This is a genomic window from Caulobacter sp. FV2ps19, assembly GCF_058681035.1.
Window position 1 is genome coordinate 1,122,716 of the sequence record NZ_CM178729.1, and the last position, 53,610, is coordinate 1,176,325.

60 protein-coding genes and 1 riboswitch are annotated in these 53,610 nt (G+C 67.4%); of the genes, 26 read left to right on the plus strand and 34 right to left on the minus strand.

The features are described 5' to 3' along the window. Position 1: 1 nt before the first annotated feature. Genes ACW18B_RS05390 through ACW18B_RS05400 form a run of 3 tightly spaced genes read left to right on the plus strand, consistent with a single transcriptional unit; the run spans position 2 to position 2,335 of the window. The gene (locus ACW18B_RS05390; protein ID WP_492050180.1) at positions 2-418 is read left to right on the plus strand and encodes a DUF3995 domain-containing protein; all 417 of its coding nucleotides are present in this window, start codon (positions 2-4) and stop codon (positions 416-418) included. Between the two features lie 37 nt (positions 419-455). Next, positions 456-1,424, plus strand: a complete 969-nt coding sequence (locus ACW18B_RS05395; RefSeq protein WP_492050182.1) for an SDR family NAD(P)-dependent oxidoreductase — start codon at positions 456-458, stop codon at positions 1,422-1,424. 53 nt (positions 1,425-1,477) lie between these two features. Further along, a complete protein-coding gene (locus ACW18B_RS05400; protein ID WP_492050184.1) occupies positions 1,478-2,335 on the plus strand; it encodes an SDR family oxidoreductase in 858 nt (285 codons plus the stop codon). A 113-nt stretch (positions 2,336-2,448) separates the two neighbouring features. Here the strand turns inward: ACW18B_RS05400 and ACW18B_RS05405 are convergent, their stop codons facing one another. Further along, positions 2,449-2,778, minus strand: a complete 330-nt coding sequence (locus tag ACW18B_RS05405) for a TfoX/Sxy family protein (RefSeq protein WP_492050186.1) — start codon at positions 2,776-2,778, stop codon at positions 2,449-2,451. Between ACW18B_RS05405 and ACW18B_RS05410 the strand changes: the two genes are divergently transcribed. Then, entirely contained in the window at positions 2,777-3,271 is a 495-nt protein-coding gene (locus ACW18B_RS05410; RefSeq protein WP_492050188.1) for a GNAT family N-acetyltransferase, read from the plus strand. The two genes, ACW18B_RS05405 and ACW18B_RS05410, sit on opposite strands and share 2 nt — an antisense overlap. On the opposite strand, the gene ACW18B_RS05415 is transcribed toward ACW18B_RS05410, so the two are convergent. Then, the gene (locus ACW18B_RS05415; protein ID WP_492050190.1) at positions 3,268-4,536 is read right to left on the minus strand and encodes an MFS transporter; all 1,269 of its coding nucleotides are present in this window, start codon (positions 4,534-4,536) and stop codon (positions 3,268-3,270) included. The genes ACW18B_RS05410 and ACW18B_RS05415 overlap by 4 nt on opposite strands. 207 nt (positions 4,537-4,743) lie before the next feature. On the opposite strand from ACW18B_RS05415, the gene ACW18B_RS05420 reads away from it, so the two are divergent. The 6 genes from ACW18B_RS05420 (at position 4,744) to ACW18B_RS05445 (ending at position 9,255) form a co-directional block, all read left to right on the plus strand. Further along, positions 4,744-5,268 (plus strand): GNAT family N-acetyltransferase, encoded by a 525-nt coding sequence (locus ACW18B_RS05420; RefSeq protein ID WP_492050191.1) that lies wholly within the window; start codon positions 4,744-4,746, stop codon positions 5,266-5,268. A gap of 31 nt (positions 5,269-5,299) precedes the next feature. Continuing rightward, positions 5,300-5,890, plus strand: a complete 591-nt coding sequence (locus ACW18B_RS05425) for a DUF1285 domain-containing protein (RefSeq protein ID WP_492050193.1) — start codon at positions 5,300-5,302, stop codon at positions 5,888-5,890. Then, positions 5,887-6,537 (plus strand): CoA pyrophosphatase, encoded by a 651-nt coding sequence (locus ACW18B_RS05430; RefSeq protein ID WP_492050195.1) that lies wholly within the window; start codon positions 5,887-5,889, stop codon positions 6,535-6,537. Before ACW18B_RS05425 ends, ACW18B_RS05430 begins: the two co-directional genes overlap by 4 nt. 87 nt (positions 6,538-6,624) lie before the next feature. Next, positions 6,625-7,878 (plus strand): CCA tRNA nucleotidyltransferase, encoded by a 1,254-nt coding sequence (locus tag ACW18B_RS05435; protein ID WP_492050196.1) that lies wholly within the window; start codon positions 6,625-6,627, stop codon positions 7,876-7,878. Then, positions 7,878-8,579 (plus strand): glutamine amidotransferase-related protein, encoded by a 702-nt coding sequence (locus ACW18B_RS05440; RefSeq protein WP_492050198.1) that lies wholly within the window; start codon positions 7,878-7,880, stop codon positions 8,577-8,579. The genes ACW18B_RS05435 and ACW18B_RS05440 overlap by 1 nt, the downstream gene beginning before the upstream one ends. Positions 8,580-8,613: 34 nt before the next feature. Then, positions 8,614-9,255, plus strand: coding sequence for an Isoquinoline 1-oxidoreductase subunit (locus tag ACW18B_RS05445; protein WP_492050199.1), 642 nt, complete (start codon positions 8,614-8,616; stop codon positions 9,253-9,255). Between the two features lie 24 nt (positions 9,256-9,279). Here ACW18B_RS05445 and hemF read toward each other — a convergent pair whose 3' ends face one another. Together hemF and ACW18B_RS05455 are read right to left on the minus strand one after the other, a co-directional pair. Then, positions 9,280-10,164 carry an oxygen-dependent coproporphyrinogen oxidase gene (gene hemF / locus ACW18B_RS05450; RefSeq protein ID WP_492050201.1) on the minus strand — a complete coding sequence of 295 codons (885 nt, stop codon included), beginning with the start codon at positions 10,162-10,164 and terminating at the stop codon, positions 9,280-9,282. Beyond that, positions 10,161-10,667: a tRNA (cytidine(34)-2'-O)-methyltransferase gene (locus tag ACW18B_RS05455; protein ID WP_492050202.1), complete on the minus strand. Its 507-nt coding sequence runs from the start codon at positions 10,665-10,667 to the stop codon at positions 10,161-10,163. The genes hemF and ACW18B_RS05455 overlap by 4 nt, the downstream gene beginning before the upstream one ends. A gap of 200 nt (positions 10,668-10,867) precedes the next feature. On the opposite strand from ACW18B_RS05455, the gene petA reads away from it, so the two are divergent. From petA to ACW18B_RS05470, 3 genes are read left to right on the plus strand one after another with little or no spacing between them, the layout of a single operon-like run. Then, a complete protein-coding gene (gene petA / locus ACW18B_RS05460) occupies positions 10,868-11,419 on the plus strand; it encodes a ubiquinol-cytochrome c reductase iron-sulfur subunit (RefSeq protein WP_492050204.1) in 552 nt (183 codons plus the stop codon). Between the two features lie 5 nt (positions 11,420-11,424). Beyond that, entirely contained in the window at positions 11,425-12,708 is a 1,284-nt protein-coding gene (locus tag ACW18B_RS05465) for a cytochrome b (RefSeq protein ID WP_492050206.1), read from the plus strand. A gap of 5 nt (positions 12,709-12,713) precedes the next feature. After that, positions 12,714-13,568: a cytochrome c1 gene (locus ACW18B_RS05470; RefSeq protein ID WP_492050208.1), complete on the plus strand. Its 855-nt coding sequence runs from the start codon at positions 12,714-12,716 to the stop codon at positions 13,566-13,568. Between the two features lie 23 nt (positions 13,569-13,591). On the opposite strand, the gene ACW18B_RS05475 is transcribed toward ACW18B_RS05470, so the two are convergent. Continuing rightward, positions 13,592-14,362 (minus strand): pepsin/retropepsin-like aspartic protease family protein, encoded by a 771-nt coding sequence (locus tag ACW18B_RS05475; RefSeq protein WP_492051614.1) that lies wholly within the window; start codon positions 14,360-14,362, stop codon positions 13,592-13,594. Between the two features lie 190 nt (positions 14,363-14,552). Between ACW18B_RS05475 and ACW18B_RS05480 the strand changes: the two genes are divergently transcribed. Continuing rightward, complete coding sequence (locus ACW18B_RS05480; protein WP_492050209.1) at positions 14,553-15,230, plus strand: TMEM175 family protein; 678 nt, start codon at positions 14,553-14,555, stop codon at positions 15,228-15,230. A 70-nt stretch (positions 15,231-15,300) separates the two neighbouring features. Next, a complete protein-coding gene (locus ACW18B_RS05485; protein WP_492050210.1) occupies positions 15,301-15,879 on the plus strand; it encodes a DUF1579 domain-containing protein in 579 nt (192 codons plus the stop codon). Positions 15,880-15,884: 5 nt separating this feature from the next. Here the strand turns inward: ACW18B_RS05485 and ACW18B_RS05490 are convergent, their stop codons facing one another. The 4 genes from ACW18B_RS05490 to ACW18B_RS05505 form a co-directional block, all read right to left on the minus strand. Continuing rightward, complete coding sequence (locus ACW18B_RS05490) at positions 15,885-16,562, minus strand: dienelactone hydrolase family protein (RefSeq protein WP_492050212.1); 678 nt, start codon at positions 16,560-16,562, stop codon at positions 15,885-15,887. After that, positions 16,562-17,242 carry a dienelactone hydrolase family protein gene (locus ACW18B_RS05495; protein WP_492050213.1) on the minus strand — a complete coding sequence of 227 codons (681 nt, stop codon included), beginning with the start codon at positions 17,240-17,242 and terminating at the stop codon, positions 16,562-16,564. The genes ACW18B_RS05490 and ACW18B_RS05495 overlap by 1 nt, the downstream gene beginning before the upstream one ends. A gap of 64 nt (positions 17,243-17,306) precedes the next feature. Further along, positions 17,307-18,407 carry a redox-regulated ATPase YchF gene (ychF, locus tag ACW18B_RS05500; protein WP_492050215.1) on the minus strand — a complete coding sequence of 367 codons (1,101 nt, stop codon included), beginning with the start codon at positions 18,405-18,407 and terminating at the stop codon, positions 17,307-17,309. A gap of 128 nt (positions 18,408-18,535) precedes the next feature. Continuing rightward, on the minus strand, positions 18,536-18,874 hold the full coding sequence (locus ACW18B_RS05505; protein ID WP_492050216.1) for a hypothetical protein: 339 nt from the start codon (positions 18,872-18,874) through the stop codon (positions 18,536-18,538). 155 nt (positions 18,875-19,029) lie between these two features. Here ACW18B_RS05505 and ACW18B_RS05510 point away from each other — a divergent pair, with 155 nt between their 5' ends. Both ACW18B_RS05510 and metE read left to right on the plus strand, forming a co-directional pair. Next, positions 19,030-19,860 (plus strand): pirin family protein, encoded by an 831-nt coding sequence (locus tag ACW18B_RS05510; RefSeq protein ID WP_492050218.1) that lies wholly within the window; start codon positions 19,030-19,032, stop codon positions 19,858-19,860. A gap of 65 nt (positions 19,861-19,925) precedes the next feature. Next, positions 19,926-20,154, plus strand: a riboswitch (cobalamin riboswitch). Between the two features lie 119 nt (positions 20,155-20,273). After that, entirely contained in the window at positions 20,274-22,628 is a 2,355-nt protein-coding gene (metE, locus tag ACW18B_RS05515) for a 5-methyltetrahydropteroyltriglutamate--homocysteine S-methyltransferase (RefSeq protein ID WP_492050220.1), read from the plus strand. Positions 22,629-22,641: 13 nt separating this feature from the next. Here metE and ACW18B_RS05520 read toward each other — a convergent pair whose 3' ends face one another. The 10 genes from ACW18B_RS05520 to lgt all read right to left on the minus strand — a co-directional run bounded on the left by ACW18B_RS05520 (position 22,642) and on the right by lgt (position 33,555). After that, positions 22,642-23,496 carry a class I SAM-dependent methyltransferase gene (locus ACW18B_RS05520; protein ID WP_492050222.1) on the minus strand — a complete coding sequence of 285 codons (855 nt, stop codon included), beginning with the start codon at positions 23,494-23,496 and terminating at the stop codon, positions 22,642-22,644. A gap of 55 nt (positions 23,497-23,551) precedes the next feature. Beyond that, entirely contained in the window at positions 23,552-24,175 is a 624-nt protein-coding gene (locus tag ACW18B_RS05525; protein ID WP_492050224.1) for a class I SAM-dependent methyltransferase, read from the minus strand. Between the two features lie 245 nt (positions 24,176-24,420). Continuing rightward, a complete protein-coding gene (locus ACW18B_RS05530; RefSeq protein ID WP_492050225.1) occupies positions 24,421-26,052 on the minus strand; it encodes an NAD(P)/FAD-dependent oxidoreductase in 1,632 nt (543 codons plus the stop codon). 177 nt (positions 26,053-26,229) lie between these two features. After that, the gene (gene pth / locus ACW18B_RS05535) at positions 26,230-26,850 is read right to left on the minus strand and encodes an aminoacyl-tRNA hydrolase (protein WP_492051616.1); all 621 of its coding nucleotides are present in this window, start codon (positions 26,848-26,850) and stop codon (positions 26,230-26,232) included. Between the two features lie 245 nt (positions 26,851-27,095). Beyond that, positions 27,096-27,695, minus strand: coding sequence for a 50S ribosomal protein L25/general stress protein Ctc (locus ACW18B_RS05540; protein ID WP_492050227.1), 600 nt, complete (start codon positions 27,693-27,695; stop codon positions 27,096-27,098). A 164-nt stretch (positions 27,696-27,859) separates the two neighbouring features. Then, positions 27,860-28,945 (minus strand): hypothetical protein, encoded by a 1,086-nt coding sequence (locus ACW18B_RS05545; protein WP_492050228.1) that lies wholly within the window; start codon positions 28,943-28,945, stop codon positions 27,860-27,862. A gap of 135 nt (positions 28,946-29,080) precedes the next feature. Next, on the minus strand, positions 29,081-30,019 hold the full coding sequence (locus tag ACW18B_RS05550) for a ribose-phosphate pyrophosphokinase (protein WP_492050229.1): 939 nt from the start codon (positions 30,017-30,019) through the stop codon (positions 29,081-29,083). A 795-nt stretch (positions 30,020-30,814) separates the two neighbouring features. Continuing rightward, the gene (pgeF, locus tag ACW18B_RS05555) at positions 30,815-31,600 is read right to left on the minus strand and encodes a peptidoglycan editing factor PgeF (RefSeq protein ID WP_492050230.1); all 786 of its coding nucleotides are present in this window, start codon (positions 31,598-31,600) and stop codon (positions 30,815-30,817) included. Position 31,601: 1 nt separating this feature from the next. Next, positions 31,602-32,672: a class I SAM-dependent methyltransferase gene (locus ACW18B_RS05560; protein ID WP_492050231.1), complete on the minus strand. Its 1,071-nt coding sequence runs from the start codon at positions 32,670-32,672 to the stop codon at positions 31,602-31,604. After that, entirely contained in the window at positions 32,659-33,555 is an 897-nt protein-coding gene (lgt, locus tag ACW18B_RS05565; protein WP_492050232.1) for a prolipoprotein diacylglyceryl transferase, read from the minus strand. Before lgt ends, ACW18B_RS05560 begins: the two co-directional genes overlap by 14 nt. Before the next feature lie 114 nt (positions 33,556-33,669). On the opposite strand from lgt, the gene ACW18B_RS05570 reads away from it, so the two are divergent. The 6 genes from ACW18B_RS05570 (at position 33,670) to ACW18B_RS05595 (ending at position 37,463) form a co-directional block, all read left to right on the plus strand. Beyond that, a complete protein-coding gene (locus ACW18B_RS05570) occupies positions 33,670-33,924 on the plus strand; it encodes an accessory factor UbiK family protein (RefSeq protein WP_492050234.1) in 255 nt (84 codons plus the stop codon). Between the two features lie 132 nt (positions 33,925-34,056). Continuing rightward, on the plus strand, positions 34,057-34,563 hold the full coding sequence (locus tag ACW18B_RS05575; RefSeq protein ID WP_492050235.1) for a type III secretion system chaperone family protein: 507 nt from the start codon (positions 34,057-34,059) through the stop codon (positions 34,561-34,563). A 181-nt stretch (positions 34,564-34,744) separates the two neighbouring features. Further along, positions 34,745-35,527 (plus strand): pyrroline-5-carboxylate reductase, encoded by a 783-nt coding sequence (gene proC, locus ACW18B_RS05580; protein ID WP_492050236.1) that lies wholly within the window; start codon positions 34,745-34,747, stop codon positions 35,525-35,527. A gap of 99 nt (positions 35,528-35,626) precedes the next feature. Beyond that, a complete protein-coding gene (locus ACW18B_RS05585) occupies positions 35,627-35,875 on the plus strand; it encodes a hypothetical protein (RefSeq protein ID WP_492050237.1) in 249 nt (82 codons plus the stop codon). Next, positions 35,872-36,756 carry an SPFH domain-containing protein gene (locus ACW18B_RS05590; protein ID WP_492050238.1) on the plus strand — a complete coding sequence of 295 codons (885 nt, stop codon included), beginning with the start codon at positions 35,872-35,874 and terminating at the stop codon, positions 36,754-36,756. The genes ACW18B_RS05585 and ACW18B_RS05590 overlap by 4 nt, the downstream gene beginning before the upstream one ends. A 164-nt stretch (positions 36,757-36,920) precedes the next feature. Continuing rightward, positions 36,921-37,463 (plus strand): TetR family transcriptional regulator, encoded by a 543-nt coding sequence (locus ACW18B_RS05595; RefSeq protein ID WP_492050240.1) that lies wholly within the window; start codon positions 36,921-36,923, stop codon positions 37,461-37,463. A gap of 282 nt (positions 37,464-37,745) precedes the next feature. Here ACW18B_RS05595 and ACW18B_RS05600 read toward each other — a convergent pair whose 3' ends face one another. The 14 genes from ACW18B_RS05600 to ACW18B_RS05665 form a co-directional block, all read right to left on the minus strand. Beyond that, the gene (locus tag ACW18B_RS05600) at positions 37,746-39,083 is read right to left on the minus strand and encodes an ATP-binding protein (RefSeq protein ID WP_492050241.1); all 1,338 of its coding nucleotides are present in this window, start codon (positions 39,081-39,083) and stop codon (positions 37,746-37,748) included. 172 nt (positions 39,084-39,255) lie between these two features. Then, a complete protein-coding gene (locus tag ACW18B_RS05605) occupies positions 39,256-39,957 on the minus strand; it encodes a response regulator (RefSeq protein ID WP_492050243.1) in 702 nt (233 codons plus the stop codon). Continuing rightward, the gene (locus tag ACW18B_RS05610; protein ID WP_492051618.1) at positions 39,954-40,460 is read right to left on the minus strand and encodes a MarR family winged helix-turn-helix transcriptional regulator; all 507 of its coding nucleotides are present in this window, start codon (positions 40,458-40,460) and stop codon (positions 39,954-39,956) included. The genes ACW18B_RS05605 and ACW18B_RS05610 overlap by 4 nt, the downstream gene beginning before the upstream one ends. A 341-nt stretch (positions 40,461-40,801) precedes the next feature. Further along, positions 40,802-43,729, minus strand: a complete 2,928-nt coding sequence (locus ACW18B_RS05615; protein ID WP_492050245.1) for a TonB-dependent receptor plug domain-containing protein — start codon at positions 43,727-43,729, stop codon at positions 40,802-40,804. Between the two features lie 341 nt (positions 43,730-44,070). Continuing rightward, positions 44,071-45,045, minus strand: a complete 975-nt coding sequence (locus tag ACW18B_RS05620; protein ID WP_492050247.1) for a tetratricopeptide repeat protein — start codon at positions 45,043-45,045, stop codon at positions 44,071-44,073. A gap of 139 nt (positions 45,046-45,184) precedes the next feature. Next, positions 45,185-45,613, minus strand: a complete 429-nt coding sequence (locus ACW18B_RS05625) for a DUF4870 family protein (protein WP_492050249.1) — start codon at positions 45,611-45,613, stop codon at positions 45,185-45,187. Between the two features lie 3 nt (positions 45,614-45,616). Next, positions 45,617-45,982 (minus strand): DUF4870 family protein, encoded by a 366-nt coding sequence (locus tag ACW18B_RS05630; RefSeq protein ID WP_492050251.1) that lies wholly within the window; start codon positions 45,980-45,982, stop codon positions 45,617-45,619. A gap of 127 nt (positions 45,983-46,109) precedes the next feature. Continuing rightward, complete coding sequence (locus ACW18B_RS05635) at positions 46,110-46,511, minus strand: PRC-barrel domain-containing protein (protein WP_492050253.1); 402 nt, start codon at positions 46,509-46,511, stop codon at positions 46,110-46,112. Positions 46,512-46,780: 269 nt separating this feature from the next. Then, on the minus strand, positions 46,781-47,332 hold the full coding sequence (locus ACW18B_RS05640; RefSeq protein ID WP_492050255.1) for a hypothetical protein: 552 nt from the start codon (positions 47,330-47,332) through the stop codon (positions 46,781-46,783). A 5-nt stretch (positions 47,333-47,337) separates the two neighbouring features. Beyond that, positions 47,338-47,745, minus strand: a complete 408-nt coding sequence (folB, locus tag ACW18B_RS05645; protein ID WP_492050256.1) for a dihydroneopterin aldolase — start codon at positions 47,743-47,745, stop codon at positions 47,338-47,340. A gap of 14 nt (positions 47,746-47,759) precedes the next feature. Next, positions 47,760-48,530, minus strand: a complete 771-nt coding sequence (locus ACW18B_RS05650; protein WP_492050258.1) for an SDR family oxidoreductase — start codon at positions 48,528-48,530, stop codon at positions 47,760-47,762. A 4-nt stretch (positions 48,531-48,534) separates the two neighbouring features. Continuing rightward, a complete protein-coding gene (locus tag ACW18B_RS05655; RefSeq protein ID WP_492051620.1) occupies positions 48,535-48,615 on the minus strand; it encodes a hypothetical protein in 81 nt (26 codons plus the stop codon). A 71-nt stretch (positions 48,616-48,686) separates the two neighbouring features. Continuing rightward, complete coding sequence (locus ACW18B_RS05660; protein ID WP_492050260.1) at positions 48,687-48,989, minus strand: HigA family addiction module antitoxin; 303 nt, start codon at positions 48,987-48,989, stop codon at positions 48,687-48,689. Positions 48,990-49,003: 14 nt separating this feature from the next. Continuing rightward, a complete protein-coding gene (locus ACW18B_RS05665; protein ID WP_492050262.1) occupies positions 49,004-49,300 on the minus strand; it encodes a type II toxin-antitoxin system RelE/ParE family toxin in 297 nt (98 codons plus the stop codon). Between the two features lie 102 nt (positions 49,301-49,402). On the opposite strand from ACW18B_RS05665, the gene ACW18B_RS05670 reads away from it, so the two are divergent. From ACW18B_RS05670 to ACW18B_RS05680, 3 genes are all read left to right on the plus strand, one after another. Continuing rightward, positions 49,403-49,873, plus strand: coding sequence for an NUDIX domain-containing protein (locus tag ACW18B_RS05670; protein ID WP_492050264.1), 471 nt, complete (start codon positions 49,403-49,405; stop codon positions 49,871-49,873). Positions 49,874-50,110: 237 nt separating this feature from the next. Continuing rightward, positions 50,111-51,550, plus strand: a complete 1,440-nt coding sequence (locus ACW18B_RS05675) for an aldehyde dehydrogenase family protein (protein WP_492050266.1) — start codon at positions 50,111-50,113, stop codon at positions 51,548-51,550. A gap of 176 nt (positions 51,551-51,726) precedes the next feature. Further along, positions 51,727-52,494: a hypothetical protein gene (locus ACW18B_RS05680; protein WP_492050268.1), complete on the plus strand. Its 768-nt coding sequence runs from the start codon at positions 51,727-51,729 to the stop codon at positions 52,492-52,494. 456 nt (positions 52,495-52,950) lie between these two features. On the opposite strand, the gene ACW18B_RS05685 is transcribed toward ACW18B_RS05680, so the two are convergent. After that, on the minus strand, positions 52,951-53,226 hold the full coding sequence (locus ACW18B_RS05685; RefSeq protein ID WP_492050270.1) for a hypothetical protein: 276 nt from the start codon (positions 53,224-53,226) through the stop codon (positions 52,951-52,953). Between the last annotated feature and the right edge of the window lie 384 nt (positions 53,227-53,610).

Here is a 53,610-nt window from a genome sequence, read left to right on the forward strand (position 1 = left end):
CGTGCTTCTGGCCGTGATCCTGGCGGCGACCCTGCTGGCCCTGGCCGGCGTCCATCTCTACTGGGCGTTCGGCGGCCGGTGGCCGGGACACGACGAGGCCTCGATGGTCGAGCACGTGGTCGGGCGCACGGCGGGCATGCGCGCGCCCGGCCCGCTGGCCAGCGTCGCCGCCGCCGCCGCCCTGGCGGCGGGCGGACTTCTGGTGCTGGCCGTGCTCGCCCCGCCGTCGCCGCTTGAGCCCTGGCTTGGGGCGGCGCGATGGGTCCTGTTCGCCGTCTTCGCCCTGCGCGGCCTGGCCACCTATGTCCCGCCGGTCTTCCGATACGCCGAGGGCACGCCCTTCGCCCGCCTCAACCGCCGCGCCTATGGCCCGCTATGCCTGGCGATCGCCCTTGGACTGCTCGCCCTGCAACTGTAGCGTTCTGACCAACAAGAACATCACGGGAGAGAACCACATGGCCGACCGCATCACCTCGGGCTTCAAGCCTCACACCCCGGCCCGCGACGTGGCCGCCGGCCATGACCTGACGGGCAAGGTCGCCATCGTCACCGGCGCCGCCACCGGCATCGGTATCGAGACCGCCCGCGCGCTGGCCGAGGCCGGGGCCGAGGTGATCATCGCCGTCCGCAAGCCCGACCTGGCGCAGGCCGCCGTCGCCGAGGTCAACAAGACGGCTAAAGGCGCCAAAGCTTCATGGTCGATGCTGGATCTGGCCAGCCTCAAGTCGGTCCGCGCCTTCGCCGAGCGCTGGGGCGACCGGCCGCTGAACATCCTGATCAACAACGCCGGCGTCATGGCCTGCCCGCTGGCCTATACCGAGGACGGTCTGGAGATGCAGATCGGCACCAACCATTTCGGCCATTATCTGCTGTCGGTGCTGCTGGCCCCCAACCTGATCGCCGGGGCCAAACAGTCGGGCAAGACCTCGCGGCTGGTGTCGCTGTCGTCGATCGGCCACCGCCGGTCGGGGGTCAATTTCGACGACCCGCACTTCAAGACCCGCGACTACGACAAGTGGGAAAGCTACGGCCAGGCCAAGAGCGCCAACGCCCTGTTCGCCGTGGGTTTCAACAGGCGCTTCAAGGACCAGGGCGTCACCGCCAACGCCGTGATGCCGGGCGGCATCATGACCCCGCTGCAACGCCACCTGCCGATCGAGGAGCAGCGGGCGATGGGCTGGATCGATGAGACCGGCAAGGTCGCCGACGGCTTCAAGACGACGCAGGAAGGCGCTTCGACCAGTGTCTGGGCCGCGGTCGGCGATGAGCTGGAAGGCGTCGGCGGGCTCTATCTGGAAGACCTGGCCCAGGCCCTGCCGTGGACCAAGGACAAGCCCTGGGTGGGCGTCATGCCTCACGCTCTGGATCCCGACGCCGCCGAGCGGCTGTGGGCGCTTTCGGTGGAGACCACCGGCGCGGGGTGACCGCGCACGCGGGCGGGACTAAGACCCTTTCATCACTTTTCGGAGGTCCGTTGATGTCGCTTCAAGGCAAGACCCTGTTCATCACCGGCGCCTCGCGCGGCATCGGCCTGGCCATCGCCCTGCGGGCCGCCCGCGACGGGGCCAATATCGTCGTCGCCGCCAAGACGGCGGAGGCCCATCCCAAGCTGCCGGGCACCATCTATTCGGCGGCCGCGCAGATCGAGGCGGCGGGCGGCAAGGCCCTGCCGCTGATCGTCGACGTGCGCGAGGAAGCGTCCGTCCATGAAGCGGTCGAGAAGGCTGTGGCCCAGTTCGGCGGCATCGACATCTGCGTCAACAACGCCTCGGCCATTTCGCTGACCGGTACGCTGTCGACCGAGATGAAGCGCTATGACCTGATGCATCAGGTCAATACGCGCGGCACGTTCCTGACCTCCAAGGCCTGCATCCCGCATCTGAAGAAGGCGGAAAACCCGCATGTGCTGATGCTGTCGCCGCCGCTGGACATGTCGCCGCGCTGGTTCGGCTCGCACGTGGCCTACACCATGGCCAAGTTCGGCATGTCGATGTGCGTGCTGGGCATGGCCGAGGAGTTCAAGAGCGACGGGATCGCCTTCAACGCCCTGTGGCCGCGCACCGGCATCGCCACGGCGGCGATCGAGTTTGCCCTGGCCGGCGAGGAAGGCCTCAAGCACTGCCGGACCGTCGAGATCATGGCCGACGCCGCCCACGCGATCTTCGAAAAGTCCGCGCGGGAGTTCAGCGGCAATTTCCTGATCGACGACACGTTCCTGTACGGCGAGGGCGTCCGCGACTTCACGCCCTACAGCGTGGATCCGACCGCCACCCTGATGCCGGACTTCTTCGTGCCCGAGGACAGCGTCCCGCCGCCGGGCGTGAAGATCGGCTGAGGCGCTGTGCGTCCTTCGAGGCCCGCTGTGCGGGCGCCTCAGGATGAGGGAAGCAGCACAGATCCCTCATCCTGAGGTGCGAGCCCTAGGCGAGCCTCGAAGGACGCAAAGCCTCACCGCTTCTTCTTCGCCGCCACCTCGACCGACCGCCGCGCCCAGGCGACCAGCAGGTCGCTGTCGTCCAGAGCGTCGACCGGGGCCGACCAATAGGCCATGGGTTTCTCGTCGGGACCGAAGGGGCGAAACGGCTGGGAGCCGGCCGCCTCGAAATCGGCCTTCAGCGACTCGTCGCCCTTGAGATAGAGAACGTCGTCATCGATCAGGGCGAAGAACAGGTCGTTCGCATAGAGCCCGACGCCGCCGAACATCTTGCGTGACTTCAGGACGCCCAACGGCGCCAGATGCTCAAGCACGAAGTCCAGATAGTCCGAAGAGACCGCCATGTCCTTGTCCTCCCAGACCGTCACCATCCGGTCAACCACCCCGGCCGACAGCGGCCTGATCCTGCAGTTCATCCGCGATCTGGCCGCGTATGAGAAGCTCCTGGAGTCGGTGACGGCCACCGATGCCGACCTCAAGGCGGCGCTGTTTGGCGAAAATCCCAGGGCGTTTTGCGACATTGCCCTGATCGACGGCGCGCCGGTGGGCTTTGCCCTGTGGTTCTACAACTTCTCGACCTTTGTCGGCCGGCACGGGATCTATCTGGAGGACCTGTTCGTGCGGCCCGAGGCGCGGGGCTCCGGCGCGGGCAAGGCCCTGCTGGCCAATCTGGCCCGGCGCTGCCTCGACGAGAACCTGGGCCGGCTGGAATGGTCGGTTCTGGACTGGAACGCCCCCTCGATCGCCTTCTATGACCGCCTGGGCGCCGCATCGATGGACGAATGGATCATCCGCCGGATGACGGGCGAGGCGCTGCGAGAGCTGGCAGGGGTCTAGTTCAGCCGGTCGGCCTTGCGCAGCTGCGGGAACAGCCAGGCCCACAGGCCGGTGACGCCGATCGCGCCCACGCCGCCGAACACCGCCGCGCCCACGGGGCCCAGCAGCCAGGCGGCGACGCCGCTCTCGGCCTCGCCCAGTTCGTTGGAGGCGCTGATGAACACGCCCGAGACCGCGGCGACGCGACCGCGCATGGCGTCGGGGGTGACGATCTGCACCAGGGTCTGGCGGACATAGACGCTGAGCATGTCGGCCCCGCCTAGCACGGCCAGCGACCCGACTGACAGCCACAGCAGCTTGGAGAGGCCGAACACCACCGTCGCCGCGCCAAACACCGCGACGCCGGCGAACATGATCCGGCCGGCATGGCGACGGATCGGAACGGCGGCCAGATAGATGCCCACCAGGGTCGCGCCGATGGCCGGCGAGGCCCGCAGGATGCCGAACCCGGCCGGGCCGATGTGCAGCACGTCCTTGGCGAACACCGGCAGCAGGGCCGTGGCTCCGCCCAGGATCACCGCGAACAGGTCCAGCGAGATCGAGCCGAAGACAATCTTGTTGTTCCAGACATAGGACAGGCCCTCCTTGATCAGGGCCAGGCGTGAGCCGGGCTGGGTCTGGGGCCTGGTGTTCTTGCGGATCGCCAGGGCCATCGTCGCAGCCAGCAGATAGAGACCCAGCGCGGTTCCGAAGGCCAGGGCCGGCGAGTGGATCAGCAGCAGGCCGCCGATGGCCGGACCGATGATCGAGGCGCTCTGCCAGGCCAGGGAATTCCAGGCGATGGCGCGCGGCAGCAGGGCGCGCGGCACCAGCATCGGGCCCAGGGCGCTGCTGGCCGGCGACAGGAACGAACGGCTGGCCCCGAACATCACCGACACGGCGAAGATCGGCCAAAGGGCGTGAGATCCGGTCAGGGCCAGGAACAGCAACACGCCGGCGCTGACGGAGTCGACCACCAGGCTGATGGCGACGATGACCTTGCGGGTGTGGCGGTCGGCGGTCTCGCCGGCGGTCAGGGTCAGGGCCAGCAGGGGCAGGAACTGGGCCAGGCCGATCATGCTGACCAGAAACGCCGACTCGCCGACCGAATGGGTCAGGCGGGCGATGGCGTAGACCTGCCAGCCTAGGGCCACCGACTGGATCTGAACCCCCAGGGTGGAGAGGAATCGCTCCACCCAGAACAGCATGAAGTCACGTTCCCGCAACAGGGCGCGGGTAGAGCTGTCTGAAGCGGGTTCGGCGGCGGGGGAGGGGAGGTCGGACATCGCGGCGCACCATACTGACGCTCGCCGTCGCCGCAACGTTATTGACCTGACGCAGGCTTGGCCCTACAGCGCCCGCGAGTTCATGAGAGGTCCGGCGATGCGCCTGCCCAAGTCGCTACGACGAATGACGCGCGAACGCGCCACGATCTGAAGCCCTCCCGCGCCTGGCGTCGGGAGCCCCGACGACCTTTCGCATTCCGCAGGCTGATGACCTCGATTTCCTCTGTGTCCACCGCGTCCGTTTCCCTCCCGCCGCTCGTCCTTGAGACGCCCGCGATGGAAACCGCCGTCACCGCCCTCATCGACCGGGTGTTTGGCCCCGGCCGTTTCGCCAAGGTTTCCGAGCGTCTGCGCGAGGGCAACCGCCTGTTGGCCGACTGCTCGTTCGTGGCGATGCGGGGCGACCAGCCGGTGGGCTGCGTGCGTCTTTGGCCGGTGACCATCGGCGGCGCGCCCGTGGCGTTTCTGGGCCCTCTGGCGGTCGATCCCGACGAGCGCAGCGCCGGTCTGGGCCAGGCCCTGGTCGAGCGCGCCTGCGAGGCCGCCCGGGCCGCCGGCTGGAAGGCCGTGCTGCTGGTCGGCGACGCGCCCTATTTCACGCGCGCCGGCTTTTCGGCGGCGCACACGGCCGGCGTCGCCATGCCGGGCCCGGTCGATCAGCGCCGCGTGCTGCTGAAAGCCCTGGCGCCCTGCGGCGATGAGCGCCTGTCGGGGCCCGTCGCAGTCGCTTGAGCCTGAGGGCGGCATAGCCTACCTGAAGGCTATGACCGCTGATGCTCCCAAGGCTGGACTGGACGGCGTGGCCCAGGCCGCCCAAATCGCGCTGGGAGAGGCGGCGGGCGCGCGCGGTCTGCCGCCCGTGCATCTGTGGCATCCCGAGCACTGCGGCGAGATCGACATCCGCATCCGCAAGGACGGCGTGTGGTTTCACGAGGGCACGCCGATCGGCCGTGAGGCTCTGGTGCGATTGTTCTCCACCGTTTTGCGGCGGGATCCGGACGGCTATCATCTGGTCACGCCGGTCGAGAAGATGCGCATCCAGGTCGAGGACGCGCCGTTCATCGCCGTCCGGGTGGATCGTGAGGGCGACGCCCTGAAGTTCCTGACCAATGTCGGCGACGTGGTCGAGGCCGGGCCCGACAACGCCATCCGCGTCGAGACCGATCCGGCCACCGGCGAGCCGCGCCCCTATCTGCACGTGCGGCGCGGGCTGGAAGCCCTGATCGCCCGGCCGGTGTTCTACGAACTGGCCGAGATGGCCCAGCCGCGCGACACCGCCGAGGGCGCGGTGTTTGGCGTCAGCTCGAACGGCGCCTGGTTCCCGATCGCGCCGGCCGGGTCGATACCGGCATGACACCTGATGAGCGCCGCGCCTGGATCAGCAGCCGGCTGGATCCGATCGCGCAGTACAATCCCAGCCTGGCCGACCCGGTGCGCTCGGACTTTGATCTCAATCCGGGCCTGACCTTCGACAACCCCCACGCCCTGCGGCCCGCCGCCGTGCTGGTGGGGCTGATCGAGCGGCCGGACGGACTGACCGTGCTGTTGACCCGCCGGGCCGACACCCTGCGCAGCCATACCGGCCAGATCGCCTTTCCCGGCGGGCGTTGCGACCCCGGCGAGACCCCGTGGCAGACCGCCCTGCGCGAGGCCCAGGAAGAGGTGGGTCTGGACCCGAACTTCGTCACCCTGGCCGGCCTGCTGCACGGCTATCAGACGGTGACGGGCTTTCATGTCACGCCGGTGGTCGGCTTCATCGATCCGGCCGCCGAGTTCGTCGCCAGCCCGGAGGAAGTCGCCGACGTCTTCGAGACGCCGTTCGATTTCCTGATGGATCCGGCCAATCACGAGCGTCAGCATCGCGTCACACCCAGCGGTGAGCGGCGCAACTTCTACGCCATGCCGTGGAACGAATGGTTCATCTGGGGCGCGACGGCGGGCATGTTGCGGTCGCTCTACGAGCGTTTGCACGAAGAAACTGGCGGCCTCCCCGTCGCCTGACGCGTTTCGAGTCTGGCGAACGCGGGGTGACCTGTCCTAACACTGTCGCCCGCGCTCGAGAGCGTGGTGTGGTGGGAGTTGCAGACGTTGAACACGGAAACGATCGGCGACGCGCCCTGGCTGGCGCTGCCGGAAACCCGGGCGGTGATCGCGGCGCTGGAGGCGCACGGCTTTGTCGGCTGCGCGCGGTTCGTCGGCGGCTGCGTGCGCAACACCCTGATGGGCAAGCCCATCGACGACATCGATATCGCCACCACCCTGACGCCCGACCAGGTGATCACCGCCCTGGCCGAGGCCGGCCTGCGGGCGATTCCGACCGGCGTCGATCATGGCACCGTCACCGCCATCTCCAGCGGCCGGCCCTATGAGATCACCACCCTGCGCCGGGACATCAGCACCGACGGCCGCCGGGCCACGGTGGCCTTCAGCCAGGACTGGGGCCAGGACGCCGAGCGCCGCGATTTCCGCTTCAACGCCCTGTATGTCGATCCCGAGGGGCGCCTCTATGACCCGACCGGCCACGGCGTGAGCGACGCGCGCGAAGGGCGGGTGGTGTTCGTGGGCGATCCCATGACCCGCATTCGCGAAGACTATCTGCGCATCCTGCGGTTCTTCCGGTTCCATGCCTGGTACGGCAAGGGCGAGGCCGACCAGAAGGCCCTGGCCGCCTGCAAGGCGCTCAAGGGCATGGTCTCGGGCCGCACGGCCGAGCGCATCCAGAAGGAACTGATGAAGTTGCTGTCGGCCGACGATCCCCGCCCGGCCCTGCGGCTGATGGCGGCGACCGGCGTGCTGGGCTCGATCCTGCCGTTCGTCAAATCCCTGGCCCGCTTCGACAGCCTGCTGGCCATCGAGACCGAGCAGCTGTTCGAGAACGATCCCGATCTGCGGCTGGCCGCCCTGATCCCCGACGACCCCAAGATCGCCGAGCAGATGGCCGAGCGCCTGCGCCTGCCCAACAATGTCCGCGACCGCATCATCGATGCGGTCGGCAAGAGTCCCCGCGTCGTCAGCTGGATGAGCCCGCGCGAGGCCCGACGCTGCGTCTACGCCCTGGGCGTGCGCACCTTCTGTGACCGCATCAAGCTGGCCTGGGCGGGATCGGGACGACCGGTGACCGCGCCGCAATGGCGGGGCCTGCTGGCCCTGGCCGAGACCTGGACCCCGCCGCCCTTCCCGCTGTCGGGCGACGAGGTGATGAAGGCCGGCGTGCCCAAGGGGCCGATGGTCGGCGAGGTGATGCGCGAGATCGAGATCTGGTGGATCGACCAGGACTTCATCGAGGACAAGTTCAGCGCGGTCGAGCGCCTGAAGTCCGTCGCCCAGGGTATGATCTACTGATGCGGATCGGCCTGCTGGAAACCGGTGAGCCGCCGGGGGCGCTTCAGCCGGCCTTCGGCCGCTATGGCGGGATGTTCGAGACCTTGCTGGGCCCCGATCACGTCTATGCCGCCTATGACGTCCAGGCCGGCCAGTTGCCCGCCAGGCCGGGCGAGCAGGACGCCTATATCGTCACCGGGTCGGCGGCCGGGGTCTATGATCCGCTGCCGTGGATCGCGCCCCTGTCGGACTTCCTGCGTACGGCCAAGGGTCAGGTTCCTCTGGTCGGCGTGTGTTTCGGCCACCAGATCATGGCCCAGGCCTTTGGCGGCGAGGTGGTCAAGTCCGAGAAGGGCTGGGGCGTTGGCCTGCAACGCTACGCCATCGAACGCCCCCAGACCTGGACCGATGCGCCCGGCGTCGCCATTCCCGCCTCGCACCAGGACCAGGTGGTGACCTTGCCGCCGGGCGCGGCGGTGGTCGGGGGCAACGCCTTCACGCCCTATGGCCTGCTGGCCTACCAGGACGCCCCGGCCATCTCGATGCAGGTCCATCCGGAGTTCGACCCGGCCTATGCGGCGGCGCTGATCGAGTCGCGGCGGGGAACCCGCTTCACCGACGCCCAGGCCGACGCGGCGATCGCCAGTCTGCAGGCGCCCAATGACCGCGCGCGGGTCGGCGGCTGGATCGGGGCGTTTCTGCGTCAGGCAACCGCGCGCTAGCTTCAGCGTTCCAGAGAGGTCTGGGAGATTCCGCATGCGCGCCACCACCCTCGTCGTCGTTCTGGGTTTCGCCCTCGCCGGCGGCGCCGTGATCACCAGCGTCTGGGCCGCGCCCGAGACGGCGGGCGCCGCCCCTGTCCCGCTGAAGGCCGCGGCCACCTTCGTGTCGATCACCGATCCCGCCGCGCGCTCGGTCGCGTTGTTCCAGGAGGCCGGCAAGGTCATCCAGAGCCCGCGCTGCCTGAATTGCCACCCGGTCGAACGTCGCCCCACCCAGGGCGACACGATGCATCCGCACGATCCGCCGGTCGCCGGCGGTCAGAGCGGCCATGGCGTCCCCGGCCTGCCGTGTCTGTCGTGCCACGGCGCCGCCAATGTCCCGACCTGGGGCGACAGCATCCAGTCGATCCCCGGCGATCCGAAATGGGCCCTGGCCCCGGTCGAGATGGCCTGGCAGGGCCAGTCGCTGGGCGCGATCTGCGCGCAGATCAAGGATCCGGCCCGCAACGGCGGCCGAGGCCTGGAAGAGCTCCACCATCACATGGCGGAAGACTCGCTGGTCGGTTGGGCCTGGAATCCGGGCGCGGGCCGTAAGGCGGCGCCGGGTACTCAGGGCGAGTTCGGCGAACTCATCCGCGCCTGGATCGACACCGGGGCCAAATGCCCCAAGGCGTGATCGCGCGTCTGGGTCGGTGGCCGGTTACGGCCACTTCACCATCGGCGGCATCGAGCTGAGGATCGACTCGACATTGCCGCCGGTCTTCAGGCCAAACATCGTGCCGCGGTCGTAGAGCAGGTTGAACTCCACATAGCGGCCACGCTGCACCAGTTGCTGCTCGCGTTCCTCAGGCGTCCAGGCCTCGCCCATGCGACGGCGAACGAGGGTGGGATAGATCTCCAGAAACGCCTTGCCGACGTCCTGGGTGAAGGCGAAGTCCCGCGACCAATCGCCGCTGTCGTGGTGGTCATAGAAGATGCCGCCGACGCCGCGCGGCTCGTTGCGATGGGGCAGGAAGAAGTACTCGTCGCACCAGGCCTTGTACTTGGCGTGCCAGTCGGGGTGGTGGGCGTCGCAGGCGCGCTGATAGGCGGCGTGGAAGTCGACGGCGTCGGGAAAGTCCTGCTGGCGCTGATAGCCCAGCAGCGGGGTCAGGTCGCCGCCGCCGCCGAACCAGCTCTTGGTCGTGGCGATGAAGCGGGTGTTCATGTGCACGGCCGGGACGCGCGGATTGGTCATGTGGGCGATCAGGCTGATCCCAGTGGCGAAGAACCGGGGGTCCGCGTCCGCGCCCGGCATGCCCTTGGCCATCTCCGGGGTGAAGGTTCCGAACACGGTCGAGCAGTGGACGCCGACCTTTTCGAACAGCCGGCCGTGCATCATCGCCATCACGCCGCCGCCGCCGGCCGCGCGGTCCCAGGGCTTGCGGACGAATCGTCCCGCCGGCCCCGGATAGAGATCGGCCGGCGCCTCATCTTCCAGGCGCTCGAATTCCGCGCAGATCTGGTCGCGCAGGCTTTCAAACCAGGTCTGGGCCAGGGCTTTTTTCTGATCGAGATCGGCAGGGGCGGGGGGCGTCGTGCTCATGCAAGCCGATTAAGGCCATCGGGCCCGGCGTGCAAATCCGCCGCTGGATCAAAAAATCCGCCGGTCTGCCGCAGAGCCTCGCCCAGGGCCATGGAGACCGTGGTGGCCAGGTTCATCGACCGGGCCTCGGGCCGCAGGGGAATCACCAGGCGGCCTTGCGCGGCGGCATGGACCTCGTCGCCGGCGCCGCGACTTTCATTGCCAAACAGCAGGGTGTCGCCGGCCTGAAACTCAAATTGGTGAAACGGAACAGCGCCCTTGGTCGTGAACAGCAGCAGGCGGCCCTCGGTCCGCTCGGGGGCGGCCAGAAAGCTGTCCCATCCGTCGTGCCGCTTCATATGGGCCAGAGGGCCATAGTCGAGGGCCGCCCGTTTGAGGCTCTTGTCGTCCAGCGGAAAGCTGCAGGGCTCGATGACGTCCAGGCCGACGCCGAAACAGGCGGCCAATCGAATCGCGGCCCCAAGGTTTTGCGGAATGCCTGGTTGAAAAAGTGCGACACGCATTCTAACGAACACCACAGGGCTAGCAGGGACATTCCTGCGAATCGAAAGGGCTTGCGGACTCACGCCGCGCGTCCGATAGGACGAACCGACCGCCGCTTTGTGGCGGAGATCCGTTCGCGGGTCGACAAAGATAAGGCGCCGCAAGGCGCTCCTCAGAGCCAGCCGGTCTCTCGGCATGGCGGAATCGAAGGGTGACTTGGGTGGCCGACACCGCCGTGGGCGCAACAACCGAGCCGGAGCATGGGGCTGATCCCAGCCGGCGTGACTTCATTTACATCGCGACGATCGCCGCCGCCGCTGGCGCTGGCGCGTCGCTGGTATGGCCGTTCGTCGATCAGATGAACCCGTCAGCCGATACGCTGGCCCTGGCCTCGATCGAGTTCGACCTGACCAAGGTCGTCGAGGGGCAGCAGGTCACGCTGAAGTGGCGCGGCAAGCCTTTGTTCGTTCGCAACCGGACCCAGGCGGAAATCGCCGCGGCCGTGAAAGACGACAACGCGTCGATGAAGGATCCCCAGAAGGACGCCGACCGGGTCAAGCCCGGCAAGGCGCAATGGCTGGTCCTGATCGGCAGCTGTACGCACCTGGGCTGCGTGCCCACGTTCGGCGGCGGCGATTACGGCGGCTGGTTCTGCCCGTGCCACGGCTCGGTGTACGACACCTCGGGCCGTATCCGTAAGGGCCCGGCGCCCCTGAACCTGGCGGTTCCGGAGTACGCCTTCCTCACCGACACCAAGGTCAAGATCGGCTAAGCGAGATGAGCGGACATTCGACTTATCAACCGAAAACCGGTTTCGAGCGCTGGCTCGACGCCCGTCTTCCCATCGTGCGCCTCGGCTATGACAGCTTCGTCGACTATCCGACGCCGCGGAACCTGAACTACTGGTGGACCTTCGGCGGCATCCTGTCGCTGTGCCTGGCCTCGCAGCTGATCACCGGCATCATCCTGGTGATGCACTATACGCCGAGCGCCGATCACGCCTTCAACTCCGTCGAGCACATCATGCGCGACGTGAACTACGGCTGGCTGATCCGCTACATGCACGCCAACGGGGCGTCGATGTTCTTCATCGCCGTCTACATCCACATGTTCCGCGGCCTCTATTACGGATCCTACAAGGCGCCGCGCGAAGTGCTGTGGCTGCTGGGCTGCGTGATCTATCTGCTGATGATGGCCACCGCCTTCATGGGCTACGTCCTGCCCTGGGGTCAGATGTCCTTCCACGGCGCCGTCGTGATCACCAACCTGTTCGGCGCCCTGCCGATCGTGGGTCCGGCGATCACCACCTGGCTGTGGGGTGGCTTCGCCGTCGATGGCGCGACCCTGAACCGCTTCTTCTCGCTGCACTACCTGCTGCCCTTCATGATCGCGGGCGTCGTGATCCTGCACATCTGGGCCCTGCACGTGGTCGGCCAGAACAACCCGACGGGCGTGGATCCCAAGTCGAAAGCCGACACCTTGCCCTTCACGCCGTACGCCACGGTGAAGGACGGCTTCGCGATGAGCATCTTCCTGATCCTGTTCGCGGTGTTCGTGTTCTATCTGCCCAACGCTCTGGGTCACTCGGACAACTACATCCCCGCCAACCCGCTGGTGACGCCGGCCCACATCGTTCCGGAATGGTACTTCCTGCCGTTCTACGCGATCCTGCGGGCCGTGCCGGACAAGCTGATGGGCGTGCTGGCCATGTTCGGCGCCATCGCCTGCCTGTTCGCCCTGCCCTGGCTGGATACCTCCAAGGTGCGCTCGATGCGCTACCGTCCGACCGCGAAGGTCTACTTCCTGTTCTTCGTGGTGGCGTGCTGCGTGCTGGGCGTCTGCGGCGGCAAGCTGCCGAGCGATCCGGTCATTCCGCACCTGACCACGTTCAACGCCTTCGACGCCGACCTCAACAGCTATGTGTGGCTGTCGCGTGTCGCGGCGCTGTACTACTTCGGCTTCTTCCTGGTGATCCTGCCGATCCTGGGTCTGAAGGAAACGCCTCTGCCCGTGCCGGACTCGATCGCGTCCCCGGCGCTGTCGCCTGAAAAGAAGGGCTGATCCCGATGCTGCGTAAACTCACTACTCTTGCAGCGGTCGCGGGTCTGATGGCCGCCGCCGTTTGCGGCCCGGCCCTGGCCAGCGGCAAGAAGGAAGAGCCCAAGGACGTCCACTGGTCGTTCGAAGGTCCCTTCGGCAAGTTCGACCAGGCCCAGCTGCAGCGTGGCTACAAGGTCTATCGGGAGGTCTGCTCGTCCTGCCACTCGATGAGCCTGGTCAGCTTCCGCAACCTCGGCGACAAGGGCGGCCCGTTCTACGACGCCAAGTACAAGAACCCGAACGACAACCCGTGGGTGAAGGCGATCGCCAAGGACTACGAGGTCGATGATATCGACTCCGAGACCGGCGATCCCATCAAGCGTCCGGCCACCAGCGCCGACCGCTTCCACGCGCCGTTCCCCAACGAGCCGGCCGCCCGCGCCAGCAACGGCGGCGCCCTGCCGCCGGACATGTCGCTGCTGGCCAAGGCTCGCGAAGGCGGCCCGGCCTATATCTACTCGCTGATCACCGGCTATGAAGAGCCCCCCAAGGGCCTGAAGGTCGGCGCCAACCAGCACTACAACCCCTATATGGCCGGTGACCTCACCTCGGCGTGGTCGGGCTCGCACGAGCACGTTCCGCCCGGTGGCTTCATCGCCATGGCTCCGCCGCTGAAGGCCGACCTGGTCACCTTCGACGACGGCACCAAGTCGACCGTCGACCAGCAGGCCAAGGACGTCTCGGCCTTCCTGATGTGGGCCGCCGAGCCCAAGCTGGAAGAGCGCAAGAAGATGGGCTTCGTGGTCATCCTCTATCTGCTGCTGTTCTCGGGGCTGCTCTATGCCAGCTACCGCAAGGTCTGGAAGAACGAGTCGCACTGACCGTTCCGACAGCTTGAACACGATCAGGGCCTGGCGGCGACGCCGGGCCCTTTTTCGTTGAGCGCCTTTTTCGGGGCCGGCGTCAGCCACAGCCGCCCCGCCGCCGGGTCGAGCCGCAGGCGATAGGCGGACAGGATCTGGACGCCCAGCGCCCCGACCACGCCCTGCGGCAGATCGCCGGCCTTCACCGCCGGCACGTTCTGGTGAAGCACGCCATTCCAGGACAGGGCCCGCAGGGTTCCCGCCGGCTTCTGGCGCGGCGCGTCAGCCGCCCCCCGCGCCCGCACCCCGCCGTTCGAGGCGGTGTCCAGGGCGAAGGCGCCGGAGATCCCCTGATCGCCGCGTGAGACCGCCGCCCGCACCGTCGGCACACCCTGCACCTGGGTCACCGCCACGCTGCGCCCGCGCGGCCTGTGGCGGCCGCCTGGAAGGTCCAGGCGCAGACGGCAGGGCGAGAAGTCGATGGTCACGACATAGCGGTTCAGAATATCGGCCCCGATCACCCCATTGATCGGGGTGACGAAGCCCACGCTGCGATAGTCCAGGTCGCGCACCTTCACCGGGGCCGCCGCGACCCGCTGGCCGGCCAGGCGGACAGGCAGGGTCAGGTCGGTCTCCGCATAGCCCGACATCTGCGCCTTGGTCTCATGCAGCAGGGTGGTGGGCGCCGACAGGTCGATGACATAGTCGCCGGCCATGTCGGCGAGGGTCGCGGGCGCGATGATCGCGCCGTTCTCGAACCAGCAGGCGGTCTCGCCGGCGCGCGCGATGGCGGGAAAGATCAAGCCAGTCATCGCCAGTGACAGAACGATCAACGGAGCGGACGCGTGACGCATAAGGCCAGCCTAGCTCAGCCTTACGGGTTCGACGACGGTTTCCGAGCAGAGCGGAGTCGATGACCTTCAACGCTTGAGGGACAGGCGCCGGTGGACACTGGAGGGATCGGCGCCATCATGGGGCGTTCTCTGCGGGAGGGGCTGAGGCATGGTCGAGCGCGAAGATCACGAGTATGAGGCCGCAAAGCGGCTGGACGCCTTCGTGGACGCCGCTTTCGCCTTCGCGGTGACCTTGCTGGTGATCGCCGGGGCGGACGGGGTTTCGACCCTTCCGGCGCTGTGGGCGGCCATGGGGCGAATTCCGGCTTCACTGGGCGCCTTTGCACTGATCACAATGTTCTGGCTGGCCTATCGCGATTTCGCGCGTTTCGCGCCACGCCGCGACGCCCTGTCCAGCCTCAACGCCCTCGCCATCGTTTTCGTGGTGCTGATCTATGTCTTTCCGCTCCGGATGCTGGCCGAGACCGGCTTTGTCTGGATCTCGGGCGGGCGGCTGCCAGGCGCGATGATCATCCACAGCCTGGACGACCTGCGCCTGCTGTTTCGAGTTTATGGCGTGGGCTTTACGGTCTTGGCCTGCCTGTTCTGCTGCCTCTACGCCCATGTCGTCGGGGCCGGCGAGCGATTGGGTCTTGCGCCGGGCGCACGGGTGCGTGCGCGCGCTAGTACCGAGATCTGGATGATCATCGCCGTCAGCGGAGTGATTTCTGTTCTGCTGACCTTCGCGCCAATCCGTCTGGCGCCCTGGCTGCCGGGGATGGCCTATTGGTGCATTCCAGCAGCCATCGTCATACGCGCTCGACTGGTCAGGACAGCAGAGCGCTGACGTATCGCCACCGATTGACGAAAAGGGCTTTGCTTATCAAAGTATGTGACCTTCCTTTCGGAGAACCCCCATGTCTCGCTCGTTTGTTTCGGCCGCCGCTGTCGCCGTGCTCTGGATCGCCGCGCCGGCCCTGGCCCAGGCGCCGTCCGACCCGGCGACGCGCCTGGCCGCCCAGAAACAGGCCCTCGGCAAGCTGGCCATGATGGACGGCGTCTGGCGCGGTCCGGCCTGGATCCGGATGGGCGACGGCGCCAAGCACGAGATCACCCAAACCGAACGCGTCGGCCCGCTGCTGGACGGCACGGTGAAGGTGATCGAGGGGCGCGGCTATGAACCCAACGGCGCAACGGGGTTCAACGCTCTGGGCGTAATCTTCTACGAGCCGTCGACCGACGCCTTCACCCTGCGCTCCTACGCCACGAGCTACATGGGCGACTTCCCGCTGATGGTCACGGGTGACGGCTATGTCTGGGAGGTCCCGGCCGGGCCGATGACCATCCGCTATACCGCCGTCTTCAAGGACGGGACCTGGCGTCAGGTCGGTGAGCGGATCATGCCGGGGCGACCGCCGGTGCAGATGTTCGAGATGACCCTGACGAGACTGGGCGACAGCGCCTGGCCGGGGGCGGGGGCGGTCGCGGCGAAATAGGGCGCTCAGACCTCGCCCTTGGCGCCGCCGCCGCGCTGGAACAGCTGCAGGGTGCGCAGCATGGCCAGACTGGCGCTGTCGGCATGATAGCCGTTGGGGGCGACGAAGGCGTGGCCGGCGTCGTAGAGCCACACCGGCACGTCTGGATGCGCCGCCTGGATGGTCTCGACGTCGGCCATCGGGATCAGGCTGTCGCGCTTGCCGAAATGCAGGGCGGTCGGCGCCTTGGGGGTCTCGTCGACATACCGGATGATGTCGCCGCCGTAGAAGCACGACACGCCTGACAGGCCCGTGCAGCGCGCCGCCGCCAGCCAGGCGGTCGTGCCGCCATAGCAGAAGCCCAGGGCGAACACCGGGCCTTCCATGGCCTCGATACAGGTCTGGACGCGGGGTATGGCGCTGGCGCCCCAGCCGGTCACGGCGCCCATGCTCATGCGCTGATCGAGGATGGACGGGTCGCTATTGGCCTCAGGGAAGGGCGCGTCGGCGGCGTCGAACAAGGCGGGGGCAATCACCTCATAGCCCTGATCGGCCAGGGTGTCGGAGAGTTCGCGGATGTGCGGCGTCACGCCCCAGATGGCGTGCAGGATCACCAGGCCGCCGCGCCGGGCGTCCTGGTGGCGCGCGTGATAGGCGCTGAAAGGCGCGCCGTCGCGGGTGGCCAGGGCGATGGACTCGCCCATCAGACTGCGCCGAAGGACTGGAACAGGGCCAGGGTCCGCTGACGCGCCAGCTTGGCGTCTTCGAGGTCGGAATCGGGCCGGCCGTCATTGTTGAAGCCGTGGCCGCTGGCCTCGTAGATATAGACGGGAACCTCGGGCTGGGCGGCGCTGAGGGTCGACTGGACGTCTTCGGCCGGGATGTGGGCGTCCTTGCGGCCCAGATGGACGATCACCGGGCAAGACAGCGGCAAGGCGGCGTTGGCCGCGACCATGCTGCCATAATAGGATGACCCCGCGGCCAGGCCCCTCAGCTTGCCGGCCGCCAGCCAGACCAGCGATCCGCCCAGGCAATAGCCCACGGCGAACACCGGACCGCGCGGCGCCAGCTCATCGATACAGGCCTGGATGTCGGACAGCATCTTCTCGGCGCCGATGGTGTTGACGTGGCTGACGCCGGTCTGGAAGCCCTTGGGGTCATGCTCGGCGATGAAGCCGGGCTCGGCGCGGTCGAAAATCGATGGGGCCAGCACCTCGAAACCCAAGGCCGACCAGCGCGCCACGTCGGCGACGACATACTGGTCCAGGCCGAAGATCTCCTGGATCACCACGATCCCGCCCTTGCGCTCGCCCTGCGGCTGCGCATGCAGGGCGTTGAAGGCGAAGCCGTCGATCGCTGAGGTCAGGGTGATCTTGTCGGACATGCGGGCCTCCTCGCCAATAAAAAGCGGCCGGGACGTTTCCGTTCCGGCCGCTTGATATGGTGTCCTAGACGTTGAACCGGAAGTGCATCACGTCGCCGTCCTTGACGACATATTCCTTGCCCTCGGCCCGCATCTTGCCGGCTTCCTTGGCGCCGTTTTCACCGCCCAGCTTGATGAAGTCGTCAAAGGCGATGGTTTCGGCGCGGATATAGCCCTTCTCGAAGTCGGTGTGGATGACGCCGGCCGCCTGCGGGCCGGTGTCGCCCACATGGATGGTCCAGGCGCGGGCTTCCTTGGGGCCGACTGTGAAATAGGTCTGCAGGTCCAGCAGTGTGTAGGCTTCGCGGATCAGGCGGTTGAGGCCCGGCTCTTCCAGGCCCAGGGTCTCGAGGAATTCGGCGCGTTCCTCGGCGTCCAGCAGGGCGATCTCGCTCTCGATCTGGGCCGAGATGACCACGCTTTTGGCGTTGTCCTTGGCGGCGCGTTCGGCCACCAGGTCACTGAACGTGTTGCCCTTGTCGGCGCTGCCTTCATCGACATTGCAGACATAGAGGGCCGGCAGCGAGGTCAGCAGCTGCAGCATGTGCCACGCCTTCTCGTCATCGGCGTCGATCTTGGCGGCGCGGGCCGGGCGGCCTTCGCGCAGCAGGGCCAGGGCGATATTGGCCAGGCGCAGGGTGTTGGCGCTCTCCTTGTCGGCGCCGACCTTGGCGCGCTTTTCGAGGGCCGGAACGCGCTTTTCCAGGCTTTCCAGATCGGCCAGCATCAGCTCCATCTCGATGATCTCGAGATCGCTGATCGGGTCGATGCGGCCTTCCACGTGGACGATGTCGCCGTCTTCAAAGCAGCGGGCCACGAAGGCCACGGCGTCGCAGTCGCGGATATTGGCCAGGAACTGGTTGCCCAGGCCTTCGCCCTTGCTCGCGCCGCGCACCAGGCCGGCGATGTCGACAAAGGTGATGCGGGCCGGGATGATTTCCTTCGAACCGCTGATCTTGGCCAGGGCCTCCAGGCGCGGCTCGGGCACGGCCACCTCGCCGGTATTGGGCTCGATCGTGCAGAACGGATAGTTGGCGGCCTGGGCCGACGCCGTCTGGGTCAGAGCGTTGAACAGGGTGGACTTGCCGACATTGGGCAGGCCGACGATGGCGACTTTTAGGGCCATGGAACTCTCGTGAATTTCGTTGGCCGCGACCTAGCACGGATCGGCGGCGAACGCGAAGGGCAGGGCGGTTAAGCCCCGTTCGCCTCAGAGCGTCGTCGATCGCGGGTGAAGCGCGGCCCGCGGAGAGCCTAGCCCAGCCGCAGCCACGTTCTGGTGCTGGTCGCCGAGTACGAAACGGTCAGCTTCGACTCCATGGCCTGGGTCATCAATTGCATGGTCCCGGCGCTTCCCTCGTGCCTGGGCACGATCAGGGTGGCCGCGACCTGACCCTTGCTGTCGGGCGCCGACAGGGAGGCCTTGAGGCCCGGATGGGCGGCCGTCTGGCTCACCAAGTAGCGGTCCACCTGGGCGGGCGCGCCCTGAACGACAATCCGAGCGGAGGTTGTCTTGACGCCGCAGCCAGCCGTGGATGCCGCCGCCAGCAGCACAAGAAGAGCGCGAACACCGAATACGGCCGGACGGGTCATGCTGTTTCTCCGTCGCGCTTCAGGCGACCACCTCAGTGTCATGCTCCTAATGCGTGTTGTAAAGCGCTGCGCCGTCAAAAGGGGTTCGCGCTCGCCCCGCCACTTGCATCAACTGTAACCGTACCCGATATCAAAGGCGGAAAAGGAGCCGTGAGATGAGCCTTCGACCTGTCGTGAAAATCGTCAAGGGCGTCCCCGCCTCGGATGGCGACGGCGTGCGCCTGACCCGCATGCTGGGCACCCAGGAAGCCCAGATGTTCGACCCGTTCCTGATGCTGGACTGTTTCGACAACGATCAGGCATCTGACTATATGGGCGGCTTCCCCGACCATCCGCATCGCGGCTTCGAGACCGTGACCTACATGCTGGAAGGCCGGATGCGGCACCGCGACAATACCGGTCGCGAGGGGATCATCGGCCCTGGCGGCATCCAGTGGATGCGGGCCGGCAAGGGCATCGTCCACTCCGAAATGCCCGAGCAGTCAGAGGGCCGCATGCGCGGCTTCCAGCTGTGGGTCAATCTGCCGGCAAAGCTGAAGATGAGCGCGCCGGGCTATTCGGAGTTCGAGAGCGACGCCATCCCGGTCGAGGCCCGCGACGGCGGCGTCACCGTCAAGGTGATCTCGGGCGTCACCGATGGCGGCACGGCCGGACCCATCGGCGGCGGCGCGGTCGACGCGCTGTATTTCGACGTCGTGCTGCCGGCCGGAACGCGGTTCGAAGAGCCCGTGGGCGATGACCGCAACGCCATGCTGGCGGTCTATGAGGGCCAGGTCCGCGTGGCCGGCGGCAAGGTCGACGCCCTGTCAGGCGTGTTCCTGGGCCAGGGCGACACCGTGCTGGTCGAGGCGGTCACCGACGCCCGGGTGCTGCTGATCGCCGGGCGTCCGATCGAAGAGCCGGTGTTCTGGCACGGCCCGTTCGTGATGAACTCGCGCGACGAGATCGTGCAGGCCTTCGAGGACTTCCAGTCCGGCAAGTTCTGACGCTGATCTCCAAAATCACATAAAGATATCCTTATGTCTCTGTTGACGCGCGGGGCCGTCCCGTGCTTCTTGCGGCCTGTCGTGGTCCGCGTGCGCTTTGGCGTGCGTGGCTAAGAGGGAAGTCGGTGAGGGCGTGAAACCCCGATCCCGGCGCTGCCCCCGCAACTGTGAGCGGTGAGCCGCTGTCCGTTACGTGTCACTGATCCGCCGAACTTCATCGGTGGCGGATCGGGAAGGCCAGGGCAGGGGCGTTGACCCGTGAGCCAGGAGACCTGCCCCGACAGATAACGTCCTCCGGCGGGGTGCCCGGTCTGGTCGCTAGCAAGGCGCGACCGGGCCGTGATGTCCCGTGCGCGACCGCCTGCGCGCGTCCCGATCAGCCTCTCGCCATCATCTGGCAGAGGTTTTGAACCATGACCGTCACCGTCGCCACCCTGGGCTTTCCCCGCATCGGCCCCCGTCGCGAGCTCAAGCGCGTGCTGGAAGAGCATTGGGCCGGACGGCTCGACGCCGCCGGCCTGCTGACCGCCGCCGCCGCCCTGCGCGGCCAGACCTGGGCCCGTCAGGCCGCCCTGGGCGTGGATCACGTGCCCAGCAACGACTTCTCCCTCTATGACCACGTGCTGGACACCAGCGTCATGGTGGGGGCCATCCCGCCGATCTATGGCTGGACGGGCGGGCCGGTCGATACCCCCACCTATTTCGCCCTGGCCCGCGGGACCCAGGGGCAGGCCGCCGAAGTCTGCGCCCACGGCCACGTCCATGAGCCGGTCAACGACCCCGCGGCCGGCCTGCCGGCGATGGAAATGACCAAGTGGTTCGACACCAACTATCATTATCTGGCTCCCGAGGTGTCGCGCGGCCAGACCTTCGCCCTGACCTCGACCAAGCCGATCGACGAGTTCCTGGAGGCCAAGGCGCAGGGGATCCAGACCCGCCCGGTGCTGCTGGGGCCGGTGACCTTCCTGAAACTGGCCAAGAGCCGCGATCCGGACTTCCAGCCCCTGACGCTGCTGTCGGCGCTGATCCCGGTCTATGCGCAGGTGCTGCAGCGTCTGGCCCAGGCCGGCGCGGACTGGGTGCAGATCGACGAGCCCTGCCTGGCCCTGGACCTGACCGACTTCGAGCGCGGCGAGCTGCGGCGGGCCTATGGCGCCCTGACCCACGCCGCGCCGGAGCTGCGGCTGATGCTGACCAGCTATTTCGGAAGCTTCGGGGACAATCTGGCCACGGCGGTCAACCTGCCGGTCGAGGGTCTGCACCTGGACCTGGCCCGCGCGCCGCAGGATCTGGAGGTCGTGCTGGCCGCCGCGCGGGAGAGCCTGGTGCTGTCTCTGGGCGTGATCGACGGCCGCAATGTGTGGCGCGCCGATCTGGAGGCCCTGCTGGATCGTCTGGAGCCGGTGGTGGCGGCGCGCGGCGGAGACCGGGTGATCCTGGCCCCATCCTGCTCGCTGCTGCACACGCCGGTGGATCTGTCGGCGGAGACCCGGCTGGATCCCGAGGTCGCCCAGTGGCTGGCCTTCGCCGTGCAGAAGGTCGAGGCGCTGGTCGTTCTGGCCGGGGCCCTGAACGCCGGTCGCGCGTCGGTCCGGCCCCAGTTGGAGGCCGCCGCGGCCGCCGCCGCCGCGCGCCGCACCTCCAGCCGGATCCACGATCCCGCCGTTCAGGCCCGCCTGGCCGCCGTGACCCCGCAGGACGCCCGCCGGGCCACGCCCTTTAGCCGGCGCATCGCGCTTCAGCATGCCGATCTGAACCTGCCGCCCCTGCCGACCACGACCATCGGCTCGTTCCCCCAGACCCAGGCGGTGCGCAAGGCCCGCTCGGCCCATGCCCGGGGCGAGATCAGCGACGGCGACTATCAGGCCTTCCTGCGTCAGGAGACCGCCGCCGCCGTCGCCTGGCAGGAAGAGATCGGTCTGGACGTGCTGGTGCACGGCGAGTTCGAGCGCAACGACATGGTGCAGTATTTCGGCGAGCAGCTGTCGGGCTTTGTCTTCACCCAGCACGCCTGGGTGCAATCCTATGGCTCGCGCTGCGTGCGGCCGCCGATCCTGTATGGCGACGTTTCGCGGCCTCGCCCGATGACGGTGGAGTGGTGGCGCTACGCCCAGGGCCTGACCGAGCGGCCAATGAAGGGCATGCTGACAGGGCCGGTCACCATCCTGCAGTGGTCTTTCGTGCGCGACGACATTCCCCGCAGCCAGACCTGCCGGCAGATCGCCCTGGCGATCCGCGACGAGGTCGTCGATCTCGAGGCGGCCGGGGCGCGGATCATCCAGATCGACGAGGCGGCCCTGCGCGAGGGCCTGCCCCTGCGCCGCGCCGACTGGCAGGCCTATCTGGACTGGGCGGTCGAGGCCTTCCGTCTGGCCGCCTCGGGCGTGGCCGATCGCACCCAGGTCCACACCCACATGTGCTATTCGGAGTTCAACGACATCATCGCCGCCATCGGGGCGATGGACGCCGATGTGATCTCGATCGAGACCGCGCGGTCGAAGATGGAGCTGCTGGAGGCCTTCTCCACCTATGCCTATCCGGCCCAGATCGGACCGGGCGTCTATGACATCCACGCGCCGCGCGCGCCGGGGGCGGCCGAGATGGCCGAGCTGCTGACCCTGGCGGGGCGCCGGCTGTCGTCGGCCCAGCTGTGGGTCAATCCCGACTGCGGCCTGAAGACCCGCCGCTGGGAGGAGGTTCGTCCCGCCCTGGTCAACATGGTCGCCGCCGCCAGGACCGCCCGGGCCGCGCTGATCGCCGGCGGCTAGCCGCCCTTCGAGCCTATCCCGCGGCGGCCTGGACGATCCAGACCGCTGCGGGCATCAGCACGCCCTGCGGTGTGGCGAAGTCGGACAGGCGGGCTCGCACGGCCTCGCGGACGGTGGGCGCCAGGTGCGGCGCTTCGCGCAGGGCCGAGCCCAGCGGGCCGACCCGAAAGGTCAGGTCCAGGGTGTCGTCGATCGAACCGCCGCCGATCATGGCGTCAAAGGGCGTGATGCGGATGTCTTCAAACCCGGCCGCCTGCAGGATCGACTCCACCCGTTGCGGATCGGCGAAAGCGAAGGGGCCCGGCGCCGTGGGGTCTGCGGGCTGGACGGGCGGCAGGAAGGGCTGGGCCGCTTCCATCGGGGCGCGCATCCACAGGTTCTCCGGATAGGGCCGCCAGCAGACGAAGGTCAGCCGACCGTCCGGCTTCAGCGCCTTGCGCAGATTGGCGAAGGCGGCCGGCGGATCGCTGAAGAACATCACGCCGAAGCGGGAAAACACGGCGTCGAGCACGCCTTCGCCGAGGTCGGCGGTCTGGGCGTCCTGTTCGAGAAACTGCGCCCGGGCCGCGTCGCCGGGGATGTCGCGCGCCCGGGCCACCGCCAGCATCGGCTCGGAGATGTCGACGCCGGTCACCTGGCCTGTCGCCCCCACCCGGCTGGCAAGGTCGAGCGTGGTCTGTCCGCAGCCGCAGCCGACATCCAGAACCCGCTCGCCGGCCTGCGGGGCCAGCACCCGGAGGGCCTCCAGACCCAGGGGCGCGATCTGACGGTCCAGCTGGCTCTGGAACTGGGCCCAGGTCTGGCCTGCCGTGGCGTTCCAATAGTCGACCTGGGCGGCGTTGGCGGCCGTGGACATCGTCTCTGACATGGGAACTCCTGGGCGCGCCGCGCCGCAAACTGGGCCTTGGGATATGGCGTCGGCGTCAGGCGACGCAAGCCACGCCCAGCTCGCACCAGCCCAAAGGCCGGGGCGCCTTGGGCATGTAGAAAGTCTGGGCCTCGTCGATCCGAAAGCCTGCGGCGGCGATGGCCGCCCCGACCGGGCGGGTCAGGCGGCAGCCGCCGGCCAGCGGCGTCCAGAACGGTTCGATCCGTCTCTGCCAGCGAGCGACCTCGGGGTCCGGCGCCAGGCCGTGCTCGCAGAACAGAAAGCGGCCGCCGGGCTTGAGCACCCGGCGCGCCTGGGCCAGCACGGCCTCGGGCGTGTGGACCGAGCACAGGGTGAAAGTGCAGACCACGGTGTCGAAGCTGTGATCGTCAAAGGCCAGGCGCTCGGCCTCTCCCGCCAGCACCTCGACCTTGAGGCCTTCGGCGCGCGGGGCCGCCATCGCCAGCGTCCGCAGGCCTTCGGAGGGATCAACGCCCGTGACGCTGGTCACCCGCGCCGGGTCATAGAAGGCCAGGTTCAGACCGCCGCCGATCCCCAGTTCCAGAACCCGCCCCTCGGCCCGCGGCACGATCCTGGCGCGCTGCTTGGCGATCGCTCCGGCCCCGCAGGCGCAGCGGATCAGCCGGGGGAGGACGTGGCGATCATAGAAGGACGTCATGGTGGTGGATCTCCCAGGCCGCGCCGCGCAAGCCGCGTGAGCGGCCTAGCGAGGGGTGAGGCCTCGGGTCGACAATGGCCAATGGCCACGGTCTGGTCCAGCTTTCCCAAGGGGAGGGCAGGGTCGATCGGCATTCAGTCAAAGCTGCGGATTCCCGGGCCGCAAGACCAAAACCACCGTCCATCCTCGGCCTTCGCGGGGATAGGCGGCGAAGGGGGGTGTCGAACATCTGAATGTCGAACGCGTTAGTCCGCGGCGGCCGCCATCCAGGCGCTGGCCACCGCCTCGGCCACCTTGATGCCGTCGATGGCCGCCGAGAGGATGCCGCCGGCATAGCCCGCGCCCTCGCCGGCCGGGAACAGGCCGGCGGTGTTGAGGCTCTGAAAGTCCTTGCCGCGGGTGATCCGGATCGGCGAGGAGGTGCGCGTCTCCACCCCGGTCAGCAGCACGTCGGGATGGTCATAGCCGGCGATCTGACGGCCAAACACCGGCAGGGCCTCGCGCATGGCCTCGATCACGAACGGCGGCAGGCAGGCCGACAGGTCGGTCATGGTCACGCCGGGCTTGTAGGACGGCGCCACCTCGCCCAGGTCGGTCGAGGGCCGGCCGGCCAGGAAGTCGCCGACCTTCTGGGCCGGCGCCGCATAGGTCGAGCCGCCGGCCACATAGGCCAGGCTCTCCCATTTGCGCTGGAACTCGACGCCCGCCAGCGGATGGCCCGGATAGTCGCGCTCGGGATCGATGCCGACCACGAAGCCGGAATTGGCGTTTCGTTCATTGCGCGAATACTGGCTCATGCCGTTGGTCACCACCCGGCCGGGCTCGGACGTCGCCGCCACCACCGTGCCGCCGGGGCACATGCAGAAGCTGTAGACCGTGCGGCCATTGGCGCAGTGACGGGCCAGGCTGTAGTCGGCGGCGCCGAGGTCGGGATGGCCCGCGCAGGTTCCAAAGCGGGCCTTGTCCATCCACGACTGCGGATGCTCGATCCGCACCCCGATCGAGAACGGCTTGGCCTCGATATGGACGCCCTGATCGTACAGCATCTGGAAGGTGTCGCGGGCGCTGTGGCCGACGGCCAGCACCACGTGCTCGGCCTCCAGAACCTCGCCGGTCGACAGCTTCAGGCCGCGCAGTCGGCGGGCGCCGTCGGCGGCGGTTTCGACCTCGATCCCATCGACCCGATGTTGCCAGCGATATTCGCCGCCCAGGGCCTCGATGGTCTCGCGCATCGACTCCACCATCGTCACCAGACGGAAGGTGCCGATGTGGGGATGGGCCTCGGTCAGGATCTCGGGCGGGGCGCCGGCCTTGACGAACTCCTCCAGCACCTTGCGGCCCAGATGGCGGGGGTCCTTGATCTGGCTCCAGAGCTTGCCGTCGGAAAAGGTGCCCGCGCCGCCCTCGCCGAACTGGACGTTGGATTCGGGGTTCAGCTCGCTACGCCGCCACAGGCCCCAGGTGTCCTTGGTGCGCTCGCGCACGGCCTTGCCGCGGTCCAGGATGATCGGCTTGAAGCCCATCTGCGCCAGGATCAGACCGGCGAACAGGCCACAAGGCCCCGCGCCGACCACCACCGGGCGGGGGCCGTCATAGGCCTTGGGCGCCTGGGCCGTCAGGCGATAGTCGGTGTCGGGCCTGATGCGCACATGAGGATCGCCGGCGAAGCGCGCCAGAACTTCCGCCTCATCGCGCAACGTTACATCGACCGAATAGACCATCAGGATCGCCGCCTTGCGCCGCGCGTCATGGGCCCGGCGGGCGACGGCGAAGTCCAGCAGGTTGCTAGCCGGAATGCCCAGGCGTTCGCACAGAGCCGGGGCCATGGCTTCGGGCGGATGGCCCAGGGGCAGCTTTAGTTCGGAGATGCGCAGCATGGTGGGGACTTAGCGTTTTTCTATCCGGAGGACACTTTCTTCTTCAGCAACAAAAGCTTGTCATCCCGGGCGGCGTCGCCGACCCGGGACCCAGGGCAGCCGCGTTGCGTTGGCCCCTGGGTCCCGGCTCTCCGCTTCGCTGCGGCCGGGATGACAAGCTTTGTGTGAGTGACGAGCTTACTCCCCGCCCTTCGGCGGCTTGCGCGGATCGGCCTTGGGGGCCGGCGCCAGGCGCATGACCTCGCCCTGATAGCGCTCGTCCTCGCCGACCGCCGCGAAGGGCAGGGCGTCGCAGATGGCGTCCAGCATCGGGTCCAGCCACTGGTGCTCGACCTTGTGGAAGTCGCCCAGGACGTAGTGCATGACCATGTCCTTGTCGCCCGGATGGCCCACGCCGATGCGGCCACGGCGGAAGGCGTCGCCGATCTGGCTGGTGATCGAGCGGATGCCGTTATTGCCCGCCGCCCCGCCGCCGGCCTTCATCCGGAAGCGGCCGGGGGCCATGTCGATCTCGTCGTGGAACACGATGACGTCGCTGGGGGCCAGCTTGTAGAACTTCATCGCCTCGCCCACGGCGCGGCCGCTCTCGTTGTAATAGGTCTTGGGTTTGAGCATCAGCAGCTTCACGGCGCCGTTCGGCGTCGGGACCGAGCCCTCGCAGGCCTGGCCCTGGAAGCGGGCGCGCCACGGCGAGGTCCCCCAGCGGCGGGCCAGGGCGTCCAGCGCCATGAAGCCGACATTGTGCCGGTTCTTCTCGTATTTGGGCTCGGGATTGCCGAGGCCGGCGAGGATCAAGATGGACAGCCGCTTGCTCCGTCTTTGAAGTTTTTGGTGCGGCGCTCTGCGTCCTTCGAGGCCCGCTGCGCGGGCGCCTCAGGATGAGGAGCATTTTGCCGGCCCTTACTCAACGTCCTCATCCTGAGGCGCCTTGCATCGCAAGGCCTCGAAGGACGCAGAGCGCTTCAGCTTCAGCCCAGAACGAAAAACGGGCGGGCTGATGAGCCCGCCCGTCTGATCGTCGATCGGAGACCCGATCCGAAGCCTTAGGCTTCGGCGGTGGTGTCGCCTTCGCCCGATTGCGACGCGGCCGAGGCCTTCAGGTTGGCGATCACGAAGTCGCGGCCCATGGCGGGCTTGACGCCGGCCGGCAGCTTGATTTCCGAGATGCGGATCACGTCGCCGATGTCGTGGCCGGCCAGGTCGATGACCAGTTCTTCGGGGATCTTGTCGGCCGGGCATTCCAGCTCGACGGTGTGACGGATGATTTCCAGCGTGCCGCCCTTCTTCAGGCCGACCGAGGTGTCATGGTTCTTGAAGTGAACCGGCACTTCGATCTTGATCAGCTGGTGCTCGTCGACGCGATACAGGTCGAAGTGGACCGGCTCGTCGGTGACGGCGTGGAACTGGACGGCCTTGGCGATGACCGATTGCTTTTCGCCGCCGTATTGCAGGGTCACCAGGTGGCCCAGCAGCTTGCCGGTGAACAGCGCCTTGCGGAATTCGTTGCTCTTGACGGCGATGTTCACGGGGGCTTGAGCGCCGCCGTACAGCACGCCGGGGACCAGGCCCTTGCGGCGGGTTTCGCGCGCGCCGCCGGTGCCGGCGCGGTCGCGGAGTTCAACGTTCAGAATGATCTCGGACATCGTGTTCTCTCTGGAGAGCCCTTGCTCTCGAAATGCGAAATCGCCGCACAGGACTGGATTGCCCCGCTCGGTCGACGGTTTTTAGGGTCGCGCTACATACACAGAAGGGCCGGACGTTGCAACGTCCGGCCCTTCTCAGGCTCTTTCGGCCCCGATTGGGCAGGCTAGGGCTTGGTCGTCGCCTTGCGGGCCGCGGCGGCCTTGGCCTTGGCGGCTTTCGAATTGCGACCGGCGCCGCCGCCCTGGGCGATCGAGGTCTTCTCGATCACCGGACGAGGCGGCTCGACGGGCATGGGGGCGCCCGAGGCCTTGATCACGCACTGGCCGGTGTCCATCAGGACATGCTGACCCAGGCAGAAGACATCCTCATAGTGCGGCTTGGAGACGGCCAGGCACTGATAGAGGTTCAGCTTGCCCATGTTCAGGCACATGGCCGAGGTGGGATCAGCCATCACCGCCTCGATCGTGGGCAGGTTTTCGTCGCCGGCCGCGCCGAGCGCCGCCAGGGCGGCCACGGCCAGGCCGCGGACCACGACAGGCTGATAGGGGCCGGGCGCCGAGCGCGGCGTCAGGGCCAGGGGTTGGGTCCCGATCGAGGCGTCGCGCAGGATCGTCACGTCGCTGGTCGCGGCCAGGGCCGGGATCGCCGACACGCTCTTGGCGTAGGCCAGGCGGCCTTCGCGGTCGGCCACCGACGCCTTGGACCAGGACGAGTGCTGCACGTCATAGGCCGCCTGCTTGACGGCCTTGCCGGCGGTGAAGACCTTCAGACCTTCGGCGCCCAGGGTGTCGATGACCAGGCCGGCGGCGGTGTCGGAGCCCGTAAAGCCGACGGCGTAGGCCGGGTCGGCGACCAGTTGGTTGATCATCTGCTGGCGCTGGGTCGGATCGACGCCGAAGCCGCGCACGGCGCCGACAAAGGCGGGATCCTGCAGGGCGATGACGGCGGCATAGGCGATGACGCCGGACAGCAGCTCCTTGGGCTCATAGGCCGCGCCCACCTTCAGGGACGACTGGATGTCGTCGCCGTTCTGGAAGTTGGGACTGATCGCGCCGGCGCGGTCCATATAGCCGCGGAAGGCGCTGGCCCGTTCGACCAGCTTGTTGGACAGGGTGATCGGCGGCGGCGGCGGCGGCGCGACGGCCACGGGCGGCGGCGGGGGCGGCGGCGTTTCGCAGCCCGCCACCACGGTGGTCAGTGCGATGGCGGCGGTCATCAGCACGACTCGCGCGCGCGAAGAGATAGGCATGTCGGGCAACTTCCCCATGAGGCAATTTTCGCGAATAGCATCCGCGACGGGCGATATTGTGACACTCAGCCCTTTAACCAGCCTTTGACAAGCGTGGCCGCAAGACCATTCGCCCGTCTGGAGAAGGCCGGGGGATCAGTCGAACAGCTTGGAGACCGATTCCTCATTGGCGATCCGGCGGATCGCCTCGCCGATCAGCGGCGCGCACGAGACATAGCGGATCTTCGGGCAGGCCTTGACCGGGTCGGACGCCTCGATGGAGTCGGTGACCACCAGCTCGGTCAGCACCGAATTGGCGACCCGCTCCGACGCCGCGCCCGACAGCACGCCATGGGTGACATAGGCGCTGACCGAAACCGCGCCCTGCGCCACCAGGGCGGCGGCCGCGTTGCACAGGGTGCCGGCCGAGTCGGCGATGTCGTCGAACAGGATGCAGCGGCGGCCCGAGACGTCGCCGATGATGTTCATCACTTCCGATTGGCCGGGGCCCGAGCGGCGCTTGTCGACGATGGCCAGGTCAGCGTCATTGAGGCGCTTGGCCAGGGCGCGGGCCCGGACCACGCCGCCGACGTCGGGCGACACCACCATCAGATCGTCGCCGACCGAATAGTTGCGGATGATGTCGTCGGCCAGCAGGCGCGAGGGCAGCAGGTTGTCGGTGGGGATGTCGAAGAAGCCCTGGATCTGGCCGGCGTGCAGATCCATGGTCAGCACCCGATCGGCGCCCGAGCGGGTGATCAGATTGGCCACCAGCTTGGCCGAGATCGGGGTGCGGCCGCCGGTCTTTCGATCCTGGCGGGCATAGCCGAAATAGGGGAGCACGGCGGTGATCCGCTTGCCCGACGCGCGCTTCAGCGCATCGATGCAGATCAGCAGCTCCATCAGGTTGTCATTGGCGGGATAGCTGGTCGACTGGATGACGAAGACATCCTCGCCGCGCACGTTCTCGTCGATGGTGACGAACACCTCGAGGTCGGCGAACCGGCGCACCTGGGCGCGGGTCAGCGGCATGTCGAGATATTCCGCGATCGACTGGGACAGCGGACGGTTCGAGTTGCCGGACAGCAGCTTCATGGGGCGCGCTCTGTGCAGGGGGTGTTGCGTTGCGGGGGCTTCTAGCAGTGATCGCCCCGGGAGCAACACCTTAACGGCCCGCACGACGGATCTGTGACGCTTTGTGGCTTTCGGGTTGGGTTTGGGCTGATCGACAATTCCTAGCGGACGCGATCTGAGGGTCAGCTTGCCGCCGGGGCGTTTAGGGCAAATTTCGACCCGTTGCAGACACTCAACGCTCGCGCCATTGTCGCCCAGGATGAGTAACATCCTTGAACCCCGCCCATCTCGTTTTGAACTGCTATCCGCTACAGCGGCCATTGCGGCCTCACTTGCAGCGGGCTCGGCGGCATCAGCCCTTTTCGTGTGGTGGCTCTACGAGGCCGCCACCTATCACGCCGTCCGTGGTCCTCGCGGCAAGTGGGTGGAACTGGCGGATAGGCCTGGCGAGTTCTGGCTGCATGTCGGCCTTACAGCTTTTTGGACGACCCTTTCCCTCGGTTTCATGACTTGGGCCTTCAAGCGTTTGGCCACTAATGGAGGCTGGAACAGGGCCGTAACCAATGTGATCCGGAGCTGGCGTTTAAGACGTAGTGGAAGCTGAAGTCGGCAATCCACCCTTTGCAGACGTTGCGGAGGTCCGCACCTGGCTCTTTTCTTCCGCTCTCCCCGGCGAAAGCCGGGGCCCAGATTCAGCCTGAGCGCCTGGGGATGATGCGCCTTCTGACCTAGCCAAGCGCCATGAGCCCTTTGGGTTCGATCTGGGCCCCGGCTTTCGCCGGGGAGAACGGGAAAGGGAAGGGCTCCGATCCGCCCTCAACCCTCCAGGCAGATCGCCGACAGCAGTCGCCCATAGTCGCCTTCGCCGTTCAGGACGGCGCGGCGGTTGGAGAAGAACAGGGCCTCTTCGACGCGGGTGTCGCGGCCCACCCATTCGCGCTGCTCGATCCCGGCGGTGCGCAGGCGATCCAGCACGAAGCCGGGCAAATCGAACATCCGCTTGTCGTCGCTGACGCCGGGCCGGAAGAACTGGCCGGACCCCGGGCTATCCGCCTCGAAGCGGTGCAGGAACTCCAGGCCCACCTCGTAGGAGCCCGGGCCGATACAGGGACCGACGGCGGCGATCATGCGTTCGGGGACGCCGCCCAGCTCGACCATGGCGTCGACGGCGGCCTGCACCACGCCGTCCAGCGCGCCGCGCCAGCCGGCATGGGCGGCGGCCACGATCCGCGCCTCGGGATCGACGATCAGCACCGGGGCGCAGTCGGCCGACAGGGCGCCGCAGACCACGCCGGGCGTGCTGGTGACGACCGCGTCGCCCTCGGGACGGGCGTCGCCCCACGAGCCGTCGGCATGGATCGCGATGGTGGAATGGATCTGGTAGCAGGTGTTGAGGTCTTCGGGCGCGACGCCGAACCAGCCGGCGCAGCGGGCCCGGTTCTCGACCACGTCGGCCGGTTCGTCCTGGCTGCCGCGTCCGACGTTCAGGCTGTCATAGAGGCCCTGCGAAACGCCGCCCCGGCGTGTGAAGAAGGCGTGGCGGACGCCGGGCGCGGCGGCCAGCAGCGGCGACTGGACGGTGGGCAGAGACCTGTGCGGCATGTCAGGCGACCTCGAAAGCCGGCGGCGTGAAACCGGGTGCGTGCAGGCACACGGCCTTGAACAACGCGCCCATCTGCGCCTGACCGGTCAGGCGATCAAGCTGTCTTGCGATCTGGTCGCCGCGATCGGGGCGGGCGGCGGCCAGGGCCTGCGCGCGCGCCTCAATGCCCAGCAGGGCGAGGAACACCGCCTGGGGCAGGATCGGCCCCGCTTGCGCGCCGGCCGCGACGCCCGCGGCCAGCACGGCGGGAAAGTCGGCCCAGACGGTCAGGTCGGCCTGGCCGGGACTTTCCAGCGGGTCGACCTTTTGATGGCCCTGGATCGCCTGCAGCGTATCGCCCTGTCCGGGCGTGTCGCGGCCATAGTCGATCAGCAGGGCCGCGCCCCCGTCTGTGGCGATGCGATGGCCGATCTCGGTTCCGAGGGCTTCCTGGGCGGGCGAGGATTCGAGGATGGTTCCGGGGTGCCTTTCCGCCGACGGTAAGGGTTCTCTTGTTAATCCCCGCAACCCAAACGCCAGATTCCCCGCCTCATCCAGCCCCACCACCCGCTCGGCCCAGCCCTTTTCGGTGCGGACGAACTGTCGGACGGGCAGGCAGTCGAGCACCTCGTTGGCGACCAGGATCAGCGGCGCGCCGGCGGGCACGGCCTCCAGCCGGTCGGCCCAGCGCGGGGCCAGGGGCGCGGCGTCCAGTCGTTGCGCCTGCAGGGCGCGCAGGGGTGGCGAGACCTCGACCAGCCACAGATCGGCGGCGGCCAGGAAGTCGGGCGCCAGGCGCGCGGCGCGCAGCAGGTCGCTGATCAGGGTCCCGTCGCCGGGCCCCATCTCGACCAGCCGGAACGGCGCGGGCCGGCCCATGCGGGTCCAGGTCTCGACCGCCCACAGGCCGATCAGCTCGCCGAACATCTGGCTGACCAGCGGCGCGGTGATGAAGTCGCCGCCGGCCCCCAGATCAGGCCGGGTGGCGTAGTAGCCGTCTTTCGGGTCGTGCAGGCAGCGGGTGAAATATTCGGCGACGCCGATCGGGCCGTCCTGGGCGATCTGGGCTTTCAGGCGATCAAGCAGGCTCATGGGTCTCGGTGACGGGTTCGCGCAGGGCCTTCCACAGCAGCCAGGCGCCGACCAGCAGCATCGGGATCGACAGCATCATGCCCATGGTCAGGCCCAGCGGGAAGTCGGGCATGCCGACATCGGGATTGCGGACATTTTCCAGCGCGGCCCGGAACAGGCCGTAGCCGACCAGGAAGGTCCCGGTCATCGCGCCGCGGCGCTGCAGCCATTTCAGCCGGTGCGAGGCCAGCCAGAGGATGGCGAACAGGGCGGCGCCTTCCAGAGCGGCTTCATACAGCTGGCTGGGGTGGCGCGGATCGGGGCCCGCCGGGCAACGGCCGCCATTGGCGGTCTGAATCGTCTGGTTGCAGAAGACGATCCCGAACGGATGGTCGGTGACCCGGCCCCACAGCTCGCCATTGATGAAATTGGCGACGCGGCCAAAGAAGATGCCGATCGGCGCGACCGGCGCGACCAGGTCGCCCAGCCGCAGAATGTCGATCTTCTGCCGGCGCGCAAACAGCAGGATCGCCACGCAGACGCCCAGGAAACCGCCGTGGAACGACATGCCGCCTTCCCAGATCTTGAAGGCCTCCAGAGGGTGGGCCAGCAGGCCGGCGCGCTGGTCGGGATTGATCAGCATATAGAACAGGATGTAGCCCAGCCGCCCACCCAGGATGATGCCCAGGGTGATCCACAGCACCAGGTCGTCGATCTGCAGCGGCGTCGCGGGCGGGGCGCGGCCGCCCCACAGCTTGGCGTCGCGGACCAGCCGCACCGCATAGCGCCAGCCCAGCAGAATGCCGGCCACATAGGCCAGGGCGTACCAGCGGATGGCCAGCGGACCCCATTGCAGGGCCAGGGGGCCGATGTGCACGACCGGGTCGATATCGGGAAAGATCACGCCGAGGGACTCCGTTCGGGACAGATCGTCGCACCCATAGCCCGTTCCCGCTTCGCTTTCATCCCCTGCTTGCCATATAAGGAGGGTCCAAAACGCCGCGCCCCTGGAATCTCGATGCACAGCCAGAACCCCTTCCTCGATGAATTCGCCAAGCTGACCCAGGCGGCCATGGGCATCGCCCAGACCGCCGGCGAGGAGGCCAAGACCGCCATGCGGGCCCAGGCGGACCGTCTGGCGGCCGAATTCGACCTGATCCGTCGCGATGATTTCGAGGCGCTGAAGGCCGAGGTCGCGGCGCTGCGCGACGAGGTTGCGGCCATGAAGGCCAAGAAAGCGCCGGCGTCGAAAAAGGCCGGGCTAGCCGAATAGGCGTTTTACCGCTCGCGCTCGACGTGAAGGGGCTGTTACCCCGCTCACGAAGCAGATTAGACTCATACGCGACGTGAGCGATTCAAGGCGGGTCTCACGCCCGCCCTCGCTCACGGGACGCGCAGGATTCCCATGGACACCCAACCGGAAGACGACGACGTCCTGATGGCACTCGATCCTCTAGAAGTGGTCGAGCATGTCTTGTCGGCCGAAAACCTGACCTTCGACCGCACCGAGGACGGTGACCTGGCCTTCGCCCTGACGGGCGACTGGAAGGACTACGAACTCTGGTTCGCCTGGCGGCCCGAGGCCGACTGCCTGCAGTTGTGCCTGTCGCTGGACCTGCGCGCGCCCAAGTCCAAGCGCGCCAGCGCCTATGAACTGCTGGCCATGATCAACCAGCGCGTCTGGCTGGGCCATTTCGAGGTCTGGACCGAGGACGGCGAAGTGGTGTTCCGCCACGCCCTGGCCCTGCCGGCCGGCGAGCGTCCCACCATGGCCCAGGCCGCCTCGATGATCGACGCGGCCGTCGAAGCCGCCGACCGCTTCTATCCGGCCTTCGACTTCCTCATCCAGGGCGCCAAGACGCCCGAAGAGGCCATGGCCGCCTGCATGTTCGAGACCGTCGGCCAAGCTTAGGGCTGGACTTTCCTTCTCCCCTTGCGGGAGAAGGTGGCCTGCGGAGCAGGACGGATGAGAGGGTTCCTCGCATCCGCCGCTGATCGGGCTTGATGGACGCCGCCGAGCGACCCCTCGTCCGTCGCTTCGCGACACCTTCTCCCGCGCGGGGAGAAGGGTTACGGCAGCGGAGCGTTCTGACATGACCCCCATCCTCCTCCTCGGCGCCGGTCGCATGGGCGGCGCTTTGATCCAGGGCTGGGCCGCGGCCGGGGCCTTCTCCGCCGCCGACCTGATCATCCGCGATCCTCATGTCGACGCCGCCGCCTTTCCCGGCGTATCGGTCAATCCGCCGCTTTCCGACCTGGCCAAGGCCAGGACCGTCCTGCTGGCGGTGAAGCCGCAGATCTGGCGTGAGGCGATCGCTGACGTCGTCCCGCACCTGGCTTCCGACGCGGTTATCGTCTCGATCGCCGCCGGCGTGCGCGCCGCTGACATTGCCGAAGCCTTCGGCGGCCGCGCCGTCGCCCGGGTGATGCCGACCACGGCCGTCGCCATCGGCCGGGGCGCGGCCAGCCTCCATGCGGTCGATCCCAGGGCGCGCGCCGCCGCCCACGCCCTGTTCGCCCCGGTCGCCACGGTGGTGGATCTGGACAGCGAAGACCTGCTGCACGCCGCCACCGCCGTCTCGGGCTCGGCCCCGGCCTATCTGTACGCCTTCATCGAGGCGCTGGAGGCGGCGGGCGCCCAGCTGGGGCTCGCCCCGGCGGCCTCAGCCCAGCTGGCCCGGGCCACCATCATCGGCGCGGCGGCCCTGATGGAGGCCGGCGGTGAAGAGCCCGCCGAACTGCGCAAGCAGGTCACCTCCCCCGGCGGCACCACGGCGGCGGCCCTGGCGGTGCTGATGGGCGAGGGCGGCTTCGGCGACCTGCTGCCCCGGGCGATGGAGGCCGCGATCGCCCGGTCGAAGGAATTGGGGGGCTAACCCCCAACGTTCGCCAAGTTAAACGAAAAGTCACTCGCCAGTTTCGCGCGGCGCCTTAGAATAGTCTTCTAATCCGCGACCTGCGCGGTTGGAGGGGCAATGACCGACAGGCAGTACTTCAGCGCCGCCAAAGCGGTTGCCTACGTTATTCTGTTCGTTGCGGCTGTTATAACATTACTTAGAGTCGTGATCGGTCCGCTTTGGGGATCCGCATCTGACCTGGGTATGGTCGCCGCTGTTCTGACTGGCGCTGGCGGCGTGCTTGCCCTGGCGTGGCTGGCGCGCGTGATGATGCGTGATGTCGCCAGGGGCTTCGCGCCCGACAATGGAGAGAACCAACCCTCATGAGCACCACCGATAAACCCTTTGGACGGGGCGGCGCCCAGGCGACGCTCCGCAACAGCCTGATCATCTCGGCGGCTGTCCTGGTTTTGATGATGGGCGGCTGCCAGGTCATCTCGCACAGCACGACGGTCGAACCGGGCAATGTCGGGGTCAAGATCAAGACCCTGGGCTCAGGCGCGGGCGTGTCGCCCGACGCCTTGCCGGCGCGCTGGTATTTCCGCGGGATCGGCGAGCGCATCGTCCAGTATCCGGTGATCCAGCGCACCTACAGCTACACCCGCGAGAAGGACGAGCGCGGCAACGAGAACGAGGAGATCACCTTCTCCGACAATACCGGCCTGCCGATGACGGCGGACGTTTCGGTGACCATGCAGGTCAATCCGGCGGCGGCTCCGAATCTGTATCAGACCTATCGGCTGACCTTCGACCAACTGCTGGACGGCCCGATCCGCAATGACGTCCGCTCGGCCGTGGCGGCCGAGGCCGAGAAGGTGGGGGTCGAGACGCTGTACAGCGGCGGTCGCCAGGTGGTGATCCAGAAGGCCTTCGCCCGCGTCGCCGGCAAGTGGTCCAAGCACGGCGTGACGGTGTCGCAAATGGACTGGATCGGCTCGATCCGCTATCCGGCCGCCGTCATCGACCAGATGCAGCGCAAGACCCAGCTGGAGCAGGAAGCCCTGGCGGCCAAGGCGCTGGAAGCCAAGGAAACCGCCCTGGCCAACGCCGCCGTAGCCAAGGCCAAGGGCGAGGCCGAAGCCACGCGGATCAAGGGTGAAGCCCTGCGCTCCAATCCCCAGGTCCTGCAGCAACAGGCGATCGAGAAGTGGGACGGGGTGCTGCCCAAGGTGACCGGGGCGTCGACGCCGTTCATCAAGATCGACTAGCGGGCCGGCGTTCAGCGTCGTGCGTGGTCCTCGTCCTTCGACGGGCTCAGGATGAGGACCATTCTAAAGATCTTCGCGGTAGAGAACCTCATCCTGAGTTTGTCGAAGGACGAGGTTCTCGGCTGGCCTTGCCAGCGCCGCTTTCGACCGCCATCTGATGGGGCATGACCGCCGCTGAAGATATCCTCGACCGCGCCGCCGCCGCCGCTCTGGCCCTGGCGGCGGATCGCCCCTGGCCGCAGATCACCCTGCGCGACATCGCCCTGAAGGCCGAGGTGTCGTTCGCCGAGCTCTACGCCCTGGCCGACGGCAAGGGCGCGGTGCTGGGCCATCTGTCGACCCGCTTCGATCGCGCCGCCCTGGCCACGGTCAGCAGCGACGACGCCGCGCCGCACGACCGCCTGTTCGACGCCGCCATGGCCCGGCTCGAGGCGATGGAGCCGCACCGCGCCGCCCTGATCGCCATCGCCCGGGCCGAAGGCGTGCTGACGGCGGTGGTCCGCTTTCCCCGCACCGCGCGCGCCATTCTGGAAGCGGCGGGCGTTGAGGCGACGCCGGCGCGGCTGGCGGCCATGACGGCGGTGTGGGCCCGGGTCGTTCAGGTCTGGCGTGATGACGAGGGCGCCCTGAACCGGACCATGGCCGAGCTCGACAAGCGTCTGAAACAGATGGCCGAGCAGCTGGGGAAGGTCGGGGCGGGGTTCTAGCGGGCAAGTCCTCCCCTTGAAGGGCAGGGCAATCGCATAGGGATCAGGTTCAAAAGGATCCAGCCTTCCTGGGCCTTGTGCCCAGGACCCATGGCGCCGCCGATGCGAGTTTGGGTCTGGGTTCTGGGCCGTTCAGCCGCGCATGAGGCCGAAATCACGACCTGCCTCAAACATGGGTCCTGGGCACAAGGCCCAGGAAGGCAAGATTTCTAAAGCCCGCCCAGGCTTGAGCCCGTCAATCTCTCATACGCGACCACGTCCCACAGGGGAGGATCCGCTCCCCTAGCCCGGCAGCCGCATCACCGCCCGCAGGCCGCCCATCGGCGAGCGCTCCAGCAGCAGGTCGCCGCCCAGGCCGCGGGCCATGTCGCGGGCGATGGCCAGGCCAAGACCCACGCCCTTTTCGTTCTGGTTGCGCGACTCGTCGAGCCGGTTGAACGGCTTGAAGGCGTCTTCGTAGCGGTCTTCGGGAATGCCGGGACCGTCGTCGTCGACGACGATCTCGACCCCGCCGGTCAGTCGGGCCGTCGCCGAGACCCGCACATGGTCGCCATGGGCGGCGGCGTTGTCGATCAGATTGGCCAGGGCGCGCTTGAAGGCGTTGGGGCGCAGGGTGACCGTCAGATCCGGCGCGATCTGCGCCTCCACGGTCGCCCCGGACCGCACCGCCGCGCTGACCACCCCGCCGATCAGCTCGGCCAGCACCACCGACTGCGGGGGCTCGCCGGTCTCGCCGCGGGCGAAGGCCAGATATTCGTCGATCATGTGCTCCATCTCGGCCAGGTCGCCCTTCATGGCGTCCATCTGCGCGCAGGGCTCGGCCAGGGCCATCTCCAGCTTCAGGCGGGTCAGCGGCGTGCGCAGGTCGTGGCTGACACTGGCCAGCAGGGCCGTGCGCTGTTCGATATGGCGCTGGATACGCGCCTTCATGGCCAGGAAGGCCTGGGCCGCCTGCCGCACTTCACGGGCCCCGTGCGGCTTGAAGTCGATGTCGCCGCCGCGCCCGAAGGCGTCGGCCGCCTCGGCCAGGCGCTCGATGGCCCGCACCTGGTTGCGGATGAACAGGATGGCGACCGCCGTCAGCAGCAGGGTGGCCATCACCATCCACAGGATGAAGATGTGGCCCTGGGTGGCGAAGGCCCGGTCGCGCAGGGCGTAGATCTGCAGGATACCGCCGTCCACCTGCACGCGGATATCGATATAGGCGGTGTAGCGGGTGGTATCGAACCAGAATGGCGCGTCGAGCCGGTCGGCCAGGGCGTCCTGCAGCGAGCGGTCCAGGCCAAATAGGGCGTCGCGGCGCCGGGTCGGCAGGATCTTGTCCTTCTGGAAGGCGATCGACAGCGACAGGGACTGCTCGGCCCGATCGGCCAGCCTGGCCACCGCACCGGGGCTGGGATCATCCTGGTAGCTGGCCACGGCCCAGGCGACATCGCCGGCCAGGCCTTCGGACAGCTTGCTGTTCACGGTGCGCCAGTGGGCGTCGAAAAAGCCCCAGGTCACGGCGATCTGCATCACCGCCACCGGCAGCACGATGATCAGCAAGGAGCGCCCGAACAGCGAGGTCGGCAGCCAGCGCTTGATCCGGCGCGGGATGTAGAGCTTGGCGCGCAGACGCATGGCTACTGGCCCCCTCCTGACCGCGGAGCCTGTCCTCGGGCGCGCGCTCCGCGCGACCCGGGGGCGGTCGTCCTCCCCCGTAGGGGGAAGACGAGGTTGGCGCGCTCCATCTTCCCCCTCTGGGGGAGGAGCGCGTCAGCGCGGAGGGGGCAAGTCCCGAGATCCAATCCCATCAATCGGGCGCCAGCCGATAGCCAATGCCCCGCACGGTCTGCAGATAGCGCGGGTTCTTGGGATCCGGTTCGATCTTGCGGCGCAGGCGGGTGACCTGCACGTCGATGGCGCGGCCGGTGGCGTCGGCGGTGTCGCGGGCCAGTTCCAGCCGGTCGACCGGCTCGTGAGCCGAGCGGGCCAGCCGGCGCATCAGCGCCACCTCGGCCTCGGTCAGGCGCACGGGGGCGCCGTCGCAGGTCAGCTCGCCGCGTTCGGGCTCGAAGGCGCAGCGGCCCAGGACCAGCTCGCGCGGGCCCGTCGGCTTGGCCGCCGAGCGGCGCAGGATGGCCTCGATGCGCAGCAGCAGTTCCTGCGGCTCGAACGGCTTGCCCAGATAGTCGTCGACCCCCTGGCTCAGGCCCTCGATCCGGTCCTGGGTCTGGTCGCGGGCGGTCAGCATCAGGATCGGCGTGCGGCTCACCTCGCCGCCCATGGCGCGCAGGCGCTTGGTGAAGGCAAAGCCGTCCTCGCCCGGCATCATCACGTCCAGCACCATCAGGTCGAAGTTCAGGGCCCCGCACAGGCGGTCGGCGCCGGCCGCGTCGGCGGCGGTGCTGACCCGAAACCCGGCCCGGACCAGGAAGGCCTTGAGCAGTTCGCGGATGCGGTCATCGTCATCGACGACCAGCAGATGGCGTTCGCGGCGTTCGTCGGGCGTCATGCCACCACCCGTCGTGTCGGTCCCACCCCCTGACGGGGCCCGGCCAGGGCGGCCAGAATGCGCCGGGTTCCGGCCACGCCATCCAGCCCGCCCGTGCGGTAGGCGCGCGCGAGAAGCGCCCGCAGGCGCTCGGCGACGCGCCCTTCGAAAGCCACGCCCGACACAGTCAGGACCACCGGCTTGCGGCGACCGTCCAGATCGCCGGTCGCGCGTTCAACCAGCCCCGCCTTGATCAGGTCGGCCAGGGTGCGACTGGCGGCCTGTTTGGAAAGACTGGTGAGCCGGGACAGGTCCTGGACGCCGATCCCGGGGCGGCGGCGCAGCAGGAAGGCCGCGCGCCAGTGCGAACGACCCAGTCCCAGGGATTCGGCTTCCAGGGCGCTGTCGACGGCGGCCCACAGGGCGGCCTCGGCCAGCAGGATCAGCTCCAGGCCGCTGTCCAGCTCCTCTTCGCGCAAGATGAGCCGGGCGTCGGCCGTGCCTTGCTGCAGAGGCGCTATCATCACCTTCAAGTCCCTGTTGTCTGCGCCCAAGCCGGCGAGAGGCGAAAAATTCGTCTTCCAAATAGGGCGGTCCAGGGTCCTTGTCTCGGGCGACCTTCGCCGAACAGGCCCGACGCCCTTTCAGGCTGGCCGAGATCCTCGATCCGACGATCCCGACACGGTGGCCGAGATTGGTCAGACCTGCAAGATAACCCTCCCCTTGAACGCGCGCGTCGCCTGCCATCGCCGGCTGATCGCCCTGCGCGCGGGCATGTGATCGGCCAACGGCCTCGTCTCAACGATCAAAAAAGGGGCCGGCTCCTTTCGGAACCGGCCCCTCTCTCTTGGCGAGGTCGCTTCAATTAGAACTTGAAGCGGATGCCCGTCTTGTAGGTCCGGCCAATCAAGCCGGCATAGTGCCAGGTCGTCAGATAGTTCGGCGAGCTGGAATAGGATCCCGGAGCGATCGGAGCCCGTTCGTCAAACACGTTGCCGACGTTGACGAAGGCCGTGACCTGGTCGGTCAGGTCCGCCGAGGCGTTCATGTCGACATTGATGAACTTCTTGATCGTGCAGAACTTGTTGGCCGCAGCCGGGTTGCCGGAGCCGCCGTAGGGGTTGCCCGGAACGCAGTTGGTGCTGCCGTTGGTGTCGGCGGCGACCGACTTGATCTCGCCGACATAGTAGGCGGTGGCCGAGAAGCTGTAGCGGCCATATTCGACCGTGTTCTGCCAGTTGCCCTTCCAGTCCGGCGTACCGTTGCCCGACGACAGATCGTACGGGCCCAGGGTGCCGGCGTACTTCTGCACCTCGGTATCGGTGTGCAGGTCGTATTTCAGCAGGTGGGTGACCTCGACGCGGCTGGTCAGCTTGGCGTCGCCCAGGTTGAACTTGCCGGTGGCCGAAAAGTCCACGCCCGCCGTGATCGCATAGTTGGCGTTCACGTAGGGGACGTTGATGATCAGCACGCGCGGCAGGGCGGTGGGGTACAGCGGGTCAACAGCGTCGACCACGTTGCACGAATAGCCGGCGCCGACGGCGGCGACAGCGGCGCAGCCCGCGGTCTGGTCGGCCGAGGCGTAGTAGGCCGCGACCGCCTTGCTGATGTCGGGACCCGTGGTGATCAGGTCGGACTTCTTCACGTTGTAGTAGTCGACCGTCATGCTCAGCCAAGGAGTCGGCTCGATGATCGTGCCCAGGGTGAAGCTGCGCGAGGTTTCCGGCTTCAGGTCCGGATTGCCGGCGACGCCGCGACCCAGGCTGTAGGACTGCGAGTACGGGTTGCTGGTGCCGCCGTGCGCGGCCTGGAACGCGGCCGGAGGCGTCGTGCTGACGAAGCCGGCATATTGCGAACGCGGACCCGATTCAGCGAAGGTCGGCGCGCGGAAGCCCTTGGAATAGGTGCCGCGGAACGCCAGTTGCTTCATCGGGGTGTATTTCGCGCCAAGCTTGGGCGAGAAGTGGCTGAAGCCTTCCGAATAGTGGTCGTAGCGACCCGAAACGTTGATTTCGAGCTGGTCGGTCACCGGCGCCAGCACTTCGAAGAAGCCGGCCGAGACCGTGTGCTTGCCGAAGGCCGAGGCGGTGGTCAGGCCGTAGGTGTCGAGACGGACGTTCTGGTTGTTGTTTTCCAGAAGCTCCTTACGAACCTGGGCGCCGACGGCCAGTTGCACGTCGCCGCCGGGCAGGGTCCAGAGCGACTTGGTGATCGAGCCGTCCAACGACATCATCGACGAGTGCGACGGGGTCACCTTGTCGGGAGAGATCGCATTGCGGACCGCTGCGGTGTTCTGCGACGGATCCACGAAGTTATAGGCGCCCGTGTTGATCGCGCTCATCAGGCCGGCGATGTTCAGCAGGCCGTGCTGGGTGATCTCCAGATTGTCACGCGCGCCGGCGGCGTCGATGCGCCAGTTCCAGTCATCGCCGAAGCTGCCCTTCAGGCCCACGGTGCCGCGAATGACTTCATTCGAGCGATCGCTGCCGGAAGGAAGGTCGCCGAACAGGTAGTAGATGCGGGCCGCGCCATTGGCGGGGTCCGCCGCATAGGCGGCCGCGAAGGGGTTGTTCGGGTTCAGGCGACGGTCAGCCGCCGTGGCGCAGTTGGCGCCCGCCGAACAGATATAGACCGGCAGAACGATGCCCGGGTTGCTGGACGCCAGCGAGGGCGCGCCGCCGAAGGGCTGGGTCGCCCGGATCGCGGACGGGATGCCCTTGATGCTGACATAGCTGTTGGAGTAGCTGCCCGTCGCATAGGCCTCGATGTTGTCGCTCAGGCGAACGCTGAGGCGGCCGTTGAACGCGTAGCGCTTCTGGTAGGGCGCGATCTGGCGATAGGCGTCGTTGAGGTCCCACTTGCAGCCCGTGCCGTTCGCGCTGGTCGAGACCTGCGTGAAGGTGCCGTTAGGGCAGCTGCCCAGGTTCAGGGCCTGATAGGAGGTCGTCAGCGGCGCGCCGGCCTTGCCGGACAGCGGATTGTTCAGGTCCGACTGGCTGACCCGCGTCACGTTGGCGGTCGGGGTCGCCGTGGTCATCGACGAGTCGCCGGTGTTGTTGTCCAGGCCGCCGATCGAGCTCAGGTCCGCGGTGTTGTAGGGGAAGCCGCGGCTGTGGTTGGTGACCCGGTCATCGGTCTGATACTCGGCGTTGACGTAGACGTTCCAGCCGCTTTCGGCGTAGTCGCCGAAGCCCAGGGTCAGGTCGCCGCGCTTGTGCTCGGCGTCGTTCTTCCAGCTCTGGCCGCCTTCGAGGCTGCCGGCGATGCCGACGAACTGCTGCTTCAGCTTCAGGTTCACCACGCCGCCGATCGCGTCCGCGCCGTAGGACGACGACGCGCCGTCCTTCAGCACTTCGATCCGGTCGATCAGGCTGAACGGGATGCTGTTCAGGTCGACATAGGCGTTGTGGCCGTCGTCATTGATCGGGAAGTTGGCCGAGCGCAGGCCGTCGACCAGGACGAGGGTCGACGAAACGCCCAGGCCGCGCAGCGAGACGGCCGAGCCGCCGGCGCTGAAACCGGTCTGGAAGCCGGTGCCGATCGAGCCGGCGCCATCAGCCGAGATCGAGCGGATGGCTTCGGCGGCCGTGACGATGCCGGCGCGTTGCAGGCTCTGGGCGGTCAGCACGGTGACGGGCGACGGGGTCTCGGTGTCGGTGCGGCGGAACAGGGAGCCGGTGACGACAATTTCTTCGACCTGGGTATCGTCGCTGCCGGGAGCGGCGGTCTGGGCTGCTGCCGAGTTGGCGACGAGCAGAGCGGCGGCGACGCCGCAGATCATTGTGGACGCCATGAGGCGCCCGCGGACGGTGGTGTGTTGCAAGATTTAAACCCCTAGGTACTCGGGTCACAAGCGACCCGCAGCATCGTCCGGAAAACACAGGCTGTGAGCGCGGCCCCTAATTTGCCGACTCGCCGGATCTCAGGCTGATGAGGTTTCGATATTGAAATGCGAACGTCGTCGCATGATAAATTCCCGGCCAAACATGTCGTTGAAGCAATATTTCACCGCGATCGGCAAAAAAGCCACTATCGAGCGCAAGCGATAACGTGCCGGACGCCAGGCGCGGGTCTGCCCAACCCCGGCCTGTTCGGGTTCGCATGATACACTGTTGAGACGTAAGGGCTCTCGGCTCAGGTCGAGATGCGCGCTTCCAGTTCGGCAAGCCGCTGGCGCGTCACGGCCAGGTCCGAACCGAACCGGGCCGGGTCGGCGGCGGCCAGGCGCGCGGCGACGTCATAGCTCTCGCGGTACAGATCCAGCGCGCGCATCCGATGGCCGCGGTCCTCGCGCAGATCGGCCAGGCGCTCCAGGGACACCGACAGGGCCCGCTGGGCGGCCGGATCCAGAGCCTCGCGACCGCCGGTGGAGCGGCGCAGGGCCAGGGATTCCTCGAACGCCGACAGGGCGTCGTCGAGCCGACCTTCGGATTCGGCCACATCGCCGACGCCGGCCAGGCTGCCGGCCAGCAGTTCGAGAACGTCCAGATTCTCCGGCGCGGCCTTGCGGGCGTCGCGGGCGTAGGAGACGGCGGTTTCATAGGCCTCGGCGGCGTCGTCCATCTGGCCCTGGCCGCGCGCGAAGTCGCCCAGGTCGCGATAGACCATGGCCAGTTCGCGGTCGCCGCGCGCCGTCGTCTTCATCGTCAGCAGGGTCTGGGCGGCTTCGGTCCAGGATTCAGCGGCGGTCAGGGCGATCATGCGCGCACGCATCTGCGCGAAGTCGCTCGGGGCCGAGGGCGGCGTCCGCGCGGTCCGCGCGGCGGCGGGGGGGGGTGAGATGGGCGCGACGACAGGCGGATCGCCGACGGGCGACGTCTCGACCATCGCGCTGACGGCCATGGCCGGGGTCGCTTCGGGTTCCGGGAAGTCGACCAGAGGCCCCGCCGCTGTCTTGCGCCGCTTGGGCTTGGGACGCGGGGTCAGGGCGGCGACGACGAGTACTCCCCCGAGTATCGCCGCCGCCCCGCCGGCGAATGGTCGATGCGGCTCAAACGGTCCAAGATCGAGATGCGCGGCCCAGCTCCCCAGCGAGCCCCAACCCGCAACCACGTATCCCGACGTCGCCAGGACCAGTCCCAGAATGATCCCTACGATGCGAGCCAGCATGTCGCCCCCTCCAAGACGTCCATTCGCCAGGATCGACAGGTCAACCGAGCTTGACCGCAAGGTCGAGCCGTCTCAACTGGCAGGGGAAGTCCGTCCCGAAAGGCGACGCTCTGGCGGGCGCCTTGGCGATTGGGCGCCTTTAAAACAGCCATGTCCTGGGTCGCGGATAGGCGTCACCCTTCGCCAGATAGTAGATTCCGACCGCACAACGGACCGCGAACCACACCCCGACGGCGCCCATGATCATGGCGCCGGCGGCCACCACGGGGATGCCGACCAGCAGGATCGACAGCGGCAGACCCAGGATGAACAGCAGCAGTCCGATCAGGAACCAGCCGATGGTCAGCCAGAAGCTGCGGATGGCGAAGGTGTAGTGGCTTTCGTTGATCGGCCCCGCCGTGCCGCGATTGGCATAGGCGACCAGCAGGCCGATCACCGTGGTGGCGGCGCAGCTGGCGAAGCCCAGCAGGTACAGGCCATAGACGACGGCCGGCAGGACCTTGTCCTCCTCGGCGCGGGCCGCGGGGGTGATGTCCTGGGTGATTTCGGGGGCGGATGAATCGGTCATGGCTCAGAGCATCCAGTTGGTGGGCGTCGGATAGGCCTGGCCCTTCAACAGCCAGGACAGGCCCATAATCCCGCGCACGGCGATCCACACGCCCACTGCGGCCAGCAGAATCACGCCGACGCCGACCACCGTCAACGCCCCGCCGATGACGGCGAACAGCAGCGACAGCCAGAAGGTGCGGATCTGGAACTGGTAATGGCTTTGCAGCCACTCGGGCGCGCCCTTGCGGCTGACATAGGCCAGGATCACGGCGATCACCGAGGTGACGCCCCCGGTGATCAAGCCGGCCAGCATCAGGGCGTAGCCGACGATCGGCAGGGTCTTGTCATCCTGCAGGGGCGGGGGAACGGCGGGGTCGAGATCGGTCACGGTGACGCTGAGCCTTGGAAAACGATGGTGTCCCAAGGATCGCCCTTATCGGCCATCGATGCAAATGAAGGTCCCGTAATTCGGGAGCGCCCCGCCTCGCCGAGGGCGGCGAGACGGGGCGTTGTGCTCACCAGTAGGGTCGGGCGCCGTAGGCGGCGTAGTAGGTGTGCAGGGCGTCCCGCTGCTCGCTATCATCCCATCCGCTCAGGTCCGACACCTCGAGCTTGGGCGCGAGCGCCAGGAATTCTTCGGTGATGGGAACCACGTAGCCGCCATTGGCGGCGTCGTATTTGAGCACGGACCACGGCAAGGGCTGGTGTTTGTCCCCCATGCCAAGGAAACCGCCAAAGCTCAGAATGGCGTAGGCCACCTTGCCGGTCTTCTTGTCGATCGCGATGTCCTCGATCTGGCCAATCTTCTCCTTGGCCTGGTTGAAGACGGCGCTGCCGTTGACGCGCTTGGCGGGGATCAACGGATGATCGATCTTCGTCGTCGTTTCGGTGCGCTCAAGCGTTTGTTGATCAGTCATGAAATGTCTCCTCTGAGGGGCGGCGGAGCGCAGCAGGGAGCCGCGCGTCAACATGTCCGCCGAAAAGCAGCCTCTCGGTATGCCGACGATCAGAATTGTTTGGCTATGAAAGGATCTGCTTGTTTAAAAGCGCCTGAATGAACACTTTCGTTCCGTCTTCGTGGCGAACTTTTATTCACAAAGCGGAGCCGTAAGGGCAATATTCGTGTTGGCGAATATGCATCGAAATCGCATTGTGCGGCTTCAGGCTTCGCGCACGCCGTCGCCCCCTAGGGCAACAAATCCCGCGGCGGGTCGCGCGGGTCGAAGGCGTCGCCGCGCGACAGCCAGGGCAGGGCCGCCAGCAGCAGGATCAAAACGAACCCCATCCGCGCGGCCATGTCGACGCCGACGCCGGCCATGCCGGCGCTCACCGACGACAGCAGCAGGGCGACAACGCCCATCCCCAGGAAGCCGGCCACCCAGGTCAGGGCCGGACGGGTCTCGATGCGGGCCAGGTCGAAGCGGGCGGCGGGCGCAACCTCGGCCGCCTGGCGCGCCAGGGCGCGGACAAAGGTCGAAAAGCCGTCCAGCCGGTCTTCTGTGCGGCCGGGGCCAAGATAGCTCTGGGCGATGAGCACCATCGTCGCGCGGCCAAAGCTCAGCTGCAGCACCCGGCGGCGACCGCCCTGGGGCGCGGCGGCCAGGCGAAAGCGGGTCAGGGCGCTGAGGGGAAAGCCGCGCACCTTCAGGCCGCGCGTTTCGACCAGCGTCCCGTCCCGCAGCGTCCACACCGTTTCAGGCTGGAACGGCGCGAGGCGGGCGCTGTGGGTCAGGCTCATGGCGGCTAGGCGCGGACGGCGGTGATTTCCACGCCGGCGGCGGCGGCGTGCGGGGCCAGGGCCAGGGGCTTTTCGACCCGCACCCGGGCGCGGGTGACGCGGGCGTCGGCGAAACAGGCCTGGGCCAGACGCTCGGCGAAGGTCTCGACCAGATCGATATGGCCTTCGTCGGCGATGGCGCGGGCCGCCTGGCCGATGGTTTCGTAGTTCACCGTGTCGCCGATGCGCTCGCAATGGCTGGCGGCGATGTCGAGCTCGACATCGATGATCAGCGGCTGGCGGGCGCCGTGCTCGTGGTCATAGACGCCGATCCAGGCCTCGACCTTGAGAGCGCGGACGAAGACCTTGGTGATGATGACGCGGGCCAGGGGCGCGGCGTCGGGCGTGGTTTCGGCGAGGGGGGAGGCGGCCAAAGCGCGTGCGCCTTTCAGGATCCGAGGATGTCGGGCGTGCGCCAGCCCAGATGCTGACCGGCGTCCACGGCGATCATCTGACCGGTGACCGCCCTTGCGTCAATCAGATAGCGCAGGGCTGCGGCGACGTCGTCCGGGGTGGCGCGGCGCTGCAACAGGGTGCCGGCGGCCTCGGCCTCGAACTCGCCGGGCGCCTGGTGGATATTGGGCAGGGTCGGGCCAGGGCCGATGGCGTTGACGCGGATGCGCGGGGCCAGGGCCTGGGCCAGGGTCTGGGTCGCCCACCACAGGCCCGCCTTGCTGAGGCTGTAGCTGAAGAACTGCGGATTGGGCCGCCAGACCCGCTGGTCGACGATATTGACGATCAGGCCCTCGAGATCGGCCGGCAGGGCGGCGGCGAAGGCCTGGGCCAGCACGATCGGGGCCCGCAGATTGGTCTCGATGTGGCCGTCCCACAGGGCGCGGTCCAGCGATCCGACGCGGTCGTCGTGAAAGACCGAGGCGCTGTTGACCAGCAGGGTCAGCGGGCCCAGGGGCGTGGTCTGGGCGACCAGGCCGGCGACCTGGGCTTCGTCGGACAGCTCGGCCGACACCGCCAGGGCCTGGCGACCCAGGGCCTGGACGGCCTCGACGGTCTCGCGCGCCTCGTCGGGCGCGCCGCGATGATGCACGGCCACGTCATAGCCGGCGCGCGCGGCCTCCAGGGCCAGAGCCTGACCGATCCGACGCCCCGCGCCGGTGACCAGGGCCGCGCCGCGCCCCCCAAGCGCGCCCTTCTGGGTCATCAGCCTAGTCGACGCGGCCGAACTCGGTGAGGTTCAGGCCGATGATGACGGCCAGGAAGATGGCGATGACGAGGATCGCGATCATGACGCGGCTCCGTTGCAGAGGAAGGGTCTTGCGGCTTTAGCGAGGCGCGGGCCCGGGGGCAAGGGCGGGCGTCAGGCCGCGGTCTTCAGCGGCCGGGCCCGTTCGATCCGTTGGCGTTCGCTGGGGGAGTGCATAGCCTCCCACAGATCGCTGCGTCGCTGAACGTTCAGCCAGAATTCCGGACTGTTGCCAAACACCCGGGCCAGGATCAGGGCGGTCGAGGCGGTGACGGTCCGGCGGTTGTTGCACAGCTCGTTGACGTGCTTGCGCTGCACGCCCATCGCTTCGGCCAGGGCGACCTGGGTCAGGCTCATCGGCGTCATGAACTCCTCCGTGAGGATTTCACCCACCGTGGCCGGCTTGCGCGTGGTCATCAACATGGCTCACCTTACCTGTAGCTATGGTCGTCGAGATAAAGATCAGCGGCCTCGCCCCGAGCGCCGTCCCATCGAAACACCAGCCGCCACTTCTGGTTCACCCGAATGGAATACAGGCCCTCCAGTCGCCCGCGCAGCTTCTCGAAATGGTTGCTGGGCGGCGCGCGCAGATCCTGATCGCTGGTGGCGTCATCAATCATCTGCAGCTTGCGGAACACCCGCTCCTCCAGATCCGGAGGAATGATGCGTGATCTCGCGTCGTCCACGAAAAAGGCGCGCAGGGTCTCGTCCCGGAAGCTGACAATCATACGGCGATCCCAACTTGTCCCTGTGTACCGCTCAGTGGGTCAATTTGCAAGATTTTCGCAGACCCGCGACGCGGCGCGCGGGTTTCGGCTACCCTGCCGTCCATGCTCTGGCGTCGTCATATCGAACCCTTCACCCGCCCCCTGGTCTATGCTTGGTTCCGCTGGAACCGGGGCCTGACCCTGGGGGTGCGCGCCCTGGTCACCGACGGCGAAGGCCGGGTCCTGCTAATCGAGCACACCTATGTGCCCGGCTGGTACATGCCCGGCGGCGGGGTCGAGCGCGGCGAAACGGCCGAGACGGCGGTGATCCGCGAGGTGCAGGAAGAGGCCGGGATCCGGGTCATCGGCCGGCCGCGCCTGCTGTCGGTCCACGACAACAACGCCCACCATCCGCGCGACCACGTGCTGGTCTATCGCATCGACGCCTGGGCGCCCTGCGCGGCCGCCAATCAGGGCGAGATCCACGCGGTGGGCTGGTTCGCCCCCGACGCCCTGCCCGCCGACACCACTCCGGCCACGCGGCGTCGGATCGCCGAGGCTCTGCAGGGGGGCGAGAGTGATCCGCTGTGGTGAACGCCCCCTCACCGGTCATCCCCCCGAAAGCGGGGACCCAAGCTGGGTCTGCGGATGATCGCTCGGCATCGCCAACCTGCCTGGTCCGCTTGGGTCCCCGCTTTCGCGGGGATGACCGGGATTTGGAAGTCGGGGCTTCCCACCTGAACGCCGATCATTAAAATGGTTGTTTGAAGACGGTCCGCCGCATCCCCAAATCAGAGCGGACCTCACATCCCCAAAGGGCAGGAGCACGGCATGCGCGACTATACCAAGTTCTATATCGACGGGGCCTGGGTCGATCCGGTCGCGCCCAAAACGCTGGACGTGATCAACCCCGCCACCGAAGCGGTTTGCGGCAAGATCTCGATGGGCGGCGTCGCCGACGTCGACAAGGCGGTCATGGCCGCCCGCAAGGCCTTCGCCAGCTTCAGCCTGACCAGCCGCGAAGAGCGCATCGACCTGCTGGAGCGCATCGTCGCCGAATACATGAAACGCTTCGAGGACATGGCCAAGGCCATCACCGAGGAGATGGGCGCCCCCGCCTGGCTGGCCCAGCGCGCCCAGGCCGCCATGGGCATCGGCCACGTCCAGACCGCCATCGCGGTGCTTAAAAACTATGAGTTTGAGGAAGATCGCGGCACGACCCGGATCGTGAAAGAGCCGATCGGGGTGTGCGCCTTCATCACGCCGTGGAACTGGCCGGTCAACCAGATCGCCTGCAAGGTCGCGCCCGCCCTGGCCACCGGCTGCACCATGGTGCTCAAGCCTTCGGAAATCGCGCCGTTCAGCGGCTATATCTGGACCGAGGTCCTGGCCGCCGCCGGCGTGCCGCAGGGCGTGTTCAACCTGGTCAATGGCGACGGCCCGACGGTCGGCGCGGCGATGTCCAGCCATCCGGAAGTCGACATGGTGTCGTTCACCGGCTCGACCCGGGCCGGCATCGAGGTGGCCAGGAACGCCGCCCCCACCGTCAAGCGCGTGCATCAGGAACTGGGCGGCAAGAGCCCCAACATCATCCTCGAAGACGCCGACTTCCAGCGCGCCGTCTCGGGCGGCATCGGCTCGGTGATGATGAATTCGGGCCAGTCGTGCAACGCCCCCACCCGCATGCTGGTGCCGGGCCAGAAGATGGACGAGGTCATCGCCATCGCCCGCGCCGCCGCCGAGGCCCACACGGTGGGCGACCCCAACGGCAATTCCAAGATGGGCCCGGTCGTCTCGGACGTGCAGTGGAACAAGATCCAGGGTTTGATCCAGAAGGGCATCGACGAGGGCGCCACCCTGGTCACCGGCGGCACGGGCCGGCCCGAGGGTCTGGACAAGGGCTATTACGTCAAGCCCACCGTGTTCGCCAATGTCACCAACGACATGACCATCGCCAAGGAAGAGATCTTCGGCCCGGTGGTCTCGATCATCGGCTACGACAGCGTCGATGAGGCCGTGAAGGTCGGCAACGACACCGAATACGGCCTGGCCGCCTATGTCTCGGGCAATGACCTGGACGCGGTGCGCAAGGTGGCCGCGCGGCTGCGGGCCGGCCAGGTGATCCTCAACGGCGCCGGCACCGACATGATGGCCCCGTTCGGCGGCTACAAGATGAGCGGCAACGGCCGCGAGTGGGGCGACCACGCGTTCGGCGAGTTCCTCGAGACGAAGGCGATCCTGGGGTACTCGCCGAAGGTGGCGGCGGAGTAGGGGTTACTGCGTTAGACGGGTTTGGAGGGGCGGGGCTGAAGGGCTCCGCCCTTCTTTGTGTTGTAAGCTTGCATTTGCTCCTCCGCGGATTTTGGCAGGCGCATTGCGGTCCGTCTGACCTGTTCCCCTCTGGGGAGGAGCCCCTATGATAGCTATCTAGTCTCGGGGTGAAGCCGATGGATATTGATGCCAAGATCGCGCTAGTCAGTGAATTTCGCGAAAAACTCAAAAGCTACGGTGAAAGCCGCAACCAAAATTATCGCTCCGAGCTCAATAAGTTGATCCGGCCGGTGCGCCGGGAAGTTATGGAAGCTGGATGTTTTCAGACTTTCACGCTTTATCCACCGCCCATGATTGGCGGACCAGTTTTCCACGACGTCGACTTGTTCAGCAGTCTTTTCGAGTCGCACTACGGAATGAGTGGAAACTCAAAAGTTATCGACATGCTCGATCAGACACTTGGTGTTTTACAAGACTGGAAGATCAATCCACCGAAGGAAACTGGGTCAATGGAACCTGTTTTTCGAGACCCAATTCAGCGGGGTTATGTGTTTATCGCTATGCCTATGGCCGGCAACAAACCTGAATACGACGACGTTCTCGATGCAATTAAGGCAGCGGCTACCAAGCTTGGCCTCAATGCAGAGCGGGTCGACGAAATTCAAAGTAATGATAGAATTACTGATCGCTTGCTGGAAAGTATTAGGAGGGCGGAATATGTTATCGCCGACCTAACAGATACGCGCGCGAATGTATTCTACGAGGCAGGTTATGCGGCGGGTCTTGGAAAAATTCCGATCTATATCGCTAAAGACGGCACAAAACTTGAATTCGACCTAAAAGACTATCCAGTGATTTTCTTCACTAGTATGCGGTCATTGCGAGAAGGGCTGGAGGCTAGGTTGGCAGGTCTTATGACCAAGCGATCTGGGGAGCCCGTCTAGTTATTCAAAAGCGAACGCCCCGCGTCCCAGCAAGCCCTTCATCTCTTGGAGGCTGCAGCGTGCCGGTCTGGACAGGTCAGTCAAGGACCGCCTCCGGCGGCCGCGTCGCGGCGGCCCGTAGGGCCGTCCTTGAGTGACCTGTCCAGACCGGCGATCGTCTCGCCGTGAGATGAAGGGTTGGCTCCCTTCGGCGCGAAGGGGCTTTCCACACACGCCAACAAAAAGCTCCGTCATTCCCGCCCTTGTGGCGGGAACCCCTCTGTCCGCCGCAGGTGCGGGTGGGGCGGATCGCTGGCGATCCGCTTGCGTCTCACGGGTCAGCTGAACCAGGGGTTCCCGCCACAAGGGCGGGAATGACGGGAGATGGGGTTGGGGGCCAGGGAAGGGCGTCCAGACCGCCGAAGGGCTGGCGCCCTTCGGCGAAGGCTCGGAATGACGGGAGGCTTTGGAGGGGGGCTATCCTCGTCCGCCGCCGCCGCGCGCCGCGCCGCCCAGCGATCCGATCCCGATGAAGAATCCGAAATCGTACCAGCCGCCCGCGTTCGGAAACGCATACATGCGGATGGCGGGATCGAAGAGATGAGCGACCAGGGCGAAGGGCGCGATCAGGCCGTGGACCAAGCCCAACCAAAAGCCCGGCGCGCCGCTGACGTCCGCGACAGGCTGACTGGCGCAGCCGCAGAGCACGAAGAGTAGGAGTGGTCCGATCAACGCCTTGGCCTTGATGGTCATGGTCTGTCCCCCCCCTGGCTTCAAGCGCGGACGCCCCGGCGTCCCGCCAAGCCCCTTCATCTCTCGTAGGCCGCAGCCTGTCCAGACCGGCGATCGTCTCGCCGTGAGATGAAGGGGCGGCACGCCGCGACGGATACAAATCTCCGTTCTCCCCGGCGAAGGCCAGGGCCCAGATCGAACCTACGGAGGGCGGCGCGCCTGGCTTGGTCAGACGGCGCGTCATCCCCAGACGCTCAGGCTGAATCTGGGCCCCGGCCTTCGCCGGGGAGATCGGGTTGAGGGGCTCGGGATGACGGAGGTTTTGTGCGGGGCGAGGTGCTCTGCCCCCCACCCCCACGCAACCTTGACCATAGCGGGCGCGTTTAAGCCCTCCAGACCTCCGGA

What these genes read in the sequence shown, in the direction of transcription:
- ACW18B_RS05395 (WP_492050182.1), top strand. Translation starts at nt 456, where the DNA reads ATGGCCGACCGCATCACCTCGGGCTTCAAGCCTCACACCCCGGCCCGC.
- ACW18B_RS05400 (WP_492050184.1), top strand. Translation starts at nt 1,478, where the DNA reads ATGTCGCTTCAAGGCAAGACCCTGTTCATCACCGGCGCCTCGCGCGGC.
- ACW18B_RS05410 (WP_492050188.1), top strand. Translation starts at nt 2,777, where the DNA reads ATGTCCTTGTCCTCCCAGACCGTCACCATCCGGTCAACCACCCCGGCC.
- ACW18B_RS05405 (WP_492050186.1), bottom strand. Translation starts at nt 2,778, where the DNA reads ATGGCGGTCTCTTCGGACTATCTGGACTTCGTGCTTGAGCATCTGGCG.
- ACW18B_RS05415 (WP_492050190.1), bottom strand. Translation starts at nt 4,536, where the DNA reads ATGTCCGACCTCCCCTCCCCCGCCGCCGAACCCGCTTCAGACAGCTCT.
- ACW18B_RS05420 (WP_492050191.1), top strand. Translation starts at nt 4,744, where the DNA reads ATGACCTCGATTTCCTCTGTGTCCACCGCGTCCGTTTCCCTCCCGCCG.
- ACW18B_RS05425 (WP_492050193.1), top strand. Translation starts at nt 5,300, where the DNA reads ATGACCGCTGATGCTCCCAAGGCTGGACTGGACGGCGTGGCCCAGGCC.
- ACW18B_RS05430 (WP_492050195.1), top strand. Translation starts at nt 5,887, where the DNA reads ATGACACCTGATGAGCGCCGCGCCTGGATCAGCAGCCGGCTGGATCCG.
- ACW18B_RS05440 (WP_492050198.1), top strand. Translation starts at nt 7,878, where the DNA reads ATGCGGATCGGCCTGCTGGAAACCGGTGAGCCGCCGGGGGCGCTTCAG.
- ACW18B_RS05445 (WP_492050199.1), top strand. Translation starts at nt 8,614, where the DNA reads ATGCGCGCCACCACCCTCGTCGTCGTTCTGGGTTTCGCCCTCGCCGGC.
- hemF (WP_492050201.1), bottom strand. Translation starts at nt 10,164, where the DNA reads ATGAGCACGACGCCCCCCGCCCCTGCCGATCTCGATCAGAAAAAAGCC.
- ACW18B_RS05455 (WP_492050202.1), bottom strand. Translation starts at nt 10,667, where the DNA reads ATGCGTGTCGCACTTTTTCAACCAGGCATTCCGCAAAACCTTGGGGCC.
- ACW18B_RS05465 (WP_492050206.1), top strand. Translation starts at nt 11,425, where the DNA reads ATGAGCGGACATTCGACTTATCAACCGAAAACCGGTTTCGAGCGCTGG.
- ACW18B_RS05470 (WP_492050208.1), top strand. Translation starts at nt 12,714, where the DNA reads ATGCTGCGTAAACTCACTACTCTTGCAGCGGTCGCGGGTCTGATGGCC.
- ACW18B_RS05475 (WP_492051614.1), bottom strand. Translation starts at nt 14,362, where the DNA reads ATGACTGGCTTGATCTTTCCCGCCATCGCGCGCGCCGGCGAGACCGCC.
- ACW18B_RS05480 (WP_492050209.1), top strand. Translation starts at nt 14,553, where the DNA reads ATGGTCGAGCGCGAAGATCACGAGTATGAGGCCGCAAAGCGGCTGGAC.
- ACW18B_RS05485 (WP_492050210.1), top strand. Translation starts at nt 15,301, where the DNA reads ATGTCTCGCTCGTTTGTTTCGGCCGCCGCTGTCGCCGTGCTCTGGATC.
- ACW18B_RS05490 (WP_492050212.1), bottom strand. Translation starts at nt 16,562, where the DNA reads ATGGGCGAGTCCATCGCCCTGGCCACCCGCGACGGCGCGCCTTTCAGC.
- ACW18B_RS05495 (WP_492050213.1), bottom strand. Translation starts at nt 17,242, where the DNA reads ATGTCCGACAAGATCACCCTGACCTCAGCGATCGACGGCTTCGCCTTC.
- ychF (WP_492050215.1), bottom strand. Translation starts at nt 18,407, where the DNA reads ATGGCCCTAAAAGTCGCCATCGTCGGCCTGCCCAATGTCGGCAAGTCC.
- ACW18B_RS05505 (WP_492050216.1), bottom strand. Translation starts at nt 18,874, where the DNA reads ATGACCCGTCCGGCCGTATTCGGTGTTCGCGCTCTTCTTGTGCTGCTG.
- ACW18B_RS05510 (WP_492050218.1), top strand. Translation starts at nt 19,030, where the DNA reads ATGAGCCTTCGACCTGTCGTGAAAATCGTCAAGGGCGTCCCCGCCTCG.
- metE (WP_492050220.1), top strand. Translation starts at nt 20,274, where the DNA reads ATGACCGTCACCGTCGCCACCCTGGGCTTTCCCCGCATCGGCCCCCGT.
- ACW18B_RS05520 (WP_492050222.1), bottom strand. Translation starts at nt 23,496, where the DNA reads ATGTCAGAGACGATGTCCACGGCCGCCAACGCCGCCCAGGTCGACTAT.
- ACW18B_RS05525 (WP_492050224.1), bottom strand. Translation starts at nt 24,175, where the DNA reads ATGACGTCCTTCTATGATCGCCACGTCCTCCCCCGGCTGATCCGCTGC.
- ACW18B_RS05530 (WP_492050225.1), bottom strand. Translation starts at nt 26,052, where the DNA reads ATGCTGCGCATCTCCGAACTAAAGCTGCCCCTGGGCCATCCGCCCGAA.
- ACW18B_RS05540 (WP_492050227.1), bottom strand. Translation starts at nt 27,695, where the DNA reads ATGTCCGAGATCATTCTGAACGTTGAACTCCGCGACCGCGCCGGCACC.
- ACW18B_RS05545 (WP_492050228.1), bottom strand. Translation starts at nt 28,945, where the DNA reads ATGCCTATCTCTTCGCGCGCGCGAGTCGTGCTGATGACCGCCGCCATC.
- ACW18B_RS05550 (WP_492050229.1), bottom strand. Translation starts at nt 30,019, where the DNA reads ATGAAGCTGCTGTCCGGCAACTCGAACCGTCCGCTGTCCCAGTCGATC.
- pgeF (WP_492050230.1), bottom strand. Translation starts at nt 31,600, where the DNA reads ATGCCGCACAGGTCTCTGCCCACCGTCCAGTCGCCGCTGCTGGCCGCC.
- ACW18B_RS05560 (WP_492050231.1), bottom strand. Translation starts at nt 32,672, where the DNA reads ATGAGCCTGCTTGATCGCCTGAAAGCCCAGATCGCCCAGGACGGCCCG.
- ACW18B_RS05570 (WP_492050234.1), top strand. Translation starts at nt 33,670, where the DNA reads ATGCACAGCCAGAACCCCTTCCTCGATGAATTCGCCAAGCTGACCCAG.
- ACW18B_RS05575 (WP_492050235.1), top strand. Translation starts at nt 34,057, where the DNA reads ATGGACACCCAACCGGAAGACGACGACGTCCTGATGGCACTCGATCCT.
- proC (WP_492050236.1), top strand. Translation starts at nt 34,745, where the DNA reads ATGACCCCCATCCTCCTCCTCGGCGCCGGTCGCATGGGCGGCGCTTTG.
- ACW18B_RS05585 (WP_492050237.1), top strand. Translation starts at nt 35,627, where the DNA reads ATGACCGACAGGCAGTACTTCAGCGCCGCCAAAGCGGTTGCCTACGTT.
- ACW18B_RS05590 (WP_492050238.1), top strand. Translation starts at nt 35,872, where the DNA reads ATGAGCACCACCGATAAACCCTTTGGACGGGGCGGCGCCCAGGCGACG.
- ACW18B_RS05595 (WP_492050240.1), top strand. Translation starts at nt 36,921, where the DNA reads ATGACCGCCGCTGAAGATATCCTCGACCGCGCCGCCGCCGCCGCTCTG.
- ACW18B_RS05600 (WP_492050241.1), bottom strand. Translation starts at nt 39,083, where the DNA reads ATGCGTCTGCGCGCCAAGCTCTACATCCCGCGCCGGATCAAGCGCTGG.
- ACW18B_RS05605 (WP_492050243.1), bottom strand. Translation starts at nt 39,957, where the DNA reads ATGACGCCCGACGAACGCCGCGAACGCCATCTGCTGGTCGTCGATGAC.
- ACW18B_RS05610 (WP_492051618.1), bottom strand. Translation starts at nt 40,460, where the DNA reads ATGATAGCGCCTCTGCAGCAAGGCACGGCCGACGCCCGGCTCATCTTG.
- ACW18B_RS05615 (WP_492050245.1), bottom strand. Translation starts at nt 43,729, where the DNA reads ATGGCGTCCACAATGATCTGCGGCGTCGCCGCCGCTCTGCTCGTCGCC.
- ACW18B_RS05620 (WP_492050247.1), bottom strand. Translation starts at nt 45,045, where the DNA reads ATGCTGGCTCGCATCGTAGGGATCATTCTGGGACTGGTCCTGGCGACG.
- ACW18B_RS05625 (WP_492050249.1), bottom strand. Translation starts at nt 45,613, where the DNA reads ATGACCGATTCATCCGCCCCCGAAATCACCCAGGACATCACCCCCGCG.
- ACW18B_RS05635 (WP_492050253.1), bottom strand. Translation starts at nt 46,511, where the DNA reads ATGACTGATCAACAAACGCTTGAGCGCACCGAAACGACGACGAAGATC.
- ACW18B_RS05640 (WP_492050255.1), bottom strand. Translation starts at nt 47,332, where the DNA reads ATGAGCCTGACCCACAGCGCCCGCCTCGCGCCGTTCCAGCCTGAAACG.
- ACW18B_RS05650 (WP_492050258.1), bottom strand. Translation starts at nt 48,530, where the DNA reads ATGACCCAGAAGGGCGCGCTTGGGGGGCGCGGCGCGGCCCTGGTCACC.
- ACW18B_RS05655 (WP_492051620.1), bottom strand. Translation starts at nt 48,615, where the DNA reads ATGATCGCGATCCTCGTCATCGCCATCTTCCTGGCCGTCATCATCGGC.
- ACW18B_RS05660 (WP_492050260.1), bottom strand. Translation starts at nt 48,989, where the DNA reads ATGACCACGCGCAAGCCGGCCACGGTGGGTGAAATCCTCACGGAGGAG.
- ACW18B_RS05665 (WP_492050262.1), bottom strand. Translation starts at nt 49,300, where the DNA reads ATGATTGTCAGCTTCCGGGACGAGACCCTGCGCGCCTTTTTCGTGGAC.
- ACW18B_RS05670 (WP_492050264.1), top strand. Translation starts at nt 49,403, where the DNA reads ATGCTCTGGCGTCGTCATATCGAACCCTTCACCCGCCCCCTGGTCTAT.
- ACW18B_RS05675 (WP_492050266.1), top strand. Translation starts at nt 50,111, where the DNA reads ATGCGCGACTATACCAAGTTCTATATCGACGGGGCCTGGGTCGATCCG.
- ACW18B_RS05680 (WP_492050268.1), top strand. Translation starts at nt 51,727, where the DNA reads ATGGATATTGATGCCAAGATCGCGCTAGTCAGTGAATTTCGCGAAAAA.
- ACW18B_RS05685 (WP_492050270.1), bottom strand. Translation starts at nt 53,226, where the DNA reads ATGACCATCAAGGCCAAGGCGTTGATCGGACCACTCCTACTCTTCGTG.